The organism is Acinetobacter sp. YH12136, from assembly GCF_013418545.1.
Lineage (GTDB): Bacteria > Pseudomonadota > Gammaproteobacteria > Pseudomonadales > Moraxellaceae > Acinetobacter > Acinetobacter towneri.
The window spans coordinates 1-42667 of sequence record NZ_VPBV01000026.1; the positions used below are offsets into that span (position 1 = coordinate 1).

Consider the following 42667-nt stretch of genomic DNA (forward strand, 5'->3'; position numbering starts at 1 on the left):
AATGTCAACGATGTATAACCGGGTGCCGAATGGCGCCTTAGCAGAGGCTTGAGCCGTGTGCTGGGAAACTCGCATGCACGGTTCTTAGGGGGTTGGACGTAGGTAACTGCGTCTGACTACCCGACAATCAAATGCGACCTTGGGCCTTAGGGCGCAAGAACTGGCTGTTTGCTGGCTCGCTGCGCAGCGGCCAGCGAGCGGCGAATATCATGACTTTAATCCAGTCAGCAAAGCTGAATGGCTTGGATCCGTATGCCTATTTAAGTGATGTGCTGAAAAGGCTGCCGACGCATAAAGCGACCCAAATAGAAGAATTAAGCCACATCGCTGGAAATCCAACTCAAATTAAAAAATAGGCATGGGGTTCAGCGGACGCCTACAGCGCAAGGAGTGAAAACACAGTTCTGAGCGAAGCGCAAGGCACGTAACATCCTTTACTTCACTCATAAAAAAACCCTTATATACAATAAGGGTTTTTTAAAGATTAAACTAAAACTTAGTTTTTCTCTTTGTCTACGATTTTGTTTGCTTGGATCCAAGGCATCATCGCACGTAACTTGTTACCCGTTACTTCAATACCGTGAGCCGCGTTTTGACGACGACGAGCAGTCATTGATGGGTAGTTCAACGCACCTTCTTGGATGAACATTTTCGCATATTCACCAGATTGAATACGTTTAAGTGCATTGCGCATTGCTTCACGTGATTGTTCGTTAATCACTTCAGTACCAGTTACATACTCGCCATATTCAGCGTTGTTAGATACTGAATAGTTCATGTCAGCGATACCGCCTTCGAACATCAAGTCAACGATCAATTTAAGCTCGTGTAAGCATTCGAAGTAAGCCATTTCTGGTGCATAACCCGCTTCAACAAGAGTTTCGAAGCCCATTTTAACCAATTCAACAGCACCACCACAAAGAACTGCTTGCTCACCAAATAAGTCAGTTTCAGTTTCTTCACGGAAAGAAGTTTCGATGATACCTGTACGACCACCACCCACACCTGAAGCGTAAGAAAGTGCAACGTTACGTGCATTACCAGAAGCATCTTGATGAATCGCGATAAGATCAGGAACACCTGAACCACGTTGGAATTCAGAACGTACAGTGTGACCAGGTGCTTTAGGTGCAACCATGATTACATCTAAGTCTGCACGTGGAACAACTTGGTTATAAAGTACAGAGAAGCCGTGAGCAAATGCTAAAGTTGCGCCTTGCTTGATGTTTGGCTCAATCACGTCACGATAAAGTTGTGATTGGAACTCATCTGGAGTCAAAATCATAACTAAGTCAGCTTGAGCAACAGCAGCAGGAACTTCAGAAACTTTAAGACCCGAATTTTCAGCTTTTTTCCAAGAAGCAGAACCAGCACGTAAACCTACAGTTACGTCTACGCCAGAATCTTTAAGGTTAAGCGCGTGCGCGTGACCTTGTGAACCGTAACCAATGATCGCTACTTTCTTAGATTGAATGATAGATAAGTCGCAGTCTTTATCGTAAAAAATTTGCATTGCTGTCTCCGCTAAAATGCTTAGGATTCCTATCTTACTCAAGTACTTGTCTATTCAGTACTTCAGTAAGCTCTCCATCCTTTGAGATGGAATGAATTCGATGAGTAAAATTAACTATGAAATTTAGTTAAATGGTTAAAACTTTTTCGCCGCGTGCGATACCTGACACACCTGAACGCACAACTTCTAAAATGGTGTTTTCAGCAATCGCGTCAATAAAACCATCTAGTTTTTCAGTTGTACCCGCAAGCTGCACCGTATAAGTCGTTGGTGTGACATCCACAATTTGACCACGGAAGATGTCTGCAGTACGTTTAATTTCAGCACGTGCAGCACCCGATGCTTTGACTTTAATCAGCATCAATTCGCGTTCAATATGCGGGCCTTCTGACAGGTCGACCACTTTAACCACTTCAACCAATTTATTCAGTTGTTTGGTGATTTGCTCAATTTTATGATCATCACCATAAGTTGTAAGCGTTAAACGTGAAAGTGTTGGGTCTTCGGTTGGCGCAACGTTTAAAGTCTCAATGTTATAACCACGTTGAGAGAATAAACCCACTAAACGAGAAAGCGCACCTGATTCGTTTTCAACGAGAACGGAAATAATGTGTCTCATTCTGTGCGCTCCCCTTTACCTAACCACATATCTTTCATGGATTGACCCGCAATTTGCATCGGATAAACGTGCTCTGTACGGTCAACCATTACGTTAATGAATACGCATTTGTCATTAATCGCCATCGCTTCTGCAAGCTTAGATTCAAGCTCATCGGCATGGTTAATTTGAATACCAACGTGACCATAAGCTTCCATCAATTTAGGGAAGTCAGGCAATGAGTCAACATAAGAACTTGAGTGACGACCTTCATAATTCATATCTTGCCATTGTTTAACCATACCTAAAGCTTGGTTATTCAAGCATAAGATCTTAACGTTTAAACCATATTGCTTACAGGTAGAAAGCTCTTGGATACACATCTGAATCGATGCTTCACCCGTGATACATACAACCTGTTGATCTGGATAAGCCAGTTTAGCCGCCATAGCATACGGTAAACCTACACCCATAGTACCTAGACCACCAGAGTTCAACCATTGACGTGGACGCTTGTACTTATAGTAGTTCGCGCCAAACATTTGGTGCTGACCTACGTCAGAAGTAATGATCGCATCACCATTGGTCACTTTGTCTAAAGCTTCAACTACTTGTTGCGGCTTCATCGTGCCATCGGTTGGTTTGTCATATTTCAAACCATGAACTTTACGCCATTCATTGATCTGATTCCACCATGCAGCAATCGCTTCAGGGTTTGGCTTAGACACATTTAATTGCTTCAATTGAACCAACATTTCCTGAAGTACAGGTTCAACCGCACCTACAATTGGAATGTGCGCCATGATAGTTTTTGAAATGGTCGCAGGGTCAATGTCAATATGAATGACTTTAGCATTTGGACAGAATTTTGCAGGGTTATTGGTTACACGGTCATCAAAACGCGCACCAATACACAAAATCACATCGGCATTGTGCATGGTCATATTGGCTTCATACGTACCATGCATACCCAACATACCAATAAATTGTGGATCATTGCCCGGGAACGCACCCAAGCCCATTAATGTATTGGTTACAGGGAAACCTAAAATGTGTGCAAGTTCAGTCAATTGCTCAGAAGCATTGCCTTGTACAACACCACCGCCTGAATAAATCACAGGACGTTTGGCATTTAATAGCTCATCAATTGCTTTGCGAATTTGACCTGAGTGACCACGATGCGGTGGTTGATACGAACGCATCTTCACTTTTTCTGGGTATTCGTAAGCAAATTTTTCTGCTGGGTTGGTTGCATCCTTAGGAATATCAACCACCACAGGACCAGGACGACCTGAAGATGCAATATAGAATGCCTTCTTAATCACTGAAGGAATTTCGCTTGCATGACGCACTTGGAAACTGTGTTTTACAATCGGACGTGAAATACCCACCATATCGGTTTCTTGGAAGGCATCTTCACCAATTAAGTGTGTTGCAACCTGACCAGACAAAATCACCATTGGGATTGAGTCCATATAAGCCGTTGCAATTGGAGTCACGGTGTTGGTTGCACCAGGACCTGAAGTCACCAGCACCACACCTGTTTTACCTGTTACGCGCGAGTATGCATCTGCCATATGACCAGCAGCTTGCTCATGGCGCACAAGGTAATGATTAATTTTGTCTTGTTGAAAGAACGCATCGTAAATATGAAGTACTGCGCCGCCTGGGTATCCAAAAACATGCTCAACGCCTTCGTCCGCCAATGCGCGAACGAGCATTTCACCACCAGATAAAAGTTCCAACGTGATTCACCCTAGTCTTGTCACTGCAAAATGGGAGACACCTGCAGTGTTTTGTTCATTAATTCCTGCACTGTTATAGCACACATATTTCATAGTTTTCATGGCAATAGGAAAAATTTCTGATCTGATTACCGTATAAGCAATATGAGATCTAAAACGTGTTGGGGTAAACACATTTTATAAGCTTTGTTCAGCTTCTCGGCTAGAGAAGTTGCCCATTGCATGACATGACACTTATTCGAAGGGTGATCGATCTAAGGCACATAAAACTAAAGTGTGCATTTTTGTAGTTTACCCGACTAAAGTCAAGTTTAAAAATCGGCTTTTTCTGCTTTATTTATAAACTGGGCATTTTTTACGCTTTGTGTCATCCATCACAATTTAATCCCAAGCCCAATATTTCCATATAAAACAAATAACTTCAGAGATTTGCTGAATTTTTTATAATTTTTTCATATCAGATACATAAAAATAAAGAATGAATTAAAAAATATATAAATCGCTTGGTTATGATTCAGCAACGCATTTCAGCTTATTTTAACTCGCAAATTGGCAAGCCAATGCTCCAATTTTGAATAGGCACTATTGCAGATAAAAATCATCGAAAAATTGTCAATAAATCCTAGCTTCACGGGGAATTATTGCTAAAATTTAGCCAACATGATTTTTTGTAATTGGTTTTCTGCCATTTACCTTTTTTGCTCAGGACTTCCAAACATGAAAACGCCAATGATCCGCTTGAGTTGTCTTTCTGCAAGCTTGATTCTAATTTTTGCCACTAGCTCAGTTTCTGCAAAACAATATTACAAGTGGGTCGATGCAAATGGATCAACCCATTACACCACGACACCACCACCAAAAACAGCCAAGAAAAAAGGTAAAGTCGATACCTACGGCTGGAAAAATTCAGCACCTACTGTTGCCATTCCTGCAAATTCTACTGCGAACCCTGAGCCTACTGCTGCAAATGCAACAAACCAACAAGCAACACCAACCACAAATCATCCTGCAGGAAATCCAGCCATGGATCAGCAACAACGTGAAGCCAATGCAGCTTTAAATCAGGCACAACAAGAACGTGCCAACCCACAAGTTTTTTAAGTTTTAAGCCATAAAGTACGACTCGCTTAAATTTTCCTGCACAATCCAACGCGCAAAATTCAATTTAGCTGCATTTTGCGCTATGCTGTGTGACACACTTTTTTAACCGTTTATTCCTGATTTAACCTTATGACTACTCACATTGACCCTGAATATCAAGCCAGTGCGATTGAACCCCAAGTCCAAAGCGACTGGGAATCTCGTAAAGCCTTTAAAGTTGCCGACACAGTCGAAGGTCCACATCGTTATATCCTCTCGATGTTCCCTTACCCAAGCGGCAAACTGCACATGGGTCACGTGCGTAACTACACCATTGGTGATGTAATTAGCCGTTTTCACCGTTTAAAAGGTGAAACAGTCTTACAACCTATGGGTTGGGATGCTTTTGGTTTACCTGCTGAAAACGCAGCGATTGCGCATCAGGTTGCCCCAGCTAAATGGACTTTTGAAAATATCGCCTACATGCGCGACCAATTGAAAAAACTAGGTTTGGCAGTAGATTGGGATCGTGAATTTGCCACTTGCACCCCAGAGTATTACCACTGGGAACAATGGTTATTCGTGCAACTGTATAAAAAAGGGTTAATTTATCGCAAACTCTCGACAGTCAACTGGGATCCTGTCGATCAAACAGTTTTGGCCAATGAACAGGTCGAAAATGGTCGTGGTTGGCGTTCAGGTGCATTGGTAGAAAAACGCGATATTCCAATGTACTACTTCCGCATTACCGATTATGCCCAAGAATTATTAGACGATTTAGAAACTTTAAAAGATGGTTGGCCACAGCAAGTCTTGACCATGCAGCGCAACTGGATTGGGCGTTCGCAAGGGATGGAAATCACATTCCCATCGGCAAATCCTGAAATTTATGCAGATGGTCTGACTGTATTTACAACGCGTGCTGACACGTTAATGGGTGCAACTTATGTGGCTGTTGCTGCAGAACATCCAATGGCGTTAAAAGCAGCAGAAAATAATGCACAATTAAAAGCCTTTATTGAAGAATGCCGCATGGGTTCTGTGGCAGAAGCTGACCTTGCCACTGCCGAAAAAAAAGGTATGGCGACTGGCTTGTTTGTGAAGCATCCAGTAACGGGTAAAGAGTTGCCAGTGTGGATTGCCAACTATGTGTTGATGTCTTACGGTTCTGGTGCGGTGATGGCTGTACCTTCGCACGATGAGCGTGATTTTGAGTTTGCCAATAAATTCCAATTGCCAATTATTCAGGTGATTGATGCCAAAGGTGCAGACGATGCGGACTTTGACGCAACCCAATGGCAAGAATGGTACGGTTCTAAAGAAGGTAAACTGGTCAATTCAGGTGAATTTGATGGTTTAGATTTCCAAGCGGCTTTTGATGCGCTTTTAGCGAAATTAGAGCCACAAGGCTTAGCCAATGTAAAAGTACAATTCCGCTTACGTGACTGGGGTGTTTCACGCCAACGTTACTGGGGTTGTCCAATTCCAATGATCAACTGTGAAAAATGTGGACAAGTTCCAGTTCCAGAAGATCAGCTTCCTGTCATTTTACCTACTGATGTTGTGCCAGATGGCTCAGGCAACCCGTTAAATAAAATGCCTGAATTCTATCAAACTACTTGCCCATGCTGTGGTGGCGAAGCACGTCGTGAAACCGATACCTTAGATACTTTTGTAGAATCATCTTGGTATTATGCACGTTATGCATCTCCAGATTTTACAGGTGGTATGGTCAAGCCTGAAGCTGCGCAAACTTGGTTACCAGTTAATCAATATATTGGTGGTGTAGAACACGCCATCTTGCACTTATTGTACGCGCGTTTCTTTCACAAACTTATGCGTGATGAAGGCGTGGTACAAGGCAATGAACCATTTACCAACTTACTGACCCAAGGTATGGTCTTGGCTGACACCTTCTATCGCGAAGCAGAAAGCGGCAAGAAAACTTGGTTCAACCCTGCCGATATTGAGCTTGAAAAAGACGAAAAAGGTCGTGTTCTTTCTGCAAAATACATGGGCGATGGTCAAGCTGTGATTGTTGGCGGTCAGGAAAAAATGTCGAAATCGAAAAATAACGGTATCGACCCGCAAGCCATTATTGACCAATACGGCGCAGATACTGCACGTGTGTTTATGATGTTCGCTGCACCACCTGATCAGTCTTTAGAATGGTCAGATGCAGGTGTTGAAGGTGCGAACCGCTTCTTAAAACGTGTTTGGCGTTTGGCGGCAGGTTTCCTTGAAAAAGGCAGCAATACAACTGTAATTGACAGTAGTAAACTTGCTACAGCAGCGCAAGACTTACGTCGCAAAACCCATGAAACCATTCAAAAAGTGGGCGATGATATTGAACGTCGTCATGCGTTCAACACTGCAATTGCAGCATTGATGGAACTCTTGAATGCTTGCAACAAGTTTGAAGCGCAGAACGAACAAGACCTTGCGGTTGAACGTGAAGCAATTGTGGCTTTATTGACCTTGCTTGCGCCATTTGCACCACACTTGAGCCAAACCTTATTGGTAGAGTTCGGAATTGAATTAACCTCTACCCTATTCCCTGTGGTCGATGAGTCTGCATTAACCCGCAATACTCAAACTATTGTGGTGCAGGTAAATGGTAAATTACGCGGCAAGCTTGATGTAGCAGTAGATGCATCTAAAGAAGACATTCTTGCACTTGCCAAAGCGTTACCAGAAGTACAACCTTTCTTGACTGGGCCAACCAAGAAAGAAATTGTGGTACCGAATAAGTTAGTGAATTTGGTGGTTTAAATCCTTACATTCCCTCTCCTTTCAGGAGAGGGTTTGGGAGAGGTAAATATATACCCCCATCCTCTTGCGGAATATATTCCTCATCCTGAGCCACATGTGGCGCAAGAGAAGGAACTTTCTGAAGGATTTCACAATTTCCAAACAAAGCCCGTTGTCAGTCAACGAGCTTTGCACCTACAATCAAGATATTCTCAACTTCCGCTTTTAAACTTTCAAGAATATTACAGAGGACAGCACATGCACTTTAGCCAACGTCTAGCAGTCATTGTTTTAACTTGTGGACTCAGTGCTAGCTTAGTCGGCTGCGGTTTTCATCTTAAAGGCACCAATCCAAGCATTGCACCTGTGGCTTATTCAAAAATGAGTCTGGCTTTACCGAGCAATGCTGAAGAATTAGAAGAAAAACTTTCCATTCACATGGGTACAGCGGGCGTACAACTCAGCAATGACCCTAATGCCTATGTACTGCGTGTACTTGACTATACGCCACGTCGCTTGGAATTGAATGGCAAACTGGTAGAAACCTTATTGCGTTTGAGTGTGACTTTCCGTATTGAAGATGCGCAAGGCAACCCGATCACCGAACCTCGTACCGTCATGGCAACGCGCAGTTATCAATACGATGTCGCAACTGTGAATACCGATGATCAGGAACAAAAATTCTTAAAAGAAGTCATTATTGATGATGTAGCACAGCAAATTGTGCGTCAAATTTCATCTAATCGTTTACCTTTGGTCAACCCACCTGTGTATTCAAACCCTAAATAAGTTTTCGAGTGCGAATTTTTTATGAAACTTGACTATCTACAAGCCCTCAAACGTGTGGATGAAGCACGTGGCGTATGGATTTTGCATGGTCAAGAACCCTTACTCGAACAAAACTTGCTGGATGCTTTTCGTGCCAGTTGGCAAAAACAGGATATTGAACGTCAGCGTTATGATTTAAATAGCGTTAGCGATTGGAAAAATGTATTCAATGCCTTAAACAGTCTGTCACTGTTTTCGAGTCAATTGGCGGTTGAAGTACACGGCAATATCAAGCCTGATGCCAGCACACTAAAACAACTGAAAAGTTATATTCAACACAATGAACAAAACTTGCTGTTGGTGGTAATGCCGAAACAAGACAACAATAGTCTGAAATCCAGTTTTTTTCAGTTGATTGATGCCAATGGGGTCAATGTTGCGCTTACGGCGAATTATCCTAAAGATCGGCAGCAGATTTTAGGTTTGGAAGCAGAAAAGCTTGGCATTCAATTAGGACATGATGCGTGGCAATGGTTGGAACAACATCATGAACACAACCTTTTGGCTGCCAAAAATAGCTTAATGCGGGTCAGTGACACCTTTCCTGAAATTCAGCAGATTCAGATTGAACATTTACATGCCTGTTTACAAGATCAATCTCGTTATAGCACTTATGATTTAAATGATGCTTTACTGACGGGAAATCTAGCGCAAGCTATGAAAATTTTTCAATACCTCATGGCTTCGGGTGAAGCCATGAGTTTAATTTTGTGGAGCATCAGCAAAGAAATGCGCTTACTGATGCAATTATTTGAACAACCACAAAATGCTTTGCAACTGGGTATTTGGAAAAACAAAGTCAGTGTGTATCAGCAAGCTTTGCGACGTTTAAATCCAAATAGTTTCTTGCAATGGCCTGCTCTGTTATTGCGTATTGATGCCGCCATTAAAGGGATGTCCAAGGAAAACCCTGAACATCTGGTGCTACAAGCCATTACAGAACTCTGTGGTAAAACACTGTTCGCTTCTCACTCGGCTTAATTTAGCAGACTTCATTAAATAAATTTTAAAGTCAGCCACTTATCGCAAGATTAGCTAAAGAAACGTGCAAACCAACTTTTACCTTTTTTCTGTTCCTGCGAACGCAAATAATGCAGCATATTGTCGCGTACCGCATCGACATAATCCTGATCATCATGCTGAATATGGTTAATCAACCATTTAGACAACAAACGATACAAATCATGTTCTACCGATTCGCCATTGGCAAAACGCTGACGGCAATCATTCAAACGCTTCACAAAGAGTTCGTGAATACCACGATGTGATGGTAAGTATTGATAATTGACCTGTGACAACAAGTTTTCTTCAAAGCTAAAATGCGATTGCGTATAGTCAATCAAGTCATCCAAGACTTCTTTGATTTGCTCCCGCGCACCTGTCGCCCGAATTTTTTCCAGCGCATTAATATAGTCCAGAATTTGTCGATGTTGATTGTCAATCACATCAATTCCGATATTAAATTTCTCACTCCACTCCATGATTTACCCCTCAGATTTTTTGCTTAAAGTCATGTTTTATTGCATCGTCCCGATGCCGTATTATCCTAATGATTAAATCCATAATTATTTTATGGAATTTAATACTAGCTGCTTTTAATTCTTAAATCCATATAGAAAATAAGGTTTTTTAAGCAACTTAGACCATAGTTGTATTTTTCAGCATTTATCATAAAAATTCATAAAATTATCATAGAGATGAAACAAACTACCCCACCTCGTTAACAGATGCTATTTTCACTTTTTTTATGGATGTAATACCGTACTCAGACTGTATTAAATCTAGCTCAAACCACCAATAAATAATTCTCATTTGCAGTTTCTTCAAAAAATTCACGATTTATCCTTATTTCACTTCTATAATCCTTTTAATTTCTTTTTCTGTTTTTTGACTCATGCCAAAAATAAAATCGACCAAACTTATTGCGGGAATTATCATTGCGCTGATGCTGGCATTTGCCGCTTGGTATTTTTTAAAACCCAAAGAACAACAACCGCAATACATTACTGCCGAAGTGAGCCGTGGAGATATTGAAAGTGCGGTGTTGGCAACAGGCGTACTTGAAGCCACCAAAATGGTCAGTGTTGGTGCGCAAGTTTCAGGTCAAGTCAAAAAAATGTATGTTCAGTTAGGCGATCAAGTCAAACAAGGACAGTTGATTGCCCAAATTGACTCCGTACGACAGGAAAATGAGTTTAAAACAGCGCAGGCCAGTATTAAAAACCAACAGGCACAATTGGCGGTTCGACAAGCCAATCTCGCCAAAGTCGCAGCAGAATATCAGCGTCAACAAGCCATGTATGCGCAAGATGCGACCTCACGTGCCGAACTTGAAACTGCCTTAGCCAACTATAAAACTGCACAAGCAGAAATTGCTGCCATTAATGCTCAAATTGAACAGTCACGCCTAACTTTAGACACGTCTAAAGAAAATTTAGGTTATACCCGTATTCTTGCCCCAATGGATGGCACTGTCGTTGCAATTGTGACCGAAGAAGGTCAAACCGTGAACGCCAATCAAAGTGCGCCCACGATTGTTAAATTAGCCAAACTTGACACCATGACTGTAAAAGCAGAAATTTCTGAAGCGGATGTAATGAAGGTCGAAGAGGGACAAACGGTCTATTTCACCACCTTGGGCAACAGTGAGAAAAAACATTATGCTACTTTACGTCAGGTAGAACCTGCACCCAAATCCATCAATACCGAAAGCAATAACAACACCTCATCATCTTCAAGTTCTGCCGTGTACTACAACGCTTTATTTGACGTACCAAATGAAGACGGCAAGCTACGCATCAATATGACCGCACAAGTGTCCATTGTTTTGGCAGAAGCGCGCAATGTGCTGACCATTCCTGCTGCTGCGGTGCAAGGTGCAAACCGTTCACGCAGTCGTGGCAACAGCAATAATTCTGACAGCAACGCACGTGCTGAGCGCGACAATACCGATGCCAGTTCTGCCAAACGCCCTGCCCGTTTGGAATTGACTGCCAATGAAAAAGCCTTGATTGATCAAGGTAAAGCCTCTTTAGGCATGGTACGTGTACTGCAAGCCGATGGCTCAGCTCGACCTCAATCGGTATTGCTTGGCTTAAATAACCGTGCAACAGTACAAGTCATTCGTGGCTTAAAACTGGGCGATCAAGTCATTATTGCCGATGGCTCCGATACCTCAAACGATGCGGCGAAGCGTGGTGGTCGTGTTGGCCCATCAGTGAGAATGTAAGATGAGTCAGTCACAACCTCTGTTAGAGGTCACCAATCTGACCCGTGAATTCCTTGCGGGTGAATCTACAGTGCAGATTCTCAAAGGCATTGACCTGAAGATCTACCCAGGTGAATTGGTTGCCATTGTAGGTCAGTCGGGTTCGGGGAAATCCACTCTCATGAATATTTTGGGCTGTCTGGATCAACCCACCACTGGCAGCTATAAAGTCAAAGGACGTGAAACCCGACAACTTGAAGCCGATGAACTGGCACAGCTACGTCGTGAATATTTTGGTTTTATTTTCCAGCGCTATCACTTATTGGGTGATTTAAGCGCTGCGGGCAACGTCGAAGTGCCTGCAATTTATGCAGGTGCCGATGTTGAAGAACGACAAACTCGCGCAACTGCGCTGCTCAGTGATTTAGGTCTAGCCGATAAAACCCAAAACCGCCCAAGTCAGCTTTCAGGTGGGCAACAACAACGTGTATCCATTGCACGTGCCTTGATGAATGGTGGCGATGTGATTCTTGCCGATGAACCCACAGGTGCACTCGACAAGAATAGCGGTATTGAAGTGATGCGGATTTTGCGTGAGCTGAATGCCAAAGGTCACAACATCATCTTGGTCACACATGACCATAATGTCGCTAAAAATGCCACACGGATTATTGAAATCAGTGATGGGCTTATTATTTCTGATCAGCCCAACACACCTGCCGATCAGGATGATATTACTCAACAAACCTTGCAACATCCGCCACAAAAAAGAACTTCAGCTTGGCGCTCTGTATTTGATCGTTTAGGTGAAGCCTTCCGCATGGCGCTACTGGCGATGAATGCACATCGCATGCGCACCTTTTTAACCATGCTCGGGATTATTATCGGGATCGCTTCGGTTGTATCTGTTGTGGCACTGGGCAATGGTTCACAGAAACAAATTTTAGAAAACATCAGCAGTTTAGGCACCAATACCATCACCGTGTTTCAAGGGCGTGGTTTTGGTGATACCTCGCGCTCATCTCAGCTTAAAACCCTAATTCCTGCCGATGCCGATGCTTTGGCAGAACAACCTTATGTGGATGGGGTCAGCCCATCGGTCAATAGCAACGTCACAGTACGTTTTAAAGACACCGAGGCTTCTGCCACAGTCAATGGTGTGAGCGAAGACTTTTTCTATGTGCGCGGCATGAACTTCCAGTCGGGTCAGCCTTTTGACAAACACAGCGTGCTGGAACAAGCGCAAGATGTGGTGATTGATCACAACACCAAAAATACATTTTTTAGTGATGGCAGCAACCCTGTCGGGCAAGTAATTTTATTGGGCAGCGTACCCAGCCGTATTATTGGCGTGGTCGAAGAACAAAAAAGCATGATGGGCAATGCCGACAGCTTAAATGTGTATTTGCCCTACTCTACGGTAATGAGCCGCATGCTTGGCCAAAGCCATGTGCGCAGCATTATTGTACGAGTCAAAGATGAATATCCAAGTGCTGCAGCAGAAAATGCCATCCTAAGTCTGTTGGCACAGCGTCATGGTGCGCAGGATGTATTTACTCAAAATGCCGACAGTATCCGTGAAACCATCCAACAAACTACCGCCACCATGACCTTACTGGTTTCTGCTATTGCAGTGATTTCACTGGTGGTCGGTGGAATTGGCGTAATGAACATCATGTTGGTCTCTGTCACAGAACGCACCCAAGAAATTGGGGTACGCATGGCAGTCGGCGCACGACAAAGCGATATTTTGCAGCAATTTTTAATTGAAGCCATTTTAGTGTGTATTTTAGGCGGTGTACTTGGCGTCTTGCTCGCACTCGGAATTGGGCAATTGATTAATCATGTGGCAGGTGGAACCTTTCAAATGGCGTACTCCACCACCTCGATTGTAGCCGCTTTTGTCTGTTCAAGCCTGATTGGAATTGTGTTCGGTTTTATTCCTGCACGTAATGCTGCCCAACTGAACCCTGTCGATGCGCTATCTAGAGAATAAGGAATTAGAGTAAGGAATGATGATGCGATTTAACCAGAAGTCACGACAATTCAGCCAACTCGTCACTGCGCTTTTTCTTGGCAGCAGCTTAGTGGGTTGTGCAGCCGTAGTCAAAACACCTTATCAGGCACCTGCTGTAAATATTCCTCAACAGTTTGAGCAGCAGCAAAAAAGCCAGCAAGTCCTTGCACAACTAAATACAGACCGTTGGTGGACACTCTTTCACGATGCTGCTTTAAATCAATTGGTTGAACAAGCCTTGGCGCGTAACAGTGACCTCGCGGTTGCAGGACTGAATTTACAACAAGCCAGATTACAAGCCAAACAAAGCCAAAGTCAGCAAGGTGTCCGGATTGGCAATGCAGGTATTTCTACAGGGCATCAATTTAGTTTAGAGGGCAATGGTGATACAGCGCGTGGGATTTCGCTGAATTATCCCGGACTGAGCTATGAATTGGACTTATTCGGTAAACTTGCCAATCAGACTGAAGCTGCACGTTGGGAAGCCTTAGCCACCGAACAAGACTTACAAGCCACCGCACAAAGCCTGATTGCAACCACTGCCAATTTATATTGGCAATTGGGTTATTTAAATGAACGCTATGTTGTCGCACAACAAAACCTTGCCAGTACGCAAAAAACGTATCAATTGGTCAGTGCGCAATATCGCGCGGGTGCAGTTTCAGGATTGGATTTAAACCAAGCCGAACAAGCCCTGCAAAGTCAAAAATCAACCTTGAGTCAAATTGCACAGCAAAAAGTTGAAACACGCACCGCCTTGGCAGTTTTACTGCATCAACCTGTGCAAATGTTGAATATCAATGAACCACAGAGTTTAGCCGCTGTTCGTTTACCGAATATTACTGCTGGCTTACCTGCAGAACTGCTGTCACGTCGTCCCGACTTACGTGCAGCCGAATTACGTTTACGTAAAGCCTTGGCCAATAAAGATGCCAATCGAGCCAGTTATTACCCATCCATCAGTCTTACAGGCACACTCAGTACAGGTGTCGGTACAGGCGCGCATACCTCTTTAAGCGATGCCCTAAAAAACCCAATTGCCACTTTAGGTGCAGGTTTAACCCTGCCATTTTTGCAATGGAATGATATGCAGCGCGATCTAAAAGTGAATGCTTTGGAATATGAAAAAGCCATTGTGCAATATCGACAAACTTTATATAAAGCCTTTGCCGATGTCGAAAATGCACTGTCAGCACGAACCGCGCTGAATCAACAAGTCGCGCTGCAAAGCCGCAATTTAGCACTGGCAGAGAAAACTGAACGCTTAACTGAGGTGCGTTATCGGCATGGTGCGATTGCCTTAAAAAACCTGCTAGATGCACAAGAAACCACCCGCAATGCACGTTTAAGTTTATTGCAGACCAAGCAAAACCAATACAACGCCTATGTGACTTTATTGCAAGCGTTGGGTGGTAGTCCGATTCAAAACATTCAATAATGCAAGAGTTGATCTAAATTGATCACGATAAAAAAAGCCTGTGGATGATTTTAAACATCCACAGGCTTTTGCTTGCTTTGTATATAAACTTTGAAATTAAGTTTTCTCAGATAATAACGCTTCTTTACTTAATACTTGATGGCTACTGGTCGCAATTGGCAAACTGACTTTAAAAGTCGTTCCCACACCTTCTTTCGATTCCACCACAATTTGCCCGTGGTTCAAATCGACAAAACGCTTACACAACACCAAACCTAAACCAATACCCTTTTCACCTGCAGTGCCTTTAAAACTAACAGTAAGTTTAGGCTCGAACAGCGTTTCGAGTTGTTGTGCAGTCATGCCCAAACCCGTATCTTGAATATAAATATCCACACTGGTTTCTGTTTGCTCTGCACGTAAAATGACTTTGCCTGTGCCATCGGTAAAGGTAAATTTCAGCGCATTCGACACCAAATTTTGAATCACCGAGGTAATCATGTTGATGTCTGCATAGACTTTTATGCCTTCATCCACCTGATCAATTAGCTCAATATTCTTTTTAATGGCTAGACTTCTTAAAACATCACAGACAATTTTAGTCGATTGCTTCAACTCAAAATTGATTGGATGGTAGACAAACCGTCCGCCCTCAGCCATTGCCCAATTCAACAGACTTTCCAATAAATTGTAGGTCGATTGCGCGGTATCGAATAAATAGTCCGCAATATTTTGAATACTCGAATCATCCAAAGTTTCACGCTCTTGCGCCAAAACTTCAGAAAAACCCAATAAACCATGAAAGGGTGCACGCAGGTCATGTGCAATAATCTGGAAAAACTTAGTTTTACTAAAATTTAAAGCCGACTGCTGCTCATACAGTTCTTTTAACCCGACATAATCAACTTTTAATTCAGTATAACGCACCAAACCTGCTGCGAACTCGGCAACCGTAGGTACTGCGCCCAAACTGAATTCTTCATGATGATGATCAAACAACAACAGCTGACCAATCGATTCACCATCGGTTTTAAGCAAGTCCAAGGCAATTAAGCGTTCAGCCTCTATACCCAAACTTGCAATATGCTGCACAAAGTTAGCATATTGCGGATGCTTGGGTTCAATCAATTGCTGACCCTGAAAGAATGCACCTAGCTGTGCATTTGGATTGGAATGAAAAGCTTTAAAAGTTTCGTGACTGGAATACCAAATATAAGGTTCATTGCGAAAGGTTAAAATAGCATGCTCAACCTGCAACATTTGACGGGCAAGCTTCAAAAAACCATCAATTTGGTTAGTTGGCGTATGTACGCCCAATAATAACGAGAGTGTGCAAGCACTGAGTTGCTCCGTTTCGGGACCAATTTCAAGCAACTGTATTTTCATTTTTGCCTCGTTAATTAAAGTTTGACACGTTATGAATTATTTTCTCTTCAAAATTCGTCCATTGAATTCAGAGTTAACCTACAAACTTTAACACAAAACATAAGCTTTCAAAACAATTTAAAAACTGTGCAACAAATCGCTGCCTCTTCTTTCATGCTTTTTTTTCATCTATGTATGAATAAGAGTTGAGATCATGATGAACCACGCTTTCAGAGGAATCGAACTGCTTCAAAGCAGCAAAAAAATACGCCGATTTTTGTAAAATTTAGACCATAAAAATAGATCTAAACTTTTAAAATATCAATCAGGCTTTTTATCTGTAGATTTGCAGCCGTTTTTAAAGAAAATCTAAACTTCTATACAAGAATTTACATTACCTCATACTGTAAAAAAATAATGTAAAATATTGATAAATTTACAAAATAAATAAACTAAATATATCTACGTATCATTTTCATCGATTATTTATCAAACATACGACTTAAGTCGAACCCTCAACTGGTTAATTTATAATAAAATATACATATATTTTTGATGTCATATCTTCATCATACGATTTGATTAGTATTTCAACACTAAATACTCAAGGCGATTTTTAGGTTTAAATAGGCTCGTTTTTACATTAAACCGTGTCTTGATTCGCACAAATGCGACACATCATTTCGTAGCGAAATGGCGTCATCACTGTAATTACGTTGACTGAAATGCATAGAGAGTCGATACTCTCAAGGTTAAATTAGGCAAATCGGTTCGCAGGGGCTGAGTCATTATCTCGCTCCTAAAAAACTCAATCAAAGCAAGGGGCTATATATGGCTGGTGGAAAGTCAAAAATCATTTATACACTGACCGATGAGGCGCCATTGTTGGCGACCTACTCTCTACTGCCGATCATTGAGACCTTTACTAAGCCTGCTGGCATCGAGATTGTCAAGAGTGATATCTCTGTCGCAGCACGCGTACTCTCTGAATTCTCGGAATACCTAAGCGAAGAACAGAAGGTAGCCGACAACCTCGCAGAGCTTGGACGTCTCACGCAAGATCCAGATACCAATATCATCAAACTTCCGAACATCAGTGCTTCAGTTGCTCAGTTAATTGCATGTATCAAGGAATTACAAGCAAAAGGCTATGCAATTCCTGACTATCCTGAAAATGCGGATACTGAAGAAGAGAAAGCTTTACTCGCTCGTTTTGGTAAATGCTTAGGTTCAGCAGTAAACCCTGTATTACGTGAAGGTAACTCTGACCGTCGTGCACCTGCTGCAGTGAAAAACTATGCAAAAAAACACCCTCACTCTATGGGTGAATGGAAGCAATGGTCACAAACTCACGTTTCACACATGGATGAAGGTGACTTCTACCATGGCGAAAAATCAATGACGCTTGACCGCGCACGTAACGTAAAAATGGAACTCATCACTCATTCTGGTGAAACCATTGTATTGAAAGAAAAAGTAGCGTTACTTGATGGCGAAATCATCGATTCTATGTTCATGAGCAAGAAAGCGCTTTGCGACTTCTATGAAAAAGAATTGGATGATTGTAAAGAAGCAGGCATTTTGTTCTCTTTACACGTAAAAGCGACCATGATGAAAGTTTCACACCCGATTGTATTCGGTCACTGTGTGAAAATTTACTATAAAGAAGCGTTTGAAAAACACGGTAAATTGTTTGAAGAACTTGGCATTAACGTCAACAACGGTATGGCAGGTCTTTATGAAAAGATCGAAACCTTACCAACTTCTTTACGTGAAGAAATCATCGAAGATTTACACGCATGCCAAGAACACCGCCCTGCACTTGCAATGGTGGATTCTGCAAAAGGCATCACCAACTTCCACTCTCCAAACGACGTAATTGTAGATGCTTCTATGCCTGCAATGATTCGTGGTGGCGGTAAAATGTGGGGTGCTGACGGTAAACCTTACGACTGTAAAGCAGTAATGCCTGAATCTACTTTCGCGCGTATTTACCAAGAAATGATCAATTTCTGTAAGTGGAATGGTAACTTCGACCCACGTACGATGGGTACTGTACCAAACGTAGGTTTGATGGCGCAAAAAGCTGAAGAATACGGCTCACACGACAAGACTTTTGAAGTTCCTGCTGCAGGTGTTGCAAACATCACTGATATTGACACTGGTGAAGTGTTGATGACTCAAAACGTAGAAGAAGGCGACATCTGGCGTATGTGTCAGGTGAAAGATGCACCTATTCGCGACTGGGTTAAACTTGCAGTAACACGTGCACGTAACTCTGGTATGCCAGCAATTTTCTGGTTAGACCCGTACCGTCCACACGAAAACGAAGTGATCAAGAAAGTTCAAAAATACTTAAAAGATCACGACACAACTGGTTTAGATATTCAAATCATGTCACAAGTTCGTGCGATGCGTTATACACTTGAGCGTGTTGCGCGTGGTTTAGACACCATTTCTGTAACAGGTAACATCTTACGTGACTACCTCACTGACTTGTTCCCAATTATGGAGCTTGGTACTTCTGCGAAAATGTTATCTATCGTTCCGTTAATGGCGGGTGGTGGTATGTACGAAACTGGTGCGGGTGGTTCTGCGCCTAAACACGTACAACAACTTGTTGAAGAAAACCACTTACGTTGGGATTCATTAGGTGAGTTCCTTGCGCTTGCTGCTTCTTTAGAAGAAATGGGTATTAAAGAAGATAATACTCGTGCGAAATTACTTGCATCAACTCTTGATCAAGCGACCAGCAAATTACTTGATAACGACAAGTCTCCATCACGTCGTACTGGCGAACTGGACAACCGTGGCAGCCACTTCTACTTGGCAAAATTCTGGGCAGAAGCACTTGCTGCTCAAGACGAAGATGCTGAGTTGAAAGCGAAGTTTGCACCACTTGCACAAGCTTTAGCTGCAAACGAAGACAAAATTGTTGCTGAACTTGCGGAAGTACAAGGTAAATCGGTTGATATCGGTGGTTACTACGCAGTAGATCAAGCTAAAGTGAATGCAGTAATGCGTCCAAGCGCAACATTCAATGCTGCTCTTGAAACTATTTAATGCGATGACATCGCACTGATACGATTCAGTGCCTGTTCTACAAAAAACCAGTGTGAAAGCACTGGTTTTTTGTTGGCAGTAAATTGATAAAGACTGAATAGGTGAGCTATATCTTCACATATATCTTTATTTCTTATTCTGTATACCCATTCTTATCCATGAGTCCCAAAAGTTAAATTGAAGCAAACGACAATCTTCATATAAAAACTTAAGGATATTCAAATCATTGGATAAAGTTCAGACAATAAAAAAAGCCCCCAAGTCTTAATATGCTTGAGGGCTTTTCCTTTATATGGTCCCGAGGGTCGGACTCGAACCGACACGTCATCTCTGACAGCGGATTTTGAGTCCGCCGCGTCTACCAATTTCACCACCTCGGGTAGGTGTTGATGGGTATAATAAACTTTTTTGACAGCTTGTCAACGCAAGTTTTTTGCAATTGTTTAAAATTAAATCAGCTGTCATTTTTTTGATTTATAATCGACCAATTTCATCCATAAAACCTAAAAAAGCATATACTAGGCGCAGTTTTCCCAGTGTTCTAACTTGTTTTTATCATGCAGCTTTCTGACTTTAATTTTAATCTCCCCGATGAACTCATTGCTCGTTACCCACTAGCAAGTCGTAGCGCCTCTCGTCTGCTGCATCTTGATGCTCAAGGTCAGTATCATGACCATCAATTTACCGACTTACTGAATTTACTCGAAGCGGGCGATTTACTGGTACTTAACGATACCAAAGTCATGAAAGCGCGTCTTAAAGGTAAACGTGCCACAGGCGGTGCAGTGGAAGTCTTGGTAGAACGTCTGCAAGATCAATTTATTGCCCATTGCCATATTAAAGCCAGCAACTCACCAAAAGCAGGTGCAGAACTGTTTATTGGGCCTGATGCTGTAAAAGTGACCGTACAAGGTCGCCATGAAAACTTATTTATTGTCGAGTTTTCGCAGCCTATTTTAGACGTATTGGATGCCTACGGTCAGTTGCCGATTCCACCCTACTTTAACCGCGAAGCAGAAGCGATTGATACCGAGCGTTATCAAACCGTATTTAACGACCCAACAAAACTCGCTAGTGTTGCCGCACCCACTGCCAGCTTGCACTTTGATGAAGCCTTACTGCAACAGCTAGCAGATAAAGGCATTCAAAAAACCTTTGTGACCTTGCACGTGGGCGCAGGTACATTCCAGCCTGTACGTACCGATGATATTGCCAATCACATCATGCACAGTGAATGGTGTGAAGTTTCTGAAGCTGCCGTAGCGCTGATTCGTGAAACCAAAGCACGAGGCAACAAAGTTATTTCAGTGGGCACAACTGCCACCCGTGCCGTGGAAAGTGCAGCTCAAGCCCATTCAGGCGAACTTGCGGCTTGGTCGGGTGATACGCAAATTTTTATTTACCCAGGTTATCAGTTTAAAGTGGTGGATCGTTTGATTACCAATTTCCACTTGCCTGAATCCACCTTATTAATGTTGGTATCTGCGCTTTCAAGCCGTGAAAATGTCATGCAGGCTTATCAACATGCTGTGGCTGAACGCTATCGTTTCTTTAGTTATGGCGATGCCATGCTGATTGATCAAGCTCAGACTTAATTTTCAAACTGTAAAAGAAACCGCCATGCCGCTCGATACCGTGCAACACTCCATTCATATTCGACGCAAGAAGAATCAACGGGTATTTCGTAATATCGCGCGGTTATGGGATATTGGAAAAAAAGCACAAAGCCATCAAGATATTTTGGATGGCTTGCACCCTTGGCAAGATGACATCACCCTCAAGTTTGAAAATGTTTTGCCTGTTTTGCTTGGCATTATAGGTGTGTTGTTCTGTTTATTGCTCTTGATTCAACCGAGTAATATTTGGCTGCAATTCTGCTTGCTGATTGGGTTAGGCTGTATCTTCTGGGCATTTATTACCTATGAACAAGACGACCCCATTGAAGAAGTCATCACTTTTTTAGAACAAGAAAGCATTGCACAGCGCTATCAACTAGCATGGCAGCAACCACCGCAACATCTTGCCCAAACCCTACAACCCGTTTATTTGATTGCTCATTTAAAAAGTCTGTTTCCCTTGTTTAATTTGGGGAATCTGTCCAATGAAATTCGCCGTTACGCCAGTACTGTTTGGCAAGATCAACAAGGCAAGCAACATCAGGTTTTGGTCTTTGAATATCGCTATGTCAGTGAAACCCGCATTAAAGATCAAAATGGCAATGACTATAAAGTGCGTGAAGTGGTGCGGCATTTATCGGGCGTATTTGTCTTTGATGTGCAGCTACAAGGTTTAGCCGTTACCTCAAACAATAAAACCTTTGGTGCGCCTTATCATGTGCCGTGGCATACCAGTGACATTCGCCTGAATCAAAAACTCAACTTTTTTGGCAGTGATGCAATTCAACTGGCGCGTACGCTCAGCCCTGCAATGGTGTTAAAACTGGATGATTTTTTTCAGCATCAGCAAGGTGATTTGTTATTTCACCCTGAGCGGAACACGCTCTGTTTTTTAGGTAATCGCAACTTGTTTGAAATTTCCAGTAAAGCAAAAAATATTCAAGATATTTCCGCATTGCGTGGACACTTACGCACTTTTAAATTACCTTATTTAGAACAATTACAGACAGATTTGATTGATTTTCTGGACTAAGAAAATCGTCTTGGGGCAAAACATGGGTATCGCAATTTTTCTTTTGGTTGTCATCGTCTTGGTGATGCTGGGCATCATGATTCGTAACAACATCGTACGCCACCACAACGCCACCATCCGCGCTTGGGCAGATGTGACCAGTTTTGAACGACAGAAGTTAAAAACGCTTGAAGAACTTGCGCCAGTGGTCGAACAATATGCAGGTATGGAAAAAGGCACTTTAGAAAAAGTGACTGAACTGCGCCAAAATATTATGAACCTAAACATCAACAATGCCGATGTCAGCCAATTACAACGTGTTGAAGCCTTGAGCAAAGAATTGATGCGCAGCTTAAATGTGGTGGTCGAAAATTACCCTGAACTCAAAGCCGACCAACTGTATTTAAAAATGATGCATGAAATTGATGAGCAGAACGAAAATGTCGGTGCTGCGATTACTATTTATAACCGCAATGTCGAGTTATTTAATAACTATATTCAGGTCTTTCCTAACAACATGATTAACACTGCAACCACAGCGAAAAAACCTGTGCGCGCCTTTCGGGACAACAGTGCAGCACAAAGTTTTGATTATCGTCCAAACTTTTAAGCCATTTAATTCTAAGCCGCTCCTTTGAAATTATTTATAAAAACAGCAAGCACGAAGCTTGCTGTTTTTTCAGATTTCGACTAAACACAAGACTGTGTCAGATACTGCACCTGATTACGTCCTTTGTTTTTTGCCAAATACAACAATTCATCGGCTGAATGCAGAAAATCGACCACATTGTGATACTGCTGATTTTGGTGATAGCTATTTACACCAATACTCACAGTAACTTGGGTCGTCTCCCCTGTCTTGGTATGTGGAATTTCCAGCGCATATACTGCCTGTCTAAAGTTTTCAGCAAGTTGTACAGCATCTGCCAATGGTGTTTCAGGCAACAGCACCACAAACTCTTCGCCACCAAAGCGAGCCACAAAGTCAGATGCACGAGCAAAGTGTTGTTTAAGCAACTGCGCCACACTAATCAAACAATGATCACCCTGTAAATGTCCATAATTGTCGTTATAAGGCTTGAAATGGTCGATGTCGATAAACAAGAGAGACAATGCATGTTGATGACGCACAGCACGTTTAAATTCATTTTCTATACGCTCACTGAGCGCCTTTCGATTGGCAACCAAGGTCAGCGGGTCTTGTAAGCTCAAAGCCAGATTTTTGCGACTCAACGCTTCGAGTTCCAACTCCATTTGTTTACGCGCAGAAATATCAAACATAAACCCAATAATCGCCACAGTTTCGTTATTTTCACGAATCACATGCACCACATCACGAATCCAGACATAATCTCCTGTAGCGGTTAAGGCACGATAATCCGCTTCGTGGTCTGTGCCTTGATCGGACAGACTCACACACATATTCACGGTCTTGTCCCGATCTTCAGGATGCATCCGATCAATCCAATCTTGTGCAGTTTTCCAGCTGTCTTGCGTCCAACCCAGTAAAGACTCAATTTGTGGGCCAATATAGCTAAAAGCTTTGGTTTTCCAGTTAATCTGCCACGGAATTGCATTCGTGGTTTCCAAAAGTGTTTTATAGAATTGGTCTTCTTTTAGTGCACTGTTTAATTCACTCATAGCCCACCTCTATGAATTGATTTTAATTACAATTTAACAACTTAAGTGAGCTTTGACTACAATTTGTTTTGTCTTATTGACATTTTTCTCAGCTTTGACACAATCATGAGGTTGAGCAAAATATAAACAACAATTGCTCAAAACATAAATCCCAAAATAAAAAGTAAGCCGATAAAATGTTAGAACATATTCAGAACCTGAAAAACCCCTCATTCAAGAGTTTTTCCAACTCTATGAGCAATATGAACAAGACCAAATTTATGCCTGTGTACTGGTCTTTAATGAATATCTTGGGGTCGATTATTTAGCTGTTTCAAGCCAACGCAGCCTGTTTAATGAACAGGAAGATGAAGCACAATATTTATCTGAAGTAAATAAATGGAATATAGAAAAATGGCGTTATCGCACTCAAGCCAACAATTCTAGCGGTCTGCATCAATTTAAAAATATTTTTGCAGATTATTTTAAACAGCGACATATCTATGGCAATCCTCTGCTGAATTCCAATGACACGCTGCAATACAACCATCTTGAACTTTTACTGGATATATTTCAGCAGGCTAAACAATCTTTATCGGGCGCTTATGGCTTAGATTTAAGCCAAATTCTGTTTTTTATTCATGTGCCCAAACAGGTCGATGTAGAAATCCACTCAGCGCAATTTCTAAACGCTCCAAGTGCTTTGCTCGATGAATTCCTGCACAACAAAGCGCCTCAAACCACGATGGAACAATCCACCGCACAACCCAAGCTCAAACTACAACAAGTGGATAAAGACTTGCTGATTGATCTGGCACAACTTTTAGAAGTGGAACCGTATGATTATTTGAGCATTGCACATGAAGCCTATTTGCTCACATTAGAACCGAGTTTTATTGACAGTAATTTATATATTCAGCGTTTAATTCAGCACGTTGCTGCAATCGACAACCATGAACAAGGGGAGTTTGCCTTACATAAAGAAGAAATTACCCAACGTATTCAGCAATTTTACGCCATGTAAACGCAGTGGATTTAAACAAAATATTTACTCGCAATTTTTACCAAGGAAAACGTATCTCAACTGGCAATTCCGTGCAGAATCTAGGAAAATAGTGCACTTTTAGCATGAACAATCAGCGAACTGTTTTTTCGCCTTGATTTGGAACATATATGAAGTTTGAGAAATTAGGTCAGTCGGGGCGCGCCCGTCGTGGTCGTTTAACACTTGCTCATGGTGTGGTAGAAACCCCTGTGTTTATGCCTGTGGGGACGTATGGCACAGTCAAAGGCATGCTGCCACGCGATATTGAAGAAATTCAGGCACAGGTTATTTTAGGCAATACCTTTCATTTATATTTGCGTCCAGGGCTAGAAGTGATTCAGCAACACGGCGGTCTACATGAATTCATCAAATGGGATAAGCCTATTTTGACTGACTCTGGTGGCTTTCAGGTGTTTAGCTTAGGCGCAATGCGTAAAATTAAAGAAGAAGGTGTGACCTTCCGTTCGCCTATTGATGGCTCAAAGGTTTTTCTTTCGCCTGAAATCTCGATGGAAATTCAAAAAACTTTGAACTCTGACATCGTGATGATTTTTGACGAATGTACGCCTTATCCTGCAACGCATGAAGAAGCACAAAAATCTTTGCAATTGTCTTTACGCTGGGCAAAACGCTGTAAAACACATCACCATGATGAACTACAAAACAGCAACGCGCTGTTCGGGATTATTCAAGGCGGTATGTACGAAGATTTACGTGTTGAATCTTTAAACGGCTTACTTGAAATTGGTTTTGATGGTTATGCCATTGGCGGTCTTTCGGTGGGTGAACCGAAAGAAGAAATGATCAAAGTACTGGATTATTTGCCAGCTAAAATGCCAGAAGATAAACCACGTTATTTGATGGGCGTCGGCAAGCCAGAAGATATTGTGGAAGCAATTCGTCGTGGCGTCGATATGTTCGACTGCGTGATGCCAACCCGTAATGCGCGCAATGGTCATTACTTTGTAACCGATGGCTTGGTGCGTATTCGTAACAGTAAGTATCGTCATGACCAAAGCCCGCTCGATCCGCATTGTGATTGCTATACTTGCAAGAACTTTACCCGCGCTTATTTGTTTCATTTAGAAAAATGTGGCGAAATGTTGGGGTCAATGTTGGGCACTATTCATAACTTACGTTATTACCAACGCTTTACCCAAGATATTCGCAATGCCTTAGATAACGGCACTTTCGATGAATTTGTACAGGACTTTTATGCCCGTCGTGGCCTAGAAGTACCGCCTTGTCCTGAAGATTAGTCTTTTCAGTATTTGCGCTGAGTAAAAAGACAAGGTAAATTGCAGAACAAACCCAATTTATTATCAGATCACTGATCGCCAGTTTTTAGTTTAGGAAAATGAAATGAGCCTTTTTATTTCGACCGCTCACGCAGCAGGTGAAGCTGCACAACAACCAAGCCTTGTGGCTAACCTTTTAATGATTGCAGTCTTCATTGCAATTTTCTACTTCCTGATTTGGCGTCCACAATCAAAGCGTGCCAAAGAGCATCGTACACTGATTGAAAGCTTGGGCGTAGGCAGTGAAGTGGTATTCGCAGGTGGTCTTATGGGTAAAATCACGAAAATTGAAGGTGATTTTGCAGTGGTAGAGCTGAACCGTGGTGTAGAAGTAAAAGTACAACGCGCGAGTGTCATTTCAGTTCTTCCTGAAGGCACATTAAACAACCTCTAATCAAAAAGAGTCGTGCTCACGCACGACTTTTTCATTTTAAGAAGAAAATAAATGCGTTACCCAGCATGGAAATATCTGCTCATCCTCGTTGTTCTTGTGGTGAGTACATTATATGCCCTGCCTAGCTTGTATCCAGATGAACCTGCTGTTCAAATTTCAGGTGCCAAAGCTGGTACCCAAATTGATCAAAGCATCATACAAAAAGCAGAGCAAATTTTACAATCAGAAAATATTGCCAGTCATGACAACAGCTTTACCAACAATGCTGCATTGTTGCGTTTAGACACCTCAGAAGCCCAACTCAAAGCCAAAGAAGCTTTACGTCGCGGTTTAGGTGATGACTATGTCGTGGCGCTGAACCTTGCGCCAACCACACCAGAATGGCTACAAAAAATTGGTGCAAAACCAATGAAACTCGGTCTGGACTTACGTGGTGGTGTGCACTTCTTATTAGAAGTGGATATGGACAAGGCCATCAGCCAGCGTATGGAAACTTCAGCCACCGATTTACGCCGTCAATTGCGTGACAACAAGCTGAAATTTAATAGCCTTTCGCTGAATAACAACACCATCACCCTACAGTTTGCCAATAATGCAGACCGTGATGCAGTGATGGATTTCTTGCGTCGTAACGGCAATGAATACACACAGCAAGCTGTAGCCACCACAGAAGGCTCTAGCTTACGTCTGAACTATACCGATGTCCGTAAACAGGAAATTCAGTCGTATGCGGTCAATCAGAACTTAACTACTTTACGTAACCGTATTAACGAGTTAGGTGTGGCTGAAGCTTTGGTACAAACTCAAGGTAGCAACCGTATTGTAGTGGAATTGCCAGGCGTACAAGATACTGCTGAAGCGAAGCGTGTACTCGGTCGTACTGCGAACCTCGAATTCCGTTTGGTGTCTGACTTAAATGATCAATATATTGATCCGTACACAGGTCAGACTACAGGTACAGTACCACCTGGCACAGAAGCGTTTGCCTTTGAATCGTTAGACAGTGGTCGCCAATTATTATTGAACCGCAGCCGTATTTTAACGGGTGAACGCGTTCAAAATGCGTCAAGTGGCTTTAGCCAAGATACAGGCGGTGCAGAAGTTAACATTACCCTAGATGCTGCGGGTGGTAAGCTCATGGCAGATGCGACGCGTAATGCTGTGGGTAAACGTATGGCGGTATTGTTTATTGAGAACAAACAACGTATTAGCTATGTGACCGATGAAAATGGCACACAAACTGAAGTACGTACTCCATACACAGAATCTGTAGTCATTAATGCTGCAACCATTCAGGCAGTATTGGGTTCACAGTTCCGTATTACAGGTCTAGATTCTCCACAAGAAGCCTCTGAATTGGCCTTAATGCTTCGTGCAGGTGCCTTGGCAGCGCCAATGTACTTTGTCGAAGAACGTGTGATTGGTCCAAGCTTGGGTCAAGAAAACATTGATAAAGGCGTATTGTCGACTCAGATTGGCTTCATTTTGGTTGCAATCTGGATGGTGGTGTTCTTCCGTCTGTTTGGTCTGATTGCCAACTTCGCTTTAGTGTTTAACTTAGCCATGATTTTAACCGTCATGTCTTGGATTGGTGCATCACTCACCTTGCCGGGTATTGCGGGTATCGTCATCACCATTGGTATGGCGGTAGATGCCAACGTCTTGATTTGTGAGCGAATACGAGAGGAAATTAAGTGGGGCGCCTCGCCCAAACAAGCCATTGTGGCAGGTTATGACCGAGCGTATAACACTATTTTCGACTCGAACTTAACCACATTCTTGGTGGCATTCATTCTGTTTGCGATTGGTACAGGTCCAATCAAAGGCTTTGCTGTGACGCTCATGATTGGTATTGTCTGCTCGATGTTTACTGCAATTACAGTGACCCGTGCAATTGTACAAATCATCTACGGCAAAAAACGTAACTTGAAAAAGTTGAGCATTTAAGGAGATCACTGATGACTGAGAATACTCAACTGCCTTCAAAAAAATATGGCCGCCCTGATAATGAGCGCGTGATTCCGTTTATGAAGATTGCTTTGCCTGCGGCATTGCTTTCTATTCTATTAACGGTTGCCAGTATCTTCTTCATTGCCACCAAAGGTTTAAACTTAGGTTTGGACTTTACTGGGGGTATTGCTGCAGAACTCAACTATAGCAATCCAGTAAAAGCCACCGATGTTTCTAACGCATTGGTCAAAGCAGGCTTTAACGACCCTGTGGTACAAACGCTTGGTTCAGACCGCGACCTAATGGTACGTATGCCTGTGCAAGAAGATGTTGAAGCAGAAGACTTAACCAAAGCAATTACTGCTGCGGTACAACTACCAAATAACACGGCAACTGTGCCAAAGGTAGATGTGGTTGGTGGTCAAGTCGGTAATGAGCTGTACGTACGTTCTGCGGGCGCTGTAGCTTTAGCGCTGTTATTGATGTTGGTATACGTCACCATTCGCTTTGAATTCAAACTGGCAATGGGTGCGGTACTGTCATTGTTCCACGATATTATTGTGACACTGGGTATTTTTGCCATGATGCAATGGCCATTTGATCTGACTGTATTGGCAGCGTTATTGGCGATTATTGGCTTCTCACTCAACGATAACATTGTTGTATCTGACCGTATTCGTGAAAACTTCCGTAAAATCCGTGGTGCGACACCGCTTGAAGTGGTGAACATTGCACTGACAGAAACCTTACGTCGTACCATTCACACCTCTATGACCCTATTATTGGTTGTAGTCGCAATGATGCTCATGGGCGGTGATGGTCTGAAATGGTTCTCGATTGCGATGTTTGTGGGTGTATTTGTCGGAACATATTCATCTATTTACATTGGTACAGCCTTTGCTTTATGGCGCGGTTTGAACCGTCAGGACTTCATTGTTCAAGTCAAACCTGAATTTGAAGGTGAAGAGCAAGAAATTCCATAATGCATTTCTGCTAACACCAACATTCAAGCCTATCTTCGGATAGGCTTTTTTGCGCCTTAGCATTGCGATATTTGCGCTGACGTTGCGATGTTAATGCTGAATAATATGAATCTGTGGAAATTGAAAGCCTGCGCAAGATGGTGCTGCTCGCCACGCTACAGTCAGCATACAATCTGATAAACGAAAGTTTTGATAGGCAAAATGCCCAATCTGTGGATGATGACAAATACCGCCCTGTGCATTGGGATGCATACGGGTATCCAGCTCATTGAGACTTAAACGAATGCCTAAACCTGATGCTTTCAGCACTGCTTCTTTAGTTGTCCAGACACGAAACCAATAATCAGCGTCGTGTTCCAAATCTTGCCAGTATTGGAGTTCATTGGGATGAAACGCATGTTGTGCCAAGGCATCGAAACGCACCTTACGGTCTAAGTCCTCGACATCTACGCCAACATCGAGCAATTCAAAACTGCTTACCAAAGCATAATGCTGACGGCTATGACTATGGTTAAACTGCAATTGAGGGAATGCTGTCAAAAATGGCTTGCCATGTGGGTTACGCTCAATATCGCTGTTTTGAATATCGTGTTCTAAGTATCCAGAAAGCAATTGATTCCGATGCCGATAAATAGCCTGTTTCTGCTGTTGAATCTGTTCACTGCGTACAGCACTTGGATCGGGACTAAAAATCTGCTGAATGCGGCTAACATTCACACAAATTTTTTTAGGTCTTTTATTCATCCGCCCTTCTCCATTTTGGCTGAAATACGATAGAAAAAAACCAGCAAACATGCTGGTTTTTTAAAGCGTGCTCGCTTAGCTGCCTTGCACCAAACGACGTGCGCTGATAATCCCTGGTTGCTGCTCTAAACGTGCCAACAAACGAGAAAGTTGCGCCAAGCCTTTAACCTCAATTAACAATTTCATATTGGCGATACCATCACTTTCAGAAATAGTATTCACCTGACGAATGTTAATTTGATCGGCAAAAATCACTTGGGTTAAGTCTTTGAGCAAACCACGGCGGTCATAGGCTTCCACCACAATTTGTACGCTTTGACCACGGGTTGGCTGCATTTCCCAATCGGCTTCTACCGCGCGTTCAGGTTCGTTGCCAATCATACGCACATAGTCCGAACACGCCACTTTGTGAATACTCACACCACGGTTCAGGGTAATATACCCCGCAATCGCTTCACCATGCACAGGCTGACAGCATTGTGCGATATGCAGTTCAACGTTATCCAAACCATCAATCAAAATGCCATGTGCCGATAAGGTATGGCTGGCACGTGGGTTCAAGGTTGGCTTCAACACCAGTTCAGGTTCATCCTGATCTAAGTGCATGTGACGATTGACCTGATTAATTAAGGCATGCAGGCTAATATCACCATTCACCAAACCAATCAGAATGTCTTCACCTGTTTTGACGTTAAAGTGATTGCAATAATCATTTAAATCAATACTTTTTGGATGAATCGCCAAACGTGACAATTCTTTATTGAGCACTTCACGCCCAACTTCCAGATTTTTACTGCGGTCTTGCTGTCTAAACCAATGACGCAGCTTATCGCGCGCACGTGCTGTCTTAATATAACCTAAAGAATTCACCAACCAATCACGGTTCGGTTCACGGTCTTTTTTGGTCAAAATCTCGACCTGCTCGCCTGTTTTTAAAGTATAGGTGAGCGGCACATAGCGCTGATTGACCCGTGCGGCATAGCATTTATTGCCGACTTCGGTATGCACATGATAAGCAAAGTCCAGCACCGTTGAGCCACGTGGCAATTCTTTAATATCACCATCACGGCTGAACACATAAATTTTCTCAAAATCTTCAAACTCTTGGATTTGTTCAAAATTTTCAGAATCATCATCTTCTTTATGTGCGCTGGCATCGTTACGTTCCTGATAATGCTCCAAAACAGAACGCAAAGAATGTAAACGATGATTAAACGAATGGTCTGTGGCTTTAGAACCTTCTTTATAATTAAAGTGTGAACATACCCCAAGCTCGGCTTCCTCGTGCATATCTAGGGTACGAATTTGCACTTCAAGCGACTTGTTTTCTGCAATTACGGCAGTATGCAATGAGCGATAACCATTGGCTTTTGGATTGGTAATGTAATCATCAAACTGGTGCGGAATATGCCGCCACAATTGATGTACGATGCCCAAAGAGTGGTAACACTCTGGAATGGTTTTCACCAAAACACGTACAGCACGAATGTCATAGAGCTGATCGAAGCTGAGGTTTTTACTCTTCATTTTTCGATAAATCGAATAAATGTGTTTCACCCGCCCGCTAATTTCGGCATGAATACCATTATTGCCCAGCTCTGTACGCAATTGCTCAATTACGTTTTGAATGTAGTTTTCACGCTCCAAACGCTTTTCATTCAGTAACGTCGCAATTTCTTTATAACGGTCTGGCGCCAAATAACGGAAGGCTAAATCTTCGAGTTCCCATTTCAGTTGGGCAATGCCTAAACGGTGTGCCAATGGCGAGTAAATGGTTAAAATTTCTCGCGCCACACGCTCCTGACGTTCTTTGGAAGCGGTTGCCAACTCACGTAATGAATAGGTACGTTCTGCCAGTTTAATTAGCACCACGCGCACATCTTCCGTCATGGAAATCAGCATTTTATAAATGCCTGTTAAATGTTCACGCTGGTTATTATTAAAATGGTCTTCTAAACGCTTATTTTTCTCAATCAGTTCAGACAACTTACCCATCGACAAGGTGCCTTTGATCAAGCCATAAACTGCTTCACCAAATTCTTCACGCACTTCATCTAACTGCATGACATTTTCACGCACGCTACGATAGAGCATGGCTGCAGACAAAGTGTCTTCATCGACATGCAAGTGCGCTAAAATATTCGCCATCTCAATACCTGTATATAAGGTATGCGATGGATGACTGACGTCTGTTTCCAGCTCTTTTTTCAGGGTGTAATTGGCAACGCGTTCTAATTGTTCAAGTGCCGCCCCATCGTAAATCCCGCGTACTCGGTCTAGCCATTCTGCTAAATCCTGTCGGGCTTGCTCGGCATGTTCTACAGTCGTTTCCTCAGACAGTTCATTTAAACGTCCAGGAAGTTGTTCACGCACTGTGACCATACCCTTCTCCTACCTCTATGTACTTCATATTATAAATCGTTTATTTGCTTTTCTTTCTCAAACAAGGCAATGGATTCGACATGCCCCGTATGCGGAAACATATCCATCACGCCTGCTTTTTTCAATTGATAGCCCTGCTTGACCAATACACCTGCATCCCTTGCGAGTGTGGCTGGATTACAAGACACATAAACGATTCTATCTGCGCCAAATTTGGGCACATAATACATCACTTCCTCTGCGCCTGAACGCGGAGGGTCAATTAATAATGCCTCAAATCCTTGATTTGCCCAAGAATGATGCGAAAAATCTTTTGTTAAATCTTGTGAATAAAACTTAACATTGTCTAAATCATTACGTTGTGCATTCTCTGCACCACGCTGCACCATTTGCTCTGAACCCTCTACAGCAACCACCTTTCCTGTTGCACCTACACAACGTGCAAGCGGCAATGAAAAGTTGCCTAATCCACAAAACAGATCAAGCACCCGATCACCTGATTTTAAGTTAAGCAAATCACATGCCAGCTTAACCATTTGTGGATTAATTGTAGAATTGACTTGGGTAAAGTCTTGGGGATGAAAGCCAAAATTCACATCAAAATCATCTAAACGATAATGCAAACGCATTGCTGCGTGCGGATCATCAACCCGATGCAAACTGTCTGGGCCTTCAGGCTGCAAATACAATTGCCAGTGTTTCTGTAACGCAAACTGCTGTAACTGGTTGATATCGGCTGCAGATAGTTGTTCTGTATGCCTTACCACCAAAGCAATCTCTTGATCTCCCATTGCCAATTCTATATGACCAATATGGGCCTTGCCTGTTAGACTTTGGAGTAGCTGCTTGATTCGTGTTAACGAACCAAATGCCTGATCCAACACCATACAGCGGTCAATTGAGGTCAGTTTATTGCTATTGCGCTCACGAAAACCGACCACCAATTTGTCTTGACTGGCAATATAACGCACCCCAACACGGGCTTTGCGGCGATAATCTTCACGCTGTGAACGCAAAGGCGCTAACCATTCTTCAGGCTGAATTTGCGCAAAATGTTGCAGATGCGACTGCAACACCTGTTGTTTGAGATGAATCTGCTCATCCAACTGAATATGCTGCATGCTACAACCACCGCAACGCTGATAATGTGGACATTGTGGCGTAACCCGTAATGTCGAAGGCTCACCCAGCACTTCTAGACACTCGGCTTCTTCTAAGCGTTTGTTACTATGCGTAATTTTGGCGCGTACTGTTTCACCAGGCAATGCGCCCTCTATAAAAACTGTTTTCCCCTGCTTCTCGGCTGGATGACCCGACTGAGCTGTGTAGTGTGCAATCCCGCGCCCTTCATGTGACAACGATTCCACCTGAAAGCAATATTCAGCCTGCTGCGTGGTACGGTTTTTACTGCGATGTTTCATATCAGTCTAAATATCGGAAGATGGGGAAGATTGAAAAGGCATCACGGATTCATTTGAAGGCGTGGTGACACTTTGTTCAGGAAAATCTGTACGGGTAAATTCAGTTTGCTGCGAACTGTGCTGCCACACGCTTAAAAAGTCTGCATGCTGCGGCTGAGTATGCAAATATTGAATGGTATGCTGTACCCATAAAGTATGCTCTTCAAGCAGCAATTGCCCTTTGAGCAGTAGCCAACGCAAATAAATCAACCAAGTATTTAAGACATCGCCTTCACAATAACGCGTCAGCCTTGACCATTCGCCGCGTTGCATAAATGCAGGAACATGATAGCCCGCATCTACACGTTTACCCGGAAAACCTAGCAAATACGCAATGTCATCCAACTTTTGAAAATGACGACCATTAAACATTGCCATCACATCCATTAAATCGACATGACGCTGATGGTAACGGTTTTGATAATTGTTATAGCGCTTTTGCTGATCAATCTCGCCCTGATCAAATAAACTTGGTGCAGACAGCCCGTGATACATGGCGCGGAATAAAATCACTGGCAAGTCAAACTGCGAACCGTTCCAACTGACCAAAGTCGGATGACGCTTATCAAAAATAGACAAAAACTTTTTCAGCATTGTCGCTTCGCTGTCATGTTCACGGCTAAAGGAAAACAGCTTCATGCCGTGTTCATCAATCCACAAGCCTGAAATACACACAATTTCATGCAAAGGCAAACGCTGAAAATCGGTTCCTGCCTCTTGGCGACGCAACTTCATTAATGCTTGTTCAAGCTCTGCTTCGGGTAAATCGAGTTGATATAAATGCGCGCCTGACTTCAAATCGGTAACGGTTTCTATATCGAAAATCAGCACAGGTAAACGCATAAAATCTTACTCAATGGGTGATAGAAAAATGAATATCACAATTCAGTATCTTGAACAGAGAACAAACCTGTCGATAAATAACGATCACCACGGTCACAAACAATACAAACAATCACTGCATCTGGATTTTCTTCGGCAATTTTTAAAGCTGCCCATACCGCACCGCCCGTTGATGTGCCTGCGCTGATGCCTTCTTTTTGCGCCAGTTTACGCATGGTTTTTTCCGCTTCAATTTGCGGAATATCAATAATACGATCAACACGACTACGGTCAAAAATGGTTGGTAAATATGCTTCAGGCCAACGGCGAATCCCTGCAATACTTGAACCATCTGATGGTTGTAAACCAATAATTTGAATCTCTGGATTTTGTTCTTTTAAGTATTTAGACACCCCCATAATGGTGCCTGTTGTGCCCATAGAGCTGACAAAGTGGGTAATTTTACCGCCCGTTTGCTGCCAAATTTCAGGCCCTGTGGTCAGGTAATGTGCTTCAACATTATCTGGGTTACCAAATTGGTTCAGCACCAAGCCTTTGCCTTCGCGTTGCATTTGCAAAGCCAAATCGCGCGCGCCTTCCATGCCTTGTGCTTTGGTCACTTCAATCAATTCTGCACCATAGGCACGCATGGCATCTTTACGTTCTTGGCTCATATTGTCAGGCATGATCAGCTGCATTTTATAGCCACGCATAGCTGCAACCATCGCCAAAGCAATGCCGGTATTGCCACTGGTTGCCTCAATTAAAGTATCGCCCGGTTGAATTTCACCGCGTTTTTCTGCCTGCATAATCATGTTGTAGGCAGGACGATCTTTAACAGAACCCGCAGGGTTATTGCCTTCCAGTTTTGCCAAAACCGTTGCCTGCGTATGACTTGCCAAACGCTGCAAACGCACCAATGGGGTTTTGCCCACATAATGATCTAACAAAAATTCATCACTTTGGAAATCTGATTGGGTATCAAGCATGGTCTGCACCAATATCAAGGTGGGCTTATTGTATGAAAATTTGCACCTTCCTGCACGTTTTTCACAGGCTTTTTATCAAAACAGCAATACTCTGCCGACAATTTATGCATCACTCACTGCCTACACAATTCTAGGCAAGATGAACACAATTTCAGATTGTCTTTTGCGGGATGGATGCAAAAAAATGCACACCGATTGATTGCGAGATGCAGCTGAACCACTCGCACCAAACAGATGAAAACACAGTCAGGAGAAATAAAGCATGCTAAACTGCCAAACATAGGGATTAAACTGCGTTAACCATGTCAAATATCAATAAAAAGTTATTTAAGCGCTTACATTTAAATCATGCTTATGGACAGCTGATTGCACTTATTTTTGTGCCAATTATGGTTTTGGCATGCGTCGGCACGATGCTAGTTTTATCTGAAACCTCGAATGCCGCAAAAGCACAGCAGCGACAAATGGCAATTGCGATTTTGACCCGTTTTGAGTTGCCATCTGAAGCAGCTTTGCATCAACTGGCTAGCTTTCCGTGGAAGTACGAAGAAGCACGTACTTTTATGCAAAACATGATGAACGAAAAGCACTTGATTCGTACTGCACTGATTGATGCTTCTGGTACACGCCGTTTAAGCATGGGTTTTCAAGACCAAGCCGAATGGCCCAAATTCCCTAAAAATGCCGATTTTTTTGGCCCAATTCTGTATAAAAATAATCATGTGTATGGCATGCAAATTCAGCAAGACATCAACCGTCCTGCATGGTTGCTGATTGAACTGGACAATCAGCCATTACAAATTGCCCGTTATCGGGTCATGATTGTATTAATTGCCACAGGCTTGCTGACCCTGTTGTTGTTATTGCTGTGTCTGAATTTCTATTCACGACGCTGGATTGCACCCATGTATGAAATTCGCATGCAGCTACAACGCCTGAATGCCGATACGCTCGATCAACACATGGTCATTAACAGCACTGGCGAATTACGCTTATTGCAGCGGGATATTGCCAATGTGGTAAAACGCCTGCATTTCAGCTTTTTAGAACTCAAAGAACATACCGAACAAACCGAAGATGACTTGCGCCGCACCCTCGATACTTTGGAAGTGCAAAACATCACTTATCGTCAGGCACGTGACCAAGCGATTTCTGCCAACCAGTCTAAATCGGTATTTTTAGCCAACATCAGTCACGAACTCAGAACACCACTGAACAGTATTGATGGCTTTATTCACCTGTTATTGCGTCAGGAAAATCTTAGCAATGAACAGAATTTATATTTACAGACCATTCGTAAATCATCGGCGCATCTTTTAGCACTCATTAATGACGTATTGGATTTTTCTAAAATTGATGCAGGCAAACTGGAACTGGATACCGCACCCTTTGATTTAGAAGAAGCCATTTTTGATGTGATGGATATGCTCTCGCCTTTGGCTGCGCAAAAACACATCAACATGGCCTTTTATTTTGCCGATAACGTGCCGCAATATGTGCTGGGCGATGCTTTACGTTTCAAGCAAATTTTAACCAATTTAATTTCCAATGCGATTAAATTCACCCCCGATGGTGAAATTATTGTACGGGCGCGGGTAGAACATGACGATATTGGACAATGCTTAATTCACTTTAGCGTCCAAGACAGTGGCATTGGCTTAAGCGGTACAGACCGTAAAAAATTGTTTGAGTCTTTCTCTCAAGGTGATACTTCGGTCACGCGTCAATTTGGTGGTACAGGTTTAGGTTTGGCCATTTCCAAACAGTTGGTGCATTTGATGCAAGGTCAAATTGGCTTTGAAGACAATCAGGAACGCGCCCCAACCGAAAAAGGCTCGACCTTCTGGTTTACTGCCTTGTTTGCGGTAGATGAAGCGCATGCACAGCAGCATCCAAACTTTAAAGAGATTCAGGTGGTGTCGTATTTGGCGCACCCTGCCACAGCGAATGTCTTGCGTCATTATCTTGAAAATTATGCGGTGCGACATATTGAAGCCGCTTCAATTTTAGATTTATTTAGCCGCTTAAAAGATGTATCCGACCTGCAAGACAATACTTGGTTGATTGTTGATCATAGTGGCGACACCGAAGCTTTATTAAAAGAAATTCGTACCCGTTATCAAGGTAACTTGGCAGTGTATGGCTATCAAATGGCGCTAGACCCAAGTCTGTTAAATGAATATCGTGCGCGCGCTTTGTATCAACCGCTCAGTCGTTCAGCCTTAATTGACTTACTCAACAATGAAAACAGTTTTGATGAACAGGAGTCTGCATCATTTGATGGTAAAGGCCTGCACGTTTTAGCGGTGGATGACCATCTACCAAACCTGATTGTACTCGAAGCCTTGTTGGGCGAACTGAATGTGACCACTACCAAAGCGCAAAGTGGTCAGGAAGCTTTGGGGATTTTGCAGCAACGCATTGAGCAGGGACAGCAACCATTTGACCTGATCTTTATGGATATTCAAATGCCTGTGATGTCGGGGGTAGATACCACCCGTGCGATTCGTTCTTTAGAATCGACTTTGGAAAATCACAAACGCTTACCTATTATTGCCCTCACCGCGCATGCTCTTGCCGATGAAAAGCAAAAATTACTCAAAGTCGGTATGGATGACTATGTCACCAAACCGATTCAGATTGAACAAATCATCCAAATTTTAACCCATTGGACCACGCAAAGTTTTAATAAGCCACCTGCAGTCGATAAAGCCATTGTGATTGAAGCGCTAGATCCACAGGTGTTGGATTGGCAACAAAGCCTAATGCTGGCAGCCAACAAAGAAGACCTTGCAGTGGATTTACTGAAAATGCTAGTGGATAGCTTTGCCACAGAATTACATGAAATTGAACAGCTGATTGAACTGGAAGATTTCCCACAACTCGAGCATGTGTTGCATCGTCTGTATGGTGCGACCCGCTATGTTGGCACACCGAACCTGCAAGAAGTAACAGGCTCATTTGAACAGTTTGTTTCGACCTTACGTAAAGAACGTCGTAAAGCCGATGATCTGTTTGTGCAAGAGGTCTTAAACCGTTATCAGGAATTACAAACCTGTATACAGCAAGTTGAACATGCGGCAGAACACATTTTTACCAAACACAATGCGGTGAGTTAGCCAACATCAAAGTGACATTCACCGCGAACGCCTCAACGAGAAGATACAGTTTGTAAGCACGACTCACCCAGCACTATTCACAAAAAAAAGTCACGTAATCAAAGGCAAGGTCGCAAGGCTTTGCCGTGACTCTGCTGTCATTTATCGCACTGCTGCCCATGTTATGCTTTGCCCAGTAAAAACAAGAGCTCACATCATGACCTTACTTCGTATCGAAAAAAATAATGGCATCGCCACAGTTTCCCTGAACCGCCCAGACAAACGCAATGCCATGAGTTTTGCCCTACTTAAAGAATTGGTGCGGACTGCCGAAAAACTTAAAAAAGACCGCAGCTTACGTTGTGTAATTTTAACAGGCGAAGCAAAGGTATTTAGTGCAGGCATTGACTTGGCCGACCTCAACAATCCACAAAACCGTGCATTTGCGGCTTGGGAGTTAATTAAGCCAGGGCAAAGCCTGTTTCAAAAAGCATTTCTCGTTTGGCAACAATTGCCTGTACCTGTAATTGCTGCAATTGAAGGCTATTGTTTTGGTGCAGGGATGCAATTGGCCTTGGCCGCAGATATTCGTATCGCGCATCCTGACACACAAATGTCGATTATGGAAAGCCGTTGGGGCTTAGTGCCTGATATGGGGCTAAGCCGTTCTTTAAAAGGTTTAATCGGTCTAGACCTTGCCAAAGAGCTGACTTTAACTGCGCGTATTTTTGATGCCAACTATGCCAAAGAAATTGGTTTGGTCACGCATTTAGATGCAACCCCCTTACAAAAAGCACAAGCCCTTGCTGAAGAAATTGCACAACGCTCCCCAGATGCATTGGCTGCAGCCAAACAAGTGCTGGATGCTATGGAACATGCGCCAAATAAATCTTTACGTTTAGAAAAAATTTGGCAATTAAAATTATTGCTGGGTAAAAATAGCCAACTGGCACGTAAAAAGGACAAGAACCCTGAAGTGACCTTTGCACCGCGTCAGTTTTGATTCAGTTCAAACACAACAGACTTTGACCAAAGGCTAAATTGACATTTCAAGCCAGACTTGTACTGTAGGCAAAAACGGAGAATCAGCGCTATGCATTTTGATCGTGACACAAAAATCGCTTTTTTAGGTATGGGACTTATGGGGACGCGCATGGCAACCCGCTTAGTTCAGGCAGGTTTTGAGGTCGCGGTGTGGAATCGTAGCCCTGCGGCTTGCGAATCTGTGCTCAGTCTGGGGGCAAAACCGCTGCAATTGAGCGAGATCGGACAATATCCAGTGATCTTGAGTTGCCTTGCCGATGATCATGCCGTCCAAGCTGTATTAGATCAAATTGAGCCTTTTTTGACTGCTCAACAAGTCATTGTCGATTTTTCCAGTTTGTCTGTAGATCAAACCCAAAAGCTAGCGCAGCAAGCCAGCCTCAAACAGGTCACATGGATTGACTCACCTGTATCGGGAGGCACTGCGGGAGCCGAACAAGGTAGTTTGGTGATTTTTGCAGGGGGTGATGCAAACACCATCGAAAAATTAAGCCCGATTTATGATGTGCTGTCACAACGTGTGACCCGTATGGGCGAAACAGGCACAGGACAAGCCACTAAAATCTGCAACCAACTGATTGTTGCTGCCAACAGCACCCTAATTGCCGAAGCTGTTGCCTTAGCAGGACAGGCAGGCGTAGACACCCGTTTACTTGCACCTGCTTTGGCGGGTGGTTTTGCCGACTCGAAACCGTTTCAGATTTTAACTCCACGTATGGCAACTCACAGTTTTGAGCCTGTGCAATGGAAAGTCCAAACCCTGTCTAAAGATTTAAACAATGCCTTACAACTGGCAGCGCAATTTCAGTTACAGATTCCTGTGGCAGAAAAAGCCCTTTCACAACTGCAAGCCCATCAAGCCAAGGGTTTTGCAGAAGCAGATTTAGCCACCATTATTCATCAGGTCGAAGCTTAATCGGCTTGATTCCTGATCCAACCTTTGCCTGCAAGGAGCACCTGCATGTCTAAACTGGCGGTTAATCTGTCGATGATTTTTACCGAAGTGCCTTTAATTGAACGCTTTGCCCTTGCACGCGAACATGGTTTTCAGCATGTTGAAATTCAATTTCCCTATGAGCTGAGTATTGAGCAGATTCAAACCCAACTCACACTCCACCAACTCAGCCTGTGTTTAATCAATGTCCCTGCGGGTGACCTCATGCAAGGCGGCAATGGTTTGGCGGGCGTACCGGGGAAAGAGATTGAATTTCATCATGCCTTAGAGTTAGCCATCCGCTATGCCACGGCATTAAATGTCCCTAGCGTCAATATTTTGGCAGGCAAACAACCTGTCGATGCCGATTTACTGCCTTGCTTAAACACACTGGCAGAAAACCTAAAACTGGCCTGCTCGATGCTCACTCAACATCATATTCAGCCTGTCTTTGAAATGATTAATGGCACCGACATGCCACGCTTTTTAGTACAAAATATTGCGCAAGCTCAAGAGATGCTAGAAGCAGTCAAACATCCTGCTCTTAAAATGCAATACGACTGTTATCACATGGCGATGATGGGTGAAGATGTGCTGAGCGCATTGCAAGAAAACATTCAGGATATTGGTCATATCCAGTTTGCCGACAATCCAGGACGCCATGAACCCGATTCAGGCGAGCTAGACTATACTACTATTTTCAAATGGTTACAGCACAGTGCTTATTCAGGCTATATCGCTGCAGAATACCGCCCAAGTCTGGCGTCAAATCAATCATTTGCATGGAAAGACAAATACTTTCCCTCAAATCAAAGTGGTTAAAATTAAACCGATTTGAAATTTCAGGCTAAAACAGCTATATTAGACGATGAATAATTTTAGGAAATTATACACCCCATGAATTTAGAACCATCGCCCGGCGCTTCTAATTCTCACGATCTTGCAATGAATACCCAAAAGCATGACGTACAAACTTGTCTTAAAGTTGTACATGAAGCTCTCCTTGATGTAAAAGCCAAAGAAATTGTTGAACTTGATGTCAGCAGCATCAGCAATGTTTCAGATGCCATTGTGATTGCTAGCGGTACATCAACTCGCCACGTAAAATCTCTTGCCGACAATGTTGCCGAAGAAGCGCGCAAAGCAGGCTTCCGCCCAATTGGTATTGAAGGTGAACGTGATGCAGAATGGATCTTGGTCGATCTTGGTATGGTAGTGGTTCACATCATGCTACCAACAGCACGTAAATTCTATGACCTAGAAAGCTTATGGCGCACTACGCCTGAGTCTGTTGCTTAATACAACAGCTCACTTGAGCAGCCTTAAAGATACACAATAAGCGACTTTCAAATAAGTCGCTTTTTTAATGCAGATCTTTTGAAGTTTAGATCTCTAATCGTTTTTATATCGTATTAACCTACCCTAACCAAATTCCCTATCTCAACTGACCACTTTACATCAGCCTTGACATCCTCACCCCCTTAAAAGAGGGTGATTCCTACAGCTAGACGCTTATGCCCAAGCGCAAGAATGTTTAGAGCTGAGTTTATATCTCGATCATGAACTGTACCACAGCTCATGCACTCCCATTCTCTTATTCCAAGATCTGTCCTACCTTTGGGACTACTTGAGGTGATCTCACCGCAGCACGAACAGATTTGGGTGGTATAGGCTTCTTGGACTTCTTCAAA

33 protein-coding genes, 1 tRNA gene and 1 pseudogene are annotated in these 42667 nt (G+C 42.9%); 22 read left to right on the top strand and 13 right to left on the bottom strand.

The annotated features are described in order from the left end of the window. Window positions 1-122 precede the first annotated feature (122 nt). A pseudogene (locus FTU71_RS11335) lies at window positions 123-349 on the top strand (transposase domain-containing protein); the annotation flags it as partial. A gap of 147 nt (window positions 350-496) precedes the next feature. Here FTU71_RS11335 and ilvC read toward each other — a convergent pair. The 3 genes from ilvC to FTU71_RS11350 all read right to left on the bottom strand — a co-directional run bounded on the left by ilvC (window position 497) and on the right by FTU71_RS11350 (window position 3856). Further along, entirely contained in the window at window positions 497-1513 is a 1017-nt protein-coding gene (gene ilvC / locus FTU71_RS11340) for a ketol-acid reductoisomerase (RefSeq protein WP_004974988.1), read from the bottom strand. A gap of 127 nt (window positions 1514-1640) precedes the next feature. Next, window positions 1641-2132: an acetolactate synthase small subunit gene (gene ilvN, locus FTU71_RS11345; RefSeq protein ID WP_004974986.1), complete on the bottom strand. Its 492-nt coding sequence runs from the start codon at window positions 2130-2132 to the stop codon at window positions 1641-1643. Further along, window positions 2129-3856, bottom strand: coding sequence for an acetolactate synthase 3 large subunit (locus FTU71_RS11350; protein WP_096902629.1), 1728 nt, complete (start codon window positions 3854-3856; stop codon window positions 2129-2131). The genes ilvN and FTU71_RS11350 overlap by 4 nt, the downstream gene beginning before the upstream one ends. A gap of 729 nt (window positions 3857-4585) precedes the next feature. On the opposite strand from FTU71_RS11350, the gene FTU71_RS11355 reads away from it, so the two are divergent. From FTU71_RS11355 to holA, 4 genes are all read left to right on the top strand, one after another. After that, window positions 4586-4957 carry a DUF4124 domain-containing protein gene (locus tag FTU71_RS11355; RefSeq protein WP_372238842.1) on the top strand — a complete coding sequence of 124 codons (372 nt, stop codon included), beginning with the start codon at window positions 4586-4588 and terminating at the stop codon, window positions 4955-4957. A 129-nt stretch (window positions 4958-5086) separates the two neighbouring features. Then, a complete protein-coding gene (leuS, locus tag FTU71_RS11360; protein ID WP_180112009.1) occupies window positions 5087-7708 on the top strand; it encodes a leucine--tRNA ligase in 2622 nt (873 codons plus the stop codon). 237 nt (window positions 7709-7945) lie between these two features. After that, window positions 7946-8476 carry an LPS assembly lipoprotein LptE gene (lptE, locus tag FTU71_RS11365; protein WP_180043942.1) on the top strand — a complete coding sequence of 177 codons (531 nt, stop codon included), beginning with the start codon at window positions 7946-7948 and terminating at the stop codon, window positions 8474-8476. Between the two features lie 21 nt (window positions 8477-8497). Further along, on the top strand, window positions 8498-9496 hold the full coding sequence (holA, locus tag FTU71_RS11370) for a DNA polymerase III subunit delta (protein WP_180051775.1): 999 nt from the start codon (window positions 8498-8500) through the stop codon (window positions 9494-9496). A 50-nt stretch (window positions 9497-9546) separates the two neighbouring features. Here the strand turns inward: holA and FTU71_RS11375 are convergent, their stop codons facing one another. Continuing rightward, window positions 9547-9996 (bottom strand): bacteriohemerythrin, encoded by a 450-nt coding sequence (locus FTU71_RS11375; protein ID WP_004974971.1) that lies wholly within the window; start codon window positions 9994-9996, stop codon window positions 9547-9549. A gap of 413 nt (window positions 9997-10409) precedes the next feature. On the opposite strand from FTU71_RS11375, the gene FTU71_RS11380 reads away from it, so the two are divergent. From FTU71_RS11380 to FTU71_RS11390, 3 genes are read left to right on the top strand one after another with little or no spacing between them, the layout of a single operon-like run. After that, window positions 10410-11744: an efflux RND transporter periplasmic adaptor subunit gene (locus FTU71_RS11380; protein ID WP_179988690.1), complete on the top strand. Its 1335-nt coding sequence runs from the start codon at window positions 10410-10412 to the stop codon at window positions 11742-11744. Window position 11745: 1 nt separating this feature from the next. Next, window positions 11746-13719 carry a MacB family efflux pump subunit gene (locus tag FTU71_RS11385; RefSeq protein WP_180112010.1) on the top strand — a complete coding sequence of 658 codons (1974 nt, stop codon included), beginning with the start codon at window positions 11746-11748 and terminating at the stop codon, window positions 13717-13719. 22 nt (window positions 13720-13741) lie between these two features. After that, window positions 13742-15178, top strand: coding sequence for an efflux transporter outer membrane subunit (locus FTU71_RS11390; RefSeq protein WP_167846481.1), 1437 nt, complete (start codon window positions 13742-13744; stop codon window positions 15176-15178). Window positions 15179-15274: 96 nt separating this feature from the next. Here the strand turns inward: FTU71_RS11390 and FTU71_RS11395 are convergent, their stop codons facing one another. Next, a complete protein-coding gene (locus FTU71_RS11395) occupies window positions 15275-16543 on the bottom strand; it encodes a sensor histidine kinase KdpD (protein ID WP_167846286.1) in 1269 nt (422 codons plus the stop codon). An 810-nt stretch (window positions 16544-17353) separates the two neighbouring features. Between FTU71_RS11395 and FTU71_RS11400 the strand changes: the two genes are divergently transcribed. Continuing rightward, window positions 17354-19585 carry an NADP-dependent isocitrate dehydrogenase gene (locus FTU71_RS11400; RefSeq protein WP_004974956.1) on the top strand — a complete coding sequence of 744 codons (2232 nt, stop codon included), beginning with the start codon at window positions 17354-17356 and terminating at the stop codon, window positions 19583-19585. A 293-nt stretch (window positions 19586-19878) separates the two neighbouring features. Here FTU71_RS11400 and FTU71_RS11405 read toward each other — a convergent pair. Beyond that, window positions 19879-19965, bottom strand: a tRNA-Leu gene (locus tag FTU71_RS11405). A 177-nt stretch (window positions 19966-20142) separates the two neighbouring features. On the opposite strand from FTU71_RS11405, the gene queA reads away from it, so the two are divergent. The 3 genes from queA to FTU71_RS11420 are packed head-to-tail and all read left to right on the top strand — an operon-like array spanning window position 20143 to window position 22823. Continuing rightward, a complete protein-coding gene (gene queA, locus FTU71_RS11410; protein WP_179990022.1) occupies window positions 20143-21180 on the top strand; it encodes a tRNA preQ1(34) S-adenosylmethionine ribosyltransferase-isomerase QueA in 1038 nt (345 codons plus the stop codon). A 25-nt stretch (window positions 21181-21205) separates the two neighbouring features. Continuing rightward, on the top strand, window positions 21206-22234 hold the full coding sequence (locus FTU71_RS11415) for a hypothetical protein (RefSeq protein WP_179990024.1): 1029 nt from the start codon (window positions 21206-21208) through the stop codon (window positions 22232-22234). A 22-nt stretch (window positions 22235-22256) separates the two neighbouring features. Further along, complete coding sequence (locus tag FTU71_RS11420) at window positions 22257-22823, top strand: LemA family protein (protein ID WP_163141230.1); 567 nt, start codon at window positions 22257-22259, stop codon at window positions 22821-22823. Window positions 22824-22903: 80 nt separating this feature from the next. Here the strand turns inward: FTU71_RS11420 and FTU71_RS11425 are convergent, their stop codons facing one another. Further along, on the bottom strand, window positions 22904-23854 hold the full coding sequence (locus FTU71_RS11425; protein ID WP_167846296.1) for a sensor domain-containing diguanylate cyclase: 951 nt from the start codon (window positions 23852-23854) through the stop codon (window positions 22904-22906). Between the two features lie 622 nt (window positions 23855-24476). On the opposite strand from FTU71_RS11425, the gene FTU71_RS14670 reads away from it, so the two are divergent. The 5 genes from FTU71_RS14670 (at window position 24477) to secF (ending at window position 29503) form a co-directional block, all read left to right on the top strand. Next, window positions 24477-24857, top strand: coding sequence for a hypothetical protein (locus FTU71_RS14670; RefSeq protein WP_306669739.1), 381 nt, complete (start codon window positions 24477-24479; stop codon window positions 24855-24857). Between the two features lie 149 nt (window positions 24858-25006). Beyond that, window positions 25007-26137 (top strand): tRNA guanosine(34) transglycosylase Tgt, encoded by a 1131-nt coding sequence (gene tgt, locus FTU71_RS11435; protein ID WP_004974942.1) that lies wholly within the window; start codon window positions 25007-25009, stop codon window positions 26135-26137. A 103-nt stretch (window positions 26138-26240) separates the two neighbouring features. Continuing rightward, complete coding sequence (gene yajC / locus FTU71_RS11440) at window positions 26241-26570, top strand: preprotein translocase subunit YajC (protein WP_004974939.1); 330 nt, start codon at window positions 26241-26243, stop codon at window positions 26568-26570. A 51-nt stretch (window positions 26571-26621) separates the two neighbouring features. Beyond that, window positions 26622-28517 (top strand): protein translocase subunit SecD, encoded by a 1896-nt coding sequence (gene secD, locus FTU71_RS11445; protein WP_179995954.1) that lies wholly within the window; start codon window positions 26622-26624, stop codon window positions 28515-28517. Window positions 28518-28525: 8 nt separating this feature from the next. After that, window positions 28526-29503: a protein translocase subunit SecF gene (gene secF, locus FTU71_RS11450; protein WP_180112015.1), complete on the top strand. Its 978-nt coding sequence runs from the start codon at window positions 28526-28528 to the stop codon at window positions 29501-29503. A gap of 90 nt (window positions 29504-29593) precedes the next feature. Here secF and FTU71_RS11455 read toward each other — a convergent pair whose 3' ends face one another. The 5 genes from FTU71_RS11455 to cysM all read right to left on the bottom strand — a co-directional run bounded on the left by FTU71_RS11455 (window position 29594) and on the right by cysM (window position 35900). Then, on the bottom strand, window positions 29594-30247 hold the full coding sequence (locus FTU71_RS11455; protein ID WP_180112011.1) for a 4'-phosphopantetheinyl transferase superfamily protein: 654 nt from the start codon (window positions 30245-30247) through the stop codon (window positions 29594-29596). A gap of 75 nt (window positions 30248-30322) precedes the next feature. Continuing rightward, the gene (locus tag FTU71_RS11460; protein ID WP_004974935.1) at window positions 30323-32629 is read right to left on the bottom strand and encodes a bifunctional (p)ppGpp synthetase/guanosine-3',5'-bis(diphosphate) 3'-pyrophosphohydrolase; all 2307 of its coding nucleotides are present in this window, start codon (window positions 32627-32629) and stop codon (window positions 30323-30325) included. A gap of 29 nt (window positions 32630-32658) precedes the next feature. After that, on the bottom strand, window positions 32659-34050 hold the full coding sequence (gene rlmD, locus FTU71_RS11465; protein ID WP_104852528.1) for a 23S rRNA (uracil(1939)-C(5))-methyltransferase RlmD: 1392 nt from the start codon (window positions 34048-34050) through the stop codon (window positions 32659-32661). A 6-nt stretch (window positions 34051-34056) separates the two neighbouring features. Further along, window positions 34057-34932 (bottom strand): 3'-5' exonuclease, encoded by an 876-nt coding sequence (locus FTU71_RS11470; protein WP_179994367.1) that lies wholly within the window; start codon window positions 34930-34932, stop codon window positions 34057-34059. A gap of 35 nt (window positions 34933-34967) precedes the next feature. Then, window positions 34968-35900 (bottom strand): cysteine synthase CysM, encoded by a 933-nt coding sequence (gene cysM / locus FTU71_RS11475; protein WP_180112012.1) that lies wholly within the window; start codon window positions 35898-35900, stop codon window positions 34968-34970. Between the two features lie 302 nt (window positions 35901-36202). On the opposite strand from cysM, the gene FTU71_RS11480 reads away from it, so the two are divergent. From FTU71_RS11480 to rsfS, 5 genes are all read left to right on the top strand, one after another. Then, window positions 36203-39019, top strand: a complete 2817-nt coding sequence (locus FTU71_RS11480; RefSeq protein WP_180037426.1) for an ATP-binding protein — start codon at window positions 36203-36205, stop codon at window positions 39017-39019. Between the two features lie 196 nt (window positions 39020-39215). Beyond that, window positions 39216-40001, top strand: coding sequence for a crotonase/enoyl-CoA hydratase family protein (locus tag FTU71_RS11485; protein ID WP_004974929.1), 786 nt, complete (start codon window positions 39216-39218; stop codon window positions 39999-40001). A 90-nt stretch (window positions 40002-40091) separates the two neighbouring features. After that, entirely contained in the window at window positions 40092-40958 is an 867-nt protein-coding gene (locus tag FTU71_RS11490; RefSeq protein ID WP_179994365.1) for an NAD(P)-dependent oxidoreductase, read from the top strand. 45 nt (window positions 40959-41003) lie between these two features. After that, on the top strand, window positions 41004-41798 hold the full coding sequence (locus FTU71_RS11495; protein WP_096901402.1) for a hydroxypyruvate isomerase family protein: 795 nt from the start codon (window positions 41004-41006) through the stop codon (window positions 41796-41798). A 75-nt stretch (window positions 41799-41873) separates the two neighbouring features. Further along, window positions 41874-42275, top strand: a complete 402-nt coding sequence (rsfS, locus tag FTU71_RS11500; protein ID WP_004974926.1) for a ribosome silencing factor — start codon at window positions 41874-41876, stop codon at window positions 42273-42275. Between the two features lie 182 nt (window positions 42276-42457). Here rsfS and FTU71_RS11505 read toward each other — a convergent pair. Beyond that, the coding region (locus tag FTU71_RS11505) for a zinc ribbon domain-containing protein (protein ID WP_180112013.1) at window positions 42458-42667 on the bottom strand (210 nt) is incomplete at its 5' end.

Bases quoted from the DNA above. Each gene is read 5' to 3' on its own strand.
- queA (WP_179990022.1), top strand. From the start codon at position 20,143: ATGCAGCTTTCTGACTTTAATTTTAATCTCCCCGATGAACTCATTGCT.
- FTU71_RS11375 (WP_004974971.1), bottom strand. From the start codon at position 9,996: ATGGAGTGGAGTGAGAAATTTAATATCGGAATTGATGTGATTGACAAT.
- FTU71_RS11380 (WP_179988690.1), top strand. From the start codon at position 10,410: ATGCCAAAAATAAAATCGACCAAACTTATTGCGGGAATTATCATTGCG.
- yajC (WP_004974939.1), top strand. From the start codon at position 26,241: ATGAGCCTTTTTATTTCGACCGCTCACGCAGCAGGTGAAGCTGCACAA.
- leuS (WP_180112009.1), top strand. From the start codon at position 5,087: ATGACTACTCACATTGACCCTGAATATCAAGCCAGTGCGATTGAACCC.
- cysM (WP_180112012.1), bottom strand. From the start codon at position 35,900: ATGCTTGATACCCAATCAGATTTCCAAAGTGATGAATTTTTGTTAGAT.
- FTU71_RS11490 (WP_179994365.1), top strand. From the start codon at position 40,092: ATGCATTTTGATCGTGACACAAAAATCGCTTTTTTAGGTATGGGACTT.
- FTU71_RS11420 (WP_163141230.1), top strand. From the start codon at position 22,257: ATGGGTATCGCAATTTTTCTTTTGGTTGTCATCGTCTTGGTGATGCTG.
- FTU71_RS11400 (WP_004974956.1), top strand. From the start codon at position 17,354: ATGGCTGGTGGAAAGTCAAAAATCATTTATACACTGACCGATGAGGCG.
- FTU71_RS11355 (WP_372238842.1), top strand. From the start codon at position 4,586: ATGATCCGCTTGAGTTGTCTTTCTGCAAGCTTGATTCTAATTTTTGCC.
- FTU71_RS11470 (WP_179994367.1), bottom strand. From the start codon at position 34,932: ATGCGTTTACCTGTGCTGATTTTCGATATAGAAACCGTTACCGATTTG.
- FTU71_RS11455 (WP_180112011.1), bottom strand. From the start codon at position 30,247: ATGAATAAAAGACCTAAAAAAATTTGTGTGAATGTTAGCCGCATTCAG.
- FTU71_RS11460 (WP_004974935.1), bottom strand. From the start codon at position 32,629: ATGGTCACAGTGCGTGAACAACTTCCTGGACGTTTAAATGAACTGTCT.
- tgt (WP_004974942.1), top strand. From the start codon at position 25,007: ATGAAGTTTGAGAAATTAGGTCAGTCGGGGCGCGCCCGTCGTGGTCGT.
- FTU71_RS11395 (WP_167846286.1), bottom strand. From the start codon at position 16,543: ATGAAAATACAGTTGCTTGAAATTGGTCCCGAAACGGAGCAACTCAGT.
- rlmD (WP_104852528.1), bottom strand. From the start codon at position 34,050: ATGAAACATCGCAGTAAAAACCGTACCACGCAGCAGGCTGAATATTGC.
- FTU71_RS11495 (WP_096901402.1), top strand. From the start codon at position 41,004: ATGTCTAAACTGGCGGTTAATCTGTCGATGATTTTTACCGAAGTGCCT.
- lptE (WP_180043942.1), top strand. From the start codon at position 7,946: ATGCACTTTAGCCAACGTCTAGCAGTCATTGTTTTAACTTGTGGACTC.
- FTU71_RS11485 (WP_004974929.1), top strand. From the start codon at position 39,216: ATGACCTTACTTCGTATCGAAAAAAATAATGGCATCGCCACAGTTTCC.
- FTU71_RS11415 (WP_179990024.1), top strand. From the start codon at position 21,206: ATGCCGCTCGATACCGTGCAACACTCCATTCATATTCGACGCAAGAAG.
- ilvC (WP_004974988.1), bottom strand. From the start codon at position 1,513: ATGCAAATTTTTTACGATAAAGACTGCGACTTATCTATCATTCAATCT.
- FTU71_RS11480 (WP_180037426.1), top strand. From the start codon at position 36,203: ATGTCAAATATCAATAAAAAGTTATTTAAGCGCTTACATTTAAATCAT.
- FTU71_RS11390 (WP_167846481.1), top strand. From the start codon at position 13,742: ATGCGATTTAACCAGAAGTCACGACAATTCAGCCAACTCGTCACTGCG.
- FTU71_RS11385 (WP_180112010.1), top strand. From the start codon at position 11,746: ATGAGTCAGTCACAACCTCTGTTAGAGGTCACCAATCTGACCCGTGAA.
- FTU71_RS11425 (WP_167846296.1), bottom strand. From the start codon at position 23,854: ATGAGTGAATTAAACAGTGCACTAAAAGAAGACCAATTCTATAAAACA.
- secD (WP_179995954.1), top strand. From the start codon at position 26,622: ATGCGTTACCCAGCATGGAAATATCTGCTCATCCTCGTTGTTCTTGTG.
- rsfS (WP_004974926.1), top strand. From the start codon at position 41,874: ATGAATTTAGAACCATCGCCCGGCGCTTCTAATTCTCACGATCTTGCA.
- holA (WP_180051775.1), top strand. From the start codon at position 8,498: ATGAAACTTGACTATCTACAAGCCCTCAAACGTGTGGATGAAGCACGT.
- ilvN (WP_004974986.1), bottom strand. From the start codon at position 2,132: ATGAGACACATTATTTCCGTTCTCGTTGAAAACGAATCAGGTGCGCTT.